The 56,074-nt window shown below is 62.2% G+C and carries 56 protein-coding genes and 2 pseudogenes (2 of these 58 only partly in view); 32 read left to right on the top strand and 26 right to left on the bottom strand.

The window, feature by feature from the left end; all coding sequences use genetic code 11:
* Nucleotides 1–256: the 5' portion of a hypothetical protein gene (locus L1280_RS05585; RefSeq protein WP_253581136.1), read on the bottom strand. Its footprint begins 401 nt before the window's first position; only the first 256 of its 657 coding nucleotides appear in the window; its start codon is at nucleotides 254–256; the stop codon falls past the left edge of the window.
* A gap of 936 nt (nucleotides 257–1,192) precedes the next feature.
* On the opposite strand from L1280_RS05585, the gene L1280_RS05590 reads away from it, so the two are divergent.
* Nucleotides 1,193–2,356: a penicillin-binding protein 2 gene (locus L1280_RS05590; RefSeq protein ID WP_253581137.1), complete on the top strand. Its 1,164-nt coding sequence runs from the start codon at nucleotides 1,193–1,195 to the stop codon at nucleotides 2,354–2,356.
* A 70-nt stretch (nucleotides 2,357–2,426) separates the two neighbouring features.
* Here the strand turns inward: L1280_RS05590 and L1280_RS05595 are convergent, their stop codons facing one another.
* Both L1280_RS05595 and L1280_RS05600 read right to left on the bottom strand, forming a co-directional pair.
* Nucleotides 2,427–2,954: a Pycsar system effector family protein gene (locus L1280_RS05595; RefSeq protein ID WP_253581138.1), complete on the bottom strand. Its 528-nt coding sequence runs from the start codon at nucleotides 2,952–2,954 to the stop codon at nucleotides 2,427–2,429.
* Complete coding sequence (locus tag L1280_RS05600; RefSeq protein WP_253581139.1) at nucleotides 2,951–3,991, bottom strand: adenylate/guanylate cyclase domain-containing protein; 1,041 nt, start codon at nucleotides 3,989–3,991, stop codon at nucleotides 2,951–2,953. The genes L1280_RS05595 and L1280_RS05600 overlap by 4 nt, the downstream gene beginning before the upstream one ends.
* A gap of 62 nt (nucleotides 3,992–4,053) precedes the next feature.
* On the opposite strand from L1280_RS05600, the gene L1280_RS05605 reads away from it, so the two are divergent.
* Nucleotides 4,054–4,947: a C39 family peptidase gene (locus L1280_RS05605; protein ID WP_253581140.1), complete on the top strand. Its 894-nt coding sequence runs from the start codon at nucleotides 4,054–4,056 to the stop codon at nucleotides 4,945–4,947.
* 260 nt (nucleotides 4,948–5,207) lie between these two features.
* Here L1280_RS05605 and L1280_RS05610 read toward each other — a convergent pair whose 3' ends face one another.
* The 5 genes from L1280_RS05610 to L1280_RS05630 form a co-directional block, all read right to left on the bottom strand.
* On the bottom strand, nucleotides 5,208–7,382 hold the full coding sequence (locus L1280_RS05610) for a hypothetical protein (protein ID WP_253581141.1): 2,175 nt from the start codon (nucleotides 7,380–7,382) through the stop codon (nucleotides 5,208–5,210).
* Between the two features lie 368 nt (nucleotides 7,383–7,750).
* Complete coding sequence (locus L1280_RS05615; protein ID WP_253581142.1) at nucleotides 7,751–10,009, bottom strand: GAF domain-containing protein; 2,259 nt, start codon at nucleotides 10,007–10,009, stop codon at nucleotides 7,751–7,753.
* Between the two features lie 272 nt (nucleotides 10,010–10,281).
* Complete coding sequence (locus L1280_RS05620) at nucleotides 10,282–10,743, bottom strand: hypothetical protein (protein WP_253581143.1); 462 nt, start codon at nucleotides 10,741–10,743, stop codon at nucleotides 10,282–10,284.
* 84 nt (nucleotides 10,744–10,827) lie between these two features.
* Entirely contained in the window at nucleotides 10,828–11,151 is a 324-nt protein-coding gene (locus L1280_RS05625) for a hypothetical protein (RefSeq protein WP_253581144.1), read from the bottom strand.
* Complete coding sequence (locus tag L1280_RS05630) at nucleotides 11,148–11,756, bottom strand: ParA family protein (RefSeq protein WP_253581145.1); 609 nt, start codon at nucleotides 11,754–11,756, stop codon at nucleotides 11,148–11,150. Before L1280_RS05630 ends, L1280_RS05625 begins: the two co-directional genes overlap by 4 nt.
* 70 nt (nucleotides 11,757–11,826) lie before the next feature.
* Here L1280_RS05630 and L1280_RS05635 point away from each other — a divergent pair, with 70 nt between their 5' ends.
* Nucleotides 11,827–12,114 (top strand): HNH endonuclease signature motif containing protein, encoded by a 288-nt coding sequence (locus L1280_RS05635; protein WP_253581146.1) that lies wholly within the window; start codon nucleotides 11,827–11,829, stop codon nucleotides 12,112–12,114.
* 1,338 nt (nucleotides 12,115–13,452) lie between these two features.
* Here the strand turns inward: L1280_RS05635 and L1280_RS05640 are convergent.
* Nucleotides 13,453–13,674, bottom strand: coding sequence for a hypothetical protein (locus L1280_RS05640; RefSeq protein WP_104992655.1), 222 nt, complete (start codon nucleotides 13,672–13,674; stop codon nucleotides 13,453–13,455).
* Between the two features lie 326 nt (nucleotides 13,675–14,000).
* Between L1280_RS05640 and L1280_RS05645 the strand changes: the two genes are divergently transcribed.
* The gene (locus tag L1280_RS05645; RefSeq protein ID WP_253581147.1) at nucleotides 14,001–14,741 is read left to right on the top strand and encodes a DUF6710 family protein; all 741 of its coding nucleotides are present in this window, start codon (nucleotides 14,001–14,003) and stop codon (nucleotides 14,739–14,741) included.
* Entirely contained in the window at nucleotides 14,738–15,673 is a 936-nt protein-coding gene (locus L1280_RS05650) for a site-specific integrase (RefSeq protein ID WP_253581148.1), read from the top strand. Before L1280_RS05645 ends, L1280_RS05650 begins: the two co-directional genes overlap by 4 nt.
* A 63-nt stretch (nucleotides 15,674–15,736) precedes the next feature.
* Here the strand turns inward: L1280_RS05650 and L1280_RS05655 are convergent, their stop codons facing one another.
* Entirely contained in the window at nucleotides 15,737–16,441 is a 705-nt protein-coding gene (locus L1280_RS05655) for a hypothetical protein (protein ID WP_253581149.1), read from the bottom strand.
* Nucleotides 16,442–16,576: 135 nt separating this feature from the next.
* On the opposite strand from L1280_RS05655, the gene L1280_RS05660 reads away from it, so the two are divergent.
* The 3 genes from L1280_RS05660 (at nucleotide 16,577) to L1280_RS05670 (ending at nucleotide 19,115) form a co-directional block, all read left to right on the top strand.
* A complete protein-coding gene (locus L1280_RS05660; protein ID WP_253581150.1) occupies nucleotides 16,577–17,092 on the top strand; it encodes a hypothetical protein in 516 nt (171 codons plus the stop codon).
* Entirely contained in the window at nucleotides 17,092–17,760 is a 669-nt protein-coding gene (locus L1280_RS05665) for a hypothetical protein (RefSeq protein ID WP_253581151.1), read from the top strand. The genes L1280_RS05660 and L1280_RS05665 overlap by 1 nt, the downstream gene beginning before the upstream one ends.
* A 686-nt stretch (nucleotides 17,761–18,446) precedes the next feature.
* Nucleotides 18,447–19,115, top strand: coding sequence for a sulfite exporter TauE/SafE family protein (locus tag L1280_RS05670; protein WP_253581152.1), 669 nt, complete (start codon nucleotides 18,447–18,449; stop codon nucleotides 19,113–19,115).
* 49 nt (nucleotides 19,116–19,164) lie between these two features.
* Here the strand turns inward: L1280_RS05670 and L1280_RS05675 are convergent, their stop codons facing one another.
* Entirely contained in the window at nucleotides 19,165–19,815 is a 651-nt protein-coding gene (locus L1280_RS05675; protein WP_107139491.1) for a hypothetical protein, read from the bottom strand.
* Nucleotides 19,816–19,979: 164 nt separating this feature from the next.
* Here L1280_RS05675 and L1280_RS05680 point away from each other — a divergent pair, with 164 nt between their 5' ends.
* Nucleotides 19,980–20,516: a LuxR C-terminal-related transcriptional regulator gene (locus L1280_RS05680; RefSeq protein WP_253581153.1), complete on the top strand. Its 537-nt coding sequence runs from the start codon at nucleotides 19,980–19,982 to the stop codon at nucleotides 20,514–20,516.
* A 5-nt stretch (nucleotides 20,517–20,521) separates the two neighbouring features.
* On the top strand, nucleotides 20,522–20,842 hold the full coding sequence (locus tag L1280_RS05685; RefSeq protein ID WP_104992257.1) for a hypothetical protein: 321 nt from the start codon (nucleotides 20,522–20,524) through the stop codon (nucleotides 20,840–20,842).
* A 59-nt stretch (nucleotides 20,843–20,901) separates the two neighbouring features.
* Here the strand turns inward: L1280_RS05685 and L1280_RS05690 are convergent, their stop codons facing one another.
* The gene (locus tag L1280_RS05690) at nucleotides 20,902–21,495 is read right to left on the bottom strand and encodes a hypothetical protein (protein ID WP_107139585.1); all 594 of its coding nucleotides are present in this window, start codon (nucleotides 21,493–21,495) and stop codon (nucleotides 20,902–20,904) included.
* Nucleotides 21,496–21,815: 320 nt separating this feature from the next.
* On the opposite strand from L1280_RS05690, the gene L1280_RS05695 reads away from it, so the two are divergent.
* The 5 genes from L1280_RS05695 to L1280_RS05715 all read left to right on the top strand — a co-directional run bounded on the left by L1280_RS05695 (nucleotide 21,816) and on the right by L1280_RS05715 (nucleotide 27,550).
* Nucleotides 21,816–22,463 (top strand): phosphodiester glycosidase family protein, encoded by a 648-nt coding sequence (locus tag L1280_RS05695; protein ID WP_104992255.1) that lies wholly within the window; start codon nucleotides 21,816–21,818, stop codon nucleotides 22,461–22,463.
* Between the two features lie 80 nt (nucleotides 22,464–22,543).
* Nucleotides 22,544–23,230, top strand: a complete 687-nt coding sequence (locus L1280_RS05700; RefSeq protein WP_146160796.1) for a hypothetical protein — start codon at nucleotides 22,544–22,546, stop codon at nucleotides 23,228–23,230.
* A 417-nt stretch (nucleotides 23,231–23,647) separates the two neighbouring features.
* The gene (locus tag L1280_RS05705) at nucleotides 23,648–26,620 is read left to right on the top strand and encodes a Tn3 family transposase (RefSeq protein WP_104992253.1); all 2,973 of its coding nucleotides are present in this window, start codon (nucleotides 23,648–23,650) and stop codon (nucleotides 26,618–26,620) included.
* Complete coding sequence (locus tag L1280_RS05710) at nucleotides 26,617–27,327, top strand: tyrosine-type recombinase/integrase (protein WP_104992252.1); 711 nt, start codon at nucleotides 26,617–26,619, stop codon at nucleotides 27,325–27,327. The genes L1280_RS05705 and L1280_RS05710 overlap by 4 nt, the downstream gene beginning before the upstream one ends.
* Nucleotides 27,328–27,379: 52 nt before the next feature.
* Complete coding sequence (locus tag L1280_RS05715) at nucleotides 27,380–27,550, top strand: hypothetical protein (protein ID WP_253581154.1); 171 nt, start codon at nucleotides 27,380–27,382, stop codon at nucleotides 27,548–27,550.
* A gap of 226 nt (nucleotides 27,551–27,776) precedes the next feature.
* On the opposite strand, the gene L1280_RS05720 is transcribed toward L1280_RS05715, so the two are convergent.
* Genes L1280_RS05720 through L1280_RS05735 form a run of 4 tightly spaced genes read right to left on the bottom strand, consistent with a single transcriptional unit; the run spans nucleotide 27,777 to nucleotide 33,786 of the window.
* Nucleotides 27,777–30,722, bottom strand: a complete 2,946-nt coding sequence (locus L1280_RS05720) for a Tn3 family transposase (protein ID WP_253581155.1) — start codon at nucleotides 30,720–30,722, stop codon at nucleotides 27,777–27,779.
* On the bottom strand, nucleotides 30,719–31,846 hold the full coding sequence (locus L1280_RS05725; protein WP_371922881.1) for a sugar MFS transporter: 1,128 nt from the start codon (nucleotides 31,844–31,846) through the stop codon (nucleotides 30,719–30,721). Before L1280_RS05725 ends, L1280_RS05720 begins: the two co-directional genes overlap by 4 nt.
* Complete coding sequence (locus L1280_RS05730) at nucleotides 31,843–33,420, bottom strand: alpha-amylase family glycosyl hydrolase (protein ID WP_253581157.1); 1,578 nt, start codon at nucleotides 33,418–33,420, stop codon at nucleotides 31,843–31,845. The genes L1280_RS05725 and L1280_RS05730 overlap by 4 nt, the downstream gene beginning before the upstream one ends.
* 57 nt (nucleotides 33,421–33,477) lie before the next feature.
* Complete coding sequence (locus L1280_RS05735; RefSeq protein ID WP_253581158.1) at nucleotides 33,478–33,786, bottom strand: helix-turn-helix transcriptional regulator; 309 nt, start codon at nucleotides 33,784–33,786, stop codon at nucleotides 33,478–33,480.
* Nucleotides 33,787–34,006: 220 nt separating this feature from the next.
* Here L1280_RS05735 and L1280_RS05740 point away from each other — a divergent pair, with 220 nt between their 5' ends.
* From L1280_RS05740 to L1280_RS05755, 4 genes are all read left to right on the top strand, one after another.
* On the top strand, nucleotides 34,007–34,888 hold the full coding sequence (locus L1280_RS05740; protein ID WP_253581159.1) for an arginase family protein: 882 nt from the start codon (nucleotides 34,007–34,009) through the stop codon (nucleotides 34,886–34,888).
* Nucleotides 34,889–35,020: 132 nt separating this feature from the next.
* Nucleotides 35,021–35,857 carry a helix-turn-helix domain-containing protein gene (locus L1280_RS05745; RefSeq protein WP_253581160.1) on the top strand — a complete coding sequence of 279 codons (837 nt, stop codon included), beginning with the start codon at nucleotides 35,021–35,023 and terminating at the stop codon, nucleotides 35,855–35,857.
* Nucleotides 35,858–35,882: 25 nt separating this feature from the next.
* Nucleotides 35,883–36,794 (top strand): DMT family transporter, encoded by a 912-nt coding sequence (locus L1280_RS05750; protein WP_253581161.1) that lies wholly within the window; start codon nucleotides 35,883–35,885, stop codon nucleotides 36,792–36,794.
* Nucleotides 36,787–37,479 (top strand): phenylalanine--tRNA ligase beta subunit-related protein, encoded by a 693-nt coding sequence (locus L1280_RS05755; RefSeq protein ID WP_253581162.1) that lies wholly within the window; start codon nucleotides 36,787–36,789, stop codon nucleotides 37,477–37,479. Before L1280_RS05750 ends, L1280_RS05755 begins: the two co-directional genes overlap by 8 nt.
* 171 nt (nucleotides 37,480–37,650) lie before the next feature.
* Here L1280_RS05755 and L1280_RS15790 read toward each other — a convergent pair whose 3' ends face one another.
* Nucleotides 37,651–37,761, bottom strand: a complete 111-nt coding sequence (locus L1280_RS15790; RefSeq protein ID WP_371922892.1) for a CGNR zinc finger domain-containing protein — start codon at nucleotides 37,759–37,761, stop codon at nucleotides 37,651–37,653.
* Nucleotides 37,762–38,082: 321 nt separating this feature from the next.
* Complete coding sequence (locus L1280_RS05760; protein WP_253581163.1) at nucleotides 38,083–38,865, bottom strand: hypothetical protein; 783 nt, start codon at nucleotides 38,863–38,865, stop codon at nucleotides 38,083–38,085.
* A gap of 272 nt (nucleotides 38,866–39,137) precedes the next feature.
* Between L1280_RS05760 and L1280_RS05765 the strand changes: the two genes are divergently transcribed.
* Nucleotides 39,138–39,545, top strand: a complete 408-nt coding sequence (locus L1280_RS05765) for a DUF3105 domain-containing protein (RefSeq protein WP_158680035.1) — start codon at nucleotides 39,138–39,140, stop codon at nucleotides 39,543–39,545.
* Nucleotides 39,546–39,767: 222 nt separating this feature from the next.
* On the opposite strand, the gene L1280_RS05770 is transcribed toward L1280_RS05765, so the two are convergent.
* The 7 genes and pseudogenes from L1280_RS05770 to L1280_RS15795 all read right to left on the bottom strand — a co-directional run.
* Complete coding sequence (locus L1280_RS05770) at nucleotides 39,768–40,388, bottom strand: hypothetical protein (RefSeq protein ID WP_253581164.1); 621 nt, start codon at nucleotides 40,386–40,388, stop codon at nucleotides 39,768–39,770.
* Nucleotides 40,381–40,692 (bottom strand): PadR family transcriptional regulator, encoded by a 312-nt coding sequence (locus tag L1280_RS05775; protein WP_253581165.1) that lies wholly within the window; start codon nucleotides 40,690–40,692, stop codon nucleotides 40,381–40,383. The genes L1280_RS05770 and L1280_RS05775 overlap by 8 nt, the downstream gene beginning before the upstream one ends.
* Nucleotides 40,693–40,797: 105 nt before the next feature.
* Nucleotides 40,798–42,237 (bottom strand): replication initiator protein A, encoded by a 1,440-nt coding sequence (locus tag L1280_RS05780; protein ID WP_253581166.1) that lies wholly within the window; start codon nucleotides 42,235–42,237, stop codon nucleotides 40,798–40,800.
* Between the two features lie 510 nt (nucleotides 42,238–42,747).
* On the bottom strand, nucleotides 42,748–43,257 hold the full coding sequence (locus L1280_RS05785) for an RES domain-containing protein (RefSeq protein WP_253581167.1): 510 nt from the start codon (nucleotides 43,255–43,257) through the stop codon (nucleotides 42,748–42,750).
* A complete protein-coding gene (locus tag L1280_RS05790) occupies nucleotides 43,254–43,700 on the bottom strand; it encodes an antitoxin Xre/MbcA/ParS toxin-binding domain-containing protein (RefSeq protein ID WP_104992454.1) in 447 nt (148 codons plus the stop codon). Before L1280_RS05790 ends, L1280_RS05785 begins: the two co-directional genes overlap by 4 nt.
* 414 nt (nucleotides 43,701–44,114) lie before the next feature.
* A complete protein-coding gene (locus L1280_RS05795; RefSeq protein ID WP_253581168.1) occupies nucleotides 44,115–44,354 on the bottom strand; it encodes a hypothetical protein in 240 nt (79 codons plus the stop codon).
* A 216-nt stretch (nucleotides 44,355–44,570) separates the two neighbouring features.
* Nucleotides 44,571–44,810: pseudogene (locus tag L1280_RS15795) on the bottom strand (DUF2442 domain-containing protein); the annotation flags it as partial.
* Between the two features lie 772 nt (nucleotides 44,811–45,582).
* On the opposite strand from L1280_RS15795, the gene L1280_RS05800 reads away from it, so the two are divergent.
* The 6 genes from L1280_RS05800 (at nucleotide 45,583) to L1280_RS05820 (ending at nucleotide 50,404) form a co-directional block, all read left to right on the top strand.
* Nucleotides 45,583–45,843, top strand: coding sequence for a helix-turn-helix domain-containing protein (locus tag L1280_RS05800; protein WP_253581169.1), 261 nt, complete (start codon nucleotides 45,583–45,585; stop codon nucleotides 45,841–45,843).
* A gap of 58 nt (nucleotides 45,844–45,901) precedes the next feature.
* Entirely contained in the window at nucleotides 45,902–47,074 is a 1,173-nt protein-coding gene (locus L1280_RS05805) for a site-specific integrase (RefSeq protein WP_253581170.1), read from the top strand.
* Complete coding sequence (locus tag L1280_RS05810) at nucleotides 47,071–48,759, top strand: site-specific integrase (protein ID WP_253581171.1); 1,689 nt, start codon at nucleotides 47,071–47,073, stop codon at nucleotides 48,757–48,759. The genes L1280_RS05805 and L1280_RS05810 overlap by 4 nt, the downstream gene beginning before the upstream one ends.
* On the top strand, nucleotides 48,744–48,986 hold the full coding sequence (locus L1280_RS15800) for a tyrosine-type recombinase/integrase (RefSeq protein WP_371922882.1): 243 nt from the start codon (nucleotides 48,744–48,746) through the stop codon (nucleotides 48,984–48,986). The genes L1280_RS05810 and L1280_RS15800 overlap by 16 nt, the downstream gene beginning before the upstream one ends.
* A 535-nt stretch (nucleotides 48,987–49,521) precedes the next feature.
* A complete protein-coding gene (locus L1280_RS05815; protein ID WP_253581172.1) occupies nucleotides 49,522–49,938 on the top strand; it encodes a hypothetical protein in 417 nt (138 codons plus the stop codon).
* Nucleotides 49,939–50,047: 109 nt separating this feature from the next.
* Complete coding sequence (locus L1280_RS05820) at nucleotides 50,048–50,404, top strand: copper chaperone PCu(A)C (protein ID WP_253581173.1); 357 nt, start codon at nucleotides 50,048–50,050, stop codon at nucleotides 50,402–50,404.
* Nucleotides 50,405–50,640: 236 nt separating this feature from the next.
* Here the strand turns inward: L1280_RS05820 and L1280_RS05825 are convergent, their stop codons facing one another.
* Nucleotides 50,641–51,408, bottom strand: a complete 768-nt coding sequence (locus L1280_RS05825) for a hypothetical protein (protein ID WP_253581174.1) — start codon at nucleotides 51,406–51,408, stop codon at nucleotides 50,641–50,643.
* Between the two features lie 210 nt (nucleotides 51,409–51,618).
* Between L1280_RS05825 and L1280_RS05830 the strand changes: the two genes are divergently transcribed.
* The 6 genes and pseudogenes from L1280_RS05830 to L1280_RS05855 form a co-directional block, all read left to right on the top strand.
* Nucleotides 51,619–53,865 (top strand): heavy metal translocating P-type ATPase, encoded by a 2,247-nt coding sequence (locus L1280_RS05830; RefSeq protein WP_253581175.1) that lies wholly within the window; start codon nucleotides 51,619–51,621, stop codon nucleotides 53,863–53,865.
* 20 nt (nucleotides 53,866–53,885) lie between these two features.
* Nucleotides 53,886–54,137, top strand: a complete 252-nt coding sequence (locus L1280_RS05835) for a glutaredoxin family protein (protein ID WP_253581176.1) — start codon at nucleotides 53,886–53,888, stop codon at nucleotides 54,135–54,137.
* A 73-nt stretch (nucleotides 54,138–54,210) separates the two neighbouring features.
* Nucleotides 54,211–54,741: a signal peptidase II gene (locus L1280_RS05840; protein WP_253581177.1), complete on the top strand. Its 531-nt coding sequence runs from the start codon at nucleotides 54,211–54,213 to the stop codon at nucleotides 54,739–54,741.
* Between the two features lie 29 nt (nucleotides 54,742–54,770).
* A pseudogene (locus L1280_RS05845) lies at nucleotides 54,771–55,237 on the top strand (DUF3105 domain-containing protein).
* Nucleotides 55,237–55,824, top strand: a complete 588-nt coding sequence (locus tag L1280_RS05850) for a DUF305 domain-containing protein (RefSeq protein WP_256488084.1) — start codon at nucleotides 55,237–55,239, stop codon at nucleotides 55,822–55,824. Before L1280_RS05845 ends, L1280_RS05850 begins: the two are co-directional and overlap by 1 nt.
* Nucleotides 55,817–56,074 carry the 5' portion of a cation diffusion facilitator family transporter gene (locus L1280_RS05855; protein ID WP_253581179.1) on the top strand. Its footprint extends 633 nt past the window's final position, so the window shows 258 of its 891 coding nt (coding positions 1–258); it begins with the start codon at nucleotides 55,817–55,819; the stop codon falls past the right edge of the window. The genes L1280_RS05850 and L1280_RS05855 overlap by 8 nt, the downstream gene beginning before the upstream one ends.

Below are 56,074 nucleotides of genomic sequence, written 5' to 3' on the forward strand. Positions count from 1 at the left end.
TCTCCTCCAACCTGGCCCAGGACTTGACGCCACCGGGTCTGGGGAATGCCGGGCAATTGAGACGCGTCCCCAGGGTCAACAACCGTTCGGCGAAGTGGCCTTGCCGCTGCACGGCTTCGTCGTAAGCTGCCTGGGCACTGGTGGCAGGCTGCCGCAACTGTGAGGGGTCATGAGGGTACCGGACGCGCAAAGCACGGCTTTGTTCGGCGTAGGGTTCCGGCAGTGGAGTGGCGCTGTTGGGATCGGGCTGAGGCATGAGCAGTCCTGGCCCCGCAGTGTATGACGCCGGCACGCAGGCACCGCCCCCATACGCGTACCTCTGAGCCGATGTTGCTCTGAGGGGTCGTCGGCGACTCGGCTCACCTTTGATCGTGCCGGACAACGGGCGTGAGACAGGACGAGAGAATCGCGGGAGTGCAAGTTAGCCCTCCGCTCTTCTCGGGAGCCGAGCATCACGCGTGGCCCCCAGCGTCGACCACAGTCCTGACTTCACCACGGCCAGCAGTTCGCTGCGGTCGACCGCGTCAACAGGGGCAATGCCCTCAGAACCTTCCACAGGCCACCACCCCAGGGGGAGCAGGCCGGGTGTGGAGGGCAGCCGCACAGGGGCGAAGGGGTCCCAGAGCTTGGGGGAGCCAGAGCTAATCACAGGGGTGACGCTCGGCACCACCGCTTCTGGCCAGTTGACCTGCTTTACACAATGTGAACACGCCGTTCTTAGCCTGCTTGCCAAGACATGCCGATTCACTTCCGTTTGGCCTTCATCTCTACGCCGCACAGGGGCATGATCTTGTGCGCGCTTTCCTCGCAGACTCGGGCCCAGTTGGGCTGGACACCTCACTGATGCAGCGTGCCTTGTCCACCACGTCTGGCTTGCTGTACCCGGAATTCGGGCGACCTCACAGCGTCCTCTTGGTCTTGACCGCGCCCCATGGAGCTGCGTGGTTCATCCTCATGCCGACAGAAGGACTGCTTTCCTGTGCGACACAACTTTTTTCGTGCCAGTGATTACCGGGTGGCCCGTCGGGCGAGCCTGATCGCATTTCTGACGCTGATCTCTTTTATGGCCCTCGCGGTGACGCTGGCCCAGCTTACGGCGCCACCTCAGGACTCCCCAGTGCCGCTGCACGCCGGCGCAGGTACCCGCGGGCGACTCGTCAGTGCCGACGGTCAGATTCTGGCAGGAGGACCCTTGCAGCGGCGCCAGTACCCTCAAGGGACGGTGGCGGCGCAACTCGTGGGGTTCGTGGGTGCTGCCGGCGGTCTGGAAGGCCTGGAGCGCGTCTATGATGCCCAGCTCCAGCGTGGAGAGACACTGAACCTGACATTGGACACGCGGGTCCAGGCGGCGGTCGAGCAGATTCTGGCCGACGCGGTGGCCCGCACGGACGCCCAGTACGCGACGGCCATCGTGATGGAAACCCGGACCGGAGACATCAAAGCCATGGCCTCCACCCCAGGATTTGATGCCAATGCGTGGCGAGGGGCTTCCCCTGACCGTTGGCGCAACCGTGCGGCGCTGGACGAATACGAACCGGGGAGTGTGGTGAAGGCCCTGACGGTCGCGGCCCTGCTGAACGAGGGGCGGACCACACCGGACACGGTGTATGACACGCCCATGTGGCGCCGGTATGCGGGGGCCACCATCAATGACATCGTGGGGCATCCGAAGCGCCTGAAGACCCGGCAGATCCTGCGGTACTCCAGCAACGTCGGCATGACGCGTCTGGCCGAGGACGTGCCGCCCGCAGTGCTGCACCGTTACTTCACCGCGTATGGCTTCGGGCAGCCGGGGCCACTCGCGCTTCCGTCCGGAGATGGACTGCTCCTGGAGGCGGAGGACTGGGGAGCCCTCTCGCAGGCCACCATGTCGTTTGGGCAGGGACTGACCGTCACGACCCTGCAACTGGTGGCGGCCTTTAACGTGATCGCCAACAATGGGCTGTACGTCTCGCCGCAACTGATCCTCGGCAAACGTCCGCAGGCCCGGAGGGTCCTGAGCACGGCGACCGCTGCAAGCATGCGGGAGATGCTTCACAGCGTCATCGACGAGGGCATTCAATCCAGAGCCGAGCTCCCTGGGTATCACGTAGGTGGAAAGACCGGAACGGCGCAGGTTGTGGTCGACGGGCGGTACAGCAGCCAGGTGTTCTCCAGCACCTTCGCGGGGTTCGTTCCGGCAGATCAGCCGCTGTTTACGGTTGCTGTGATGGTTCGCGGCGCGAAACGCGAGTATCAGGGGTCGCAGGTGGCCGCGCCGATCTTCCGGGACGCGACGGCCACCCTGCTGTCTCTCCAGGGGATCCCCCCCAGGGTCGAGCGCCCGCGTGCTCAACAGCGGGACAAAGAGGAGTGAGGGTCCCGAGCACCGCGGTTCAGCAGAGGCCATCCGTGACCAGGGCAAGGTCTAGCCCTAGGCTCCGCGATCAGTAGAGCGGTGTCAAAGCTCCAAGAGCCAGAATGACCATGCAGGTGATGATGGCGTAGAGCGTCGCCCGCATGGCCCACGTGAAGGCCGTGTACTTGGCCAGGCAGATGTGGGCGTTGGAGATGATCTGCTGGGCCAAAGCCCAATCGTACGGGGTCGTGTCGCCGGGCGTTTGACCAACCAGGAGGGAGAACCGTTCCAGATAAGTCTGAGGGTCGTAGTGAGCCGCGTGACCGTAGAAGAGAAGATTGTCAGTGTCCTGCGGTCTGACACTCGGCTGGCGGGGCACGATCCGGACCTTGGGTGTGACGCTGAGCAATGCCACCATGATCGAGACGATGGTCAGGAGGAGGTAGCTGAGCAGGGCAATCTTTACGTATTCAGGGAATTTCTCGTTCGTCAGCAGCTGGGCGCAAGCAAAGGCGGCAGCGCCATTGACTGTGATCAGGACGGTGAGCTTGGTCTCAGCAAATTTGAGCCAGTCATTGACGGAGGTCAGCGTGGCCAGCAGTCGCTCACTGATCATAAGCTGTTGACGGCGGTAAATATGACGTCGGCTCCATAGATTCTTCCTGAGTACTCCTTTATTTTGATGCTTGTCTCCTTGAAATACCCAGCCTTCACGATTGGGTCATTGGCATGCTCCGCCAGTAAGCCATCGTAAACCTCCTGCGTCACCAAGATGGGTTTGTGCGTAATTTGACTCGTTTGCGGCGCGACAAAGAAGCTGCTGAAATACTCTTCACTATGAAGTAGAGTTTTCGAGTACGTAGGCTTCAGCTTGTCAAGAAATTGTCGTGGGGTCAAACTATCGTCCCAATGCCACTTATCCGTTAAGGGATAATGAAATCCCTGATATACCATATCTTTTTTACGCGTAACTGTCTTGTTCCCCAAATCTGTCAGTCTTGAGGCTACATTGGCCGGTCGACCGAGCCAAACCAGTGTTCGGTAGAACTCAGTCTCCCCTCCTCGCCTAATGGCGCCACCCTTGACGATCAACATCTGACCGTAATCAATTCCGATCCCACACTTAAAATCTATACCTTCAATCTTTTTATCGATAATATGCTGTGCAATGGAATTCATAAGCGTCGCCGTACGGTACGCATTGATGAAGCAGTTCTCCCGATCGAACACGATCATTACACGGTCACCGATGATGTTACGTACATGACCACCGTAGTACCGCGCCGCAGCAATCATATTCTTGACGAATGCCGAGTACATTTTGGCAAGTCGCTCGGACTGGTTCGACACGCTGATACTCGCAGAATTTCTAATGTCGACGTAAAGAACACAGCTCTCAAGCAACTTACATTTCTTCTTATTCTCATTGAGGTTGTCGTAGGTAATAAAAGGGTCGTCGAAGTTGGGGACGTGTCTTGTGCGCGTGATTTCTATCTCATAATCCTCGGCAAGGACAATCTCAACGTCTACATCAACCTGTTGCAGGAAATTAATAAGCGCCACACCCTGATGGTAGCAAGGCGAGTCATTTCGCGTCCGGCAAACATGCAGGCGTTCAACACTCTGCCCAGTGACCTGGCCTGTCTGGTCCACTCGGCCTCTCCGTCCTCCAATGCGCTTAACAGCTTCTTTACAGGGGTCCAGCAGGATGCCGTATGGCGACTCGACTGTTTTTGCTGGGTTCGGTGGCGTGGGGGATATTGGGCGGGGTGGGATTGGCTGCGCCTGCCAGTGTCACGCTGAAGAACATCCGCCATGAGTACCAGGGTCCGGACAACTGCGCGCCCGTGACGGCGCTGAGCATTCTCGGGTACTACGGTACTCAGGTCACTCAAACTCAAGCGGCCGGGGCCATGAAAGATTACCGGGGGGATCCCCAGGTCACCAGCCTCGAACTTGCGGCCTATCTGGGCCGATTTGGACTGCGCAGCGTCATCCGGTATGCGGGGGATGCGGAGGTGCTGCGCGAACTCGTATCACGGGGTTTCCCGGTCGTGGTGCAGCAGCGCCTGCGCCCCGGGAGCAATGTCGTGCACTTCCGCACCGTGTACGGGTATAGCGCTGGGCGCTTCCTGATCAGCGATTCGATCCGCGGACCTTCCCTGAGCCTGTCCACTGCGGAGCTTCAGGACTTGTGGCGGTACTACAACGGCGAGTATCTGGTCGCGTACCCGCCTGGGAAAGAGGGCCTGGTGCGGGCGGCGCTCGGGGAAGATTTCGACCTGACCGCGAACTGGCAGCACGCCAAACGCCATGGCGAGGAGGACGTGAAGGCACGCCCGAACGACCCGTACGCCTGGTGGGGGCTGGCCAAAGCGAACCTGCGACTGGGCAACATCAAGCTTGCAGCGCAGCAGTTTGACCGGGCCGTGCAGATCGGGGTGCCCACCATGTACTACCTGTACCGCCAGGAAGCCTTTGAAGCCTGGACACGGTCCGGCGAACACGAGAAGACGCTGCGCCTGACGACCCGCGCCCTGAAGTCGTACCCGCGAAGCAAGGAACTGATCGAGTTCCGCAGTCGCGCGAGCAGGGCGCTGGGCGGGTAGCCGCCTCATTGGGGTACGCCCCCCGCCAGATGGACGTAAGCCCCTGGGGAGCTTACGTCCAGTGGGTGCGTACAGCGTGGGTAGACTGCCATCAGCGCGATGAAAAACGCCCCTTCAGGCGTGAGCTTGAGCTCCTGTTCCTCACCCGAACGCTCCTGACCACCAGGAGCCCTGTCCTGCTCAGACTGCCTGTTCTTCCGTCCCTCCTTTCAAGGGCAGGTCAGATGATCAACATCCGGCTGCGACAGCCGTGCGGCAAATCAGGGCCCAGGCGTGGCGCCCAGAGCGCTCTGATGGGCCAGATACGTTCGTACGGCCTGCTCTATGTCGAGCGTTAACCGTGCGCCATTGTCCTGAAACGCCCGGCAGGTATCGGGCAGGGCCTCCATCAAGACTGCCGGATCGAGGACCCGCAACGCCCGGGCGTCCTGGGGGCGCAATGCTCCCCAGCGGGAAAGCAACCGCTCGTGCAGCTCCTCGGCCCCCTTGAGCTGCTGCTGTGCCGCACGTGCGGCTGCCTCTGCGGCCTGCCGCGCTGCTTTGGCCTGCCGCGCCTCCTCTTGCACCTTGAGCTGAGTAACCAGGCCGTCCAGCGCAGCGAGCAGGCGGGGCGTGTACTCCCGTTTCTCCAGGGCCTCGCAGATCCACCTGTAGTCGTTGGCCGTGAATCGGCCCCGCCACCCAGCCGGGTTGCGCCGCAAGTACGCGCGGTCTTCGGCGGGCAGCGCGGTCTCCGGCAGTCGGGTCGAGACCAATCCCCGCAACTGCGCAGCCTGCTTGATGGTGTACCGGTGCGCGTCGAGGGCACGGCGCAACCCCTCTGCATCCGGTCCCAAGTGCGGCGTGAGATGCGCCCAGGCCAGCCGGAGCGCCCTCCGGACATTGCCTTCCAGTTGGGGGGGCATCAGCGTGCTCGCATCCAGGTTCAGTTGCTCGGCGGTCTCCTCCAGTGCCGTCCGGAGGTGCGGAGGAAAGTTGTTGTCCCGCACGGCCACCGCGAAGTCCGCCTGTAGGGCTTCCGGCACGGCCCGGACGAAGTTCGGGCGCAGGCGCAGGGCTTGGATCTGGGGAAGCTTGGCCCTCTTTGCGGCACGTCGGGCCTGTTCCAGGTCGGGGATGTCCTTCAAGCGCAGTGTCATCTGGTTTAACCGCTCCAGCAGAGGGGCCTGCTCTGGGCGCAGGTGCAGCCGCACCCGGTCCCGCAGGTCATACCAGCGCCGCTGCTCGGCATGTCCCAGCAGCACGTCTTCCTCAACAGAGGGCCAGGGGGAGACACCCGTGTCCAGGTGAGTGACTTGCACATTCCGGCCCGTTTCTCGGGGGACGGCCGGGTGAGTGCTGGCCCGCACGTGGTGCCACGCTTCGCGCAGGCAGCTCCACTCGTACATGGTGAGTTGCTCCTCAAGCAAGTGATGTCGCCAGCGCGCCTTCTGCAGAGGAGTCAATTCTTCCAGGTGGGTCTCCAGCTCCACCCAGTGGGTGAGCAGTTCGGGCGTCAGGTCGCCGAACGAGCGGCCGCGTTCACGCCGCTCCTGAACGTCCGCCACGGTCAGCCGTTCGCCCGTAGCCTCCCGCAGCGCGTCCAGCACCTCCCGCGTGCAAGGCACGCGCTCCCCTTCGGCGGTAAGCAGTGCAGACACCTCCGCGTGCAGCGTCTCGGGCAAGACCTCCAAAAGCAGCGCCAGGTGGGGCTGGAGATGCCTCACCACTTCCCGAGCCAGGAGCCGCTGACCACTGTCCACTGGTGGCATCGATACACGCCGGGGGGATATGGGCTGAGGAAGCTCCAGGACGGGCACCGCAGGAATCGTTCGGGCTGCCTCGACCTGCGCGGGCGTGACCCGGCGGGAATGGGCTCGCAGCAGTCTGAGCCCTGCCCGGTTCAGGGGGATGCGGGTGTGGAGCAGCCGTTGCAAGTGCTCGCGAATAGGATCCTCGTCGCGCAGACTGTCGAGGTACATCTGCGTGATCAGACCCTCCTGCAGGCCGTTTGCTCGGCCATAGCCACGCAGGTCGTCACCATGCTGGAGGAGCAGGTCCCGCTGCTTCGCGTCGTGGGCCGCTTCCAGCAGGACTGTGCCCATCGCATTCGTCTGGCGGGGGTCCAGCCCCAGGATGTTTTTCAGAATGCAGGTGGTCCCGATTGGTGTGTGCCAGGTTCCGTCTTCCGAGCGGATGCTGTAGACCACTCGGCGTTTCTGGGTGGAGTTGTTGATTGGCGAGACGGTCCGGACGGGCGCGTCGTCCTCTTCCACTCGGAAGTTCGCGGGGTCGAGCGTGTAAAGAAATGTCCGGCCGTCGTGATAGCGCAGCGTGGTGCGGACGCTGGCGAGGACAAGGTTCTCCACGCTGAGCTCAGGATTCAGCCGGAGAGCGAACTCACGCAGGATGCGGTGGAACTCGGGCGCGTCACTCAGACGCAGCGTTTCGCGCATGACACCTCCAGAGGAAGGCAACAACAGGCAATAACAGGTGTGACGCACATCCTGGCGGGCCAGCGCAACCAGCCCTTGCCGATATGCCACCAGCGTAACACAGGTTGCAAACTTTGATCATGGCCGTTGACGATCCAAGCCCTGGTTTACGGAGGGGAGACGGATTTGCTGGCTCAAGCCCGTATGTGAACGGGCAACGTCCTAGTAAGAGTGACGCCAGTCGTTGCGCGGAAACAGACGCTCACCGAGGCAGAGAAAGGTTCTGCTTTTGCGCAGGGCCGTGCATCCAAGCCGATGATCAGGCGAACGATGAAGCGCTCCGCCCGTCCGTTCCCCAACCGGAGGTGGCATGGCCCTAGGAACGGTGCTTAGCCAGTGGCGTCCGCTCTGCCTGAAGGCTCCTCAACCCCCAGGTCCCCTGCCGCACTCCCCTCCCTGGGCAGCGTAAAGCCGAAGGTTGCACCTGCTCCAGGCTGTCCCGCCGCCGTTACCTGGCCTCCATGCCGCGTGACAATCCGGCGCAGGTTCGCCAGTCCCACCCCGGCCCCCTCGAACTCCTCCTGACGGTGGAGCCGTTGAAAGATGCCGAACAGCCGCCCCGCGTACTGGGGGTTGAAACCCACCCCGTTGTCCTGCACGAACACGGCCCACTCTCCAGGCCGTTCCTCCGCCCAGATCCGAATGTGGGCGACCTCCCGCATCCGGGTGAACTTCAGGGCGTTGTCTATCAGAATCCGCAGCGCCTGCCGCAGGGTCTCCCCGTCCCCTCTCACCACAGGCAGGGGTTCCACTTCCCAGCTCACCTCTCGCCCCCTCAGGTCCGGCTGCATCTCCCGGCGAAGGTCGATCAGCAGCGCCTCCAGGTCCACCGGCCCGGGGTTCAGCGTGAGGCGGGAAGTGCGGGAGACCTGCAGGATGCCGTCGATCAGTGTGTTCATCCGACCGGCGGCCTCTTCAACCACGTTCAGGTAGCGGGCGGCCTGGGCATTCAATCCTTCGCCCAGCGACCGGCGCAACAACTGAACGAAGCTGCTCACATGCCGCACCGGCGTGCGCAGGTCATGGGAGATGCTGTAGGTAAACGCTACCAGCTCCTCGTTGGCCGCCTCCAGCGCCCGGGTGCGTTCCTGAACCCGCGCCTCCAGGTGGGCGTTGAGGTCGTGCAGCTCCTGTTGGGCCTGTTGGGTCTCCGTGATGTCCTGCACCAGACCCAGCATGTGGGTGGGGGTGCCGTCCACATCGGGCAGGGTCGAGCCACGCGCCCAGATCCAGCGCACCTCGCCATCCGCGCGCCGAACACGGCACTGAAAGTCCCAGGCCTCCCCCCGCTCCAAAGCCACGCGGTACTTACGGTCCACCTCGTCTCGGTCCACCGGCAGCACGTGGGCGAGAAAGGCATCGTAGGTCCAATCCGGGTGACCCTGGGGATACCCGAAAATCGCGTCGTGCTGCAAGGACCGCGTGGCACGCCCATCGCGCAGGTCGAGCTCCCAGTCGCCCAGCCCGGCCGCGTCGAGGGCGAAGCGCAGGCGGCTCTGACTGACGAACAGGGCCGCCTCCGCGCGCTCCTCGGCCGCTCGGCGCTGCTCCTCCCGCTCCAGCGCCAGATTCAGGCTCCGGCCCACCGCGCGCACCAGCGCCTTGTCCCGCGCCGTCCAGCGCCGCGTGTCCCGCAGCCCGAAGAGCAGCAGGTGCCTCACCTCGCCGTTCACGACCAGGGGGTAGGCAGCGGCCGTGCCGTAGTCCTGGGTGTGCTCGAATGCCTCCCGCTCGGGATTCCAGGCGTCGGTGAAGACCGCTGTCCCGGTCTCCAGGGCGCGGCGGATCAGCGGCGTACTCCCGGGCAGACCCGCCCGGAGGCTGTCGAGCAACGCCCCGCCCATGTCCTCACTCCAGGCTTGGGCCTTCCACAGATCACCGTCCTTGGTGTAGTACCCGATGCTGCCGCTCGGGAAGCGGTCGCGTGACACGGCGATGGCCTGCCGTGCCAGGGCCAGCAGGTCCGTCTCGGTGCCCACGGCCTCCGTAAAGGCCACGAAGGCCTCGTGGGCACGGGCGTCCACCACCATGCGGCGGGTACGTTCCTGAACCTGCCGCTGAAGGTCGGCCATCAGCCGCGCACGGCCCAGGGAGAGGGCGCACTGGGCGGCCAGGATGCGCAGGAAGCGCTGCTCCTCCGTGGTGAAGTGGTGGGGTTCCCGGAAGTCGAGGACGATCGCGCCCACAGGCTGCTCGTCGAGGAACATCGGCAGCACGGCGGTGGCGACGGCCAGCCCGCCTGGCCGGGCTTCCAGTTCGGGGTACGCCCGCACGAGGTCTCCCTCCTGCTCAAAGAACAGCGGCTCGCAGCGTTTCAGCGCGTCCCCGGCGGGCCCTTGGGCGTCCTGCCAGAAGGTTTGGGCATCTTCTGCATGGCCCTGGGTCGCGGCGATCATCAGTCGGTCATCCCCTTCCGTCACCAGCAGCACGGCGGCCGCCCCGGCTCCCAGGGCCTCCAGGGCGGGCTGCAGCACCACGCCCAACACCTCGTCCTGGGTGCGGGCGGCGGCCAGAGCCTCGGTCACGGTCTGAAGACATTCGCTCAGGGAGGAAAGCGACGAGGGGAGCGCCTCGAATGGGCTGGACACCTGCCCAGGATACTGGGCACGCTGGGGCCTTACCCCTGCGCGGTAGGCGAAGCTCGGCAGCAAGGCCTTTTAAAACGGTCAGCGTGATACCAAAAATCAAGGCGATCCGGAGACCGTCTTCTTTTTGTGTTGGTTTACCCATGCTGCTCTCGGCCTCGCCACTGCATCGGCGAGAGATGCCGCGACAAAGCTTGCTCGACCTTTTCGGGCTGTTCCGGAGCAAAGCAGCGACCCCCATCCACAAGGCATGGGGGCCAATCTAGCGAGGAGCCCTACTTCTTGGTCGTGCGCTTCGCCTGGGTGCTCTTCGTGCTCTTGGTGGCGGTCTTGGCGCGGGACTTGCCGAGGCTCTGTCCCTTCTCGTAGCTGGCCTGCATCTTGCGTCGCGTTTCTTCGGCCAGGGCCTTGAAGTCAATCATGCCCGCTTCAATGTTCTCGACGGTCGGTTTGGGCTTCGCAGTCCGGCGGCTCGTGCTCGCCAATTCCTGGTCCGTGCTGCTAAACCACTCGTCGAACTCAGGGCTGGTCTCGAAGATCATGTCGCGCACTTGACGCTGATAGGTCTCGTCACTGCCCCGCCGACGGAACTGTTTAGGCAGATCGAACCGTTCAGGCAACTCGGCGGCATCAAATTGACCCGTGCGCACAGCTTCACGGAACTGCTTGACGAAAGCGTCACTGCGCTGAGGATCGGAGAGCTTCTGAAGTTGGTCACTCAATTTGACATACGCCATAGAAGAAGCTTACACAACGAAAGTTTGAAGGGATCAGGATCGCAGAGAAAACGCGCATGCTCCTGAACTGCTCTCCCCCACCCTTTACTCCTTGCCTTGGAGGTAGGCGCGGAGTGCGGCTTCCACAACGTGATGGTGCTTCATCCGGTGCCGCACGGCGTACAACTTGAGGGCGGTGACCAGTTCGGTATCCAGGTAGGTACTGTACTTCTCCCGCTCCGGCCCTTGCCTCTCCGGCTGACCCGTTTCCAGGATTTCAGGCGTTCGGGGTTTCGTGGATTCAGGCGTACTGGTTTTCTTGTTTTCAGGTTTTCCTGTATTCGGGAGGCCTGAGGTGCTTTCCTCGGATTCCGTGGACTGCGTCTGAACCGCCTGCAATTTCTTGAGGGCACCACCGAACTTGCTCATGCCAGGACCTCCCGGAGGACCAGTTCGTAGTCCATATGCGCGAGTTTCGCTCGCTGATCGCCTTTTACGTCACGAACACGGGTGCCCGCGAGCGCGGCCTTGTTAAAGGCGCTGGCCCGGCGAATGTCCCGGCTGAACACGGGCACACCGAGGTCCATCAAGGCGGCACGCGCCTCATGCCCATCGGTGCTGGGGGATGGTGGCACGTCCGTTATCAGCACCCGGTAGTTCTTGATGCCACGCTCGATCAGCGGCGCTAGGGTTTTGGGGAGGGCTCGGAGGCTCAAAGCATCCGGCTTGGTGGGAACGATCAACAGGTCGACCGCTTGCGAGAGTTCCAACAGATCCCCAGCATCTTCCCCAGCTTTCGTGTCGAACACCAGATAGGTGTAAGGGCTGAGGTCCGTGGCGTCCAGATCCTCCACAGGAATCACGGTGCAGGCCAGACCTGGGCCAGCGGCCGCCCACTCCGTGGCACTCGCGGTCTTTTCGTCAGCGTCAATCAGAAGGGTCGGCCCCTTGTCAGCCAGCAAGGTGGCCAGCATGACGGCGGTCGTGGTCTTCCCGACCCCACCCTTGTCGTTCGCAACGGCAATCCTGAACATGACTCCACAGTAGCGAAATCGGGCTTTCTGGTATACCTGTTTTCAGGTATTCTTGTTTTCAGGAGTCGATATGACGTACCCACAGGTATACAACCGGAGAACGAAGCGGATGGAGTATCTCCACCGCGTGGTTGCGGCTCAGCAGTTGGGCCGGGCTCTGGAATCAGGCGAGGTCGTCCACCACATCAACGGCGATAAGCAGGACGCACGTCCAGAAAACCTGGCGGTGCTCCGTGTTGGAGAGCATGCCTGGGTAGAGTGGTTGATCCGCCGCTGGCGCCGCGGTCAACCCTTGCTCCTGCCTGATGTCATACCAGAAAACCTGAAAGCCTGTTTTCCAGAAAGTGTGTTCACCTGAAAACCTGATCCGCTTGACGTGACCCCCCCCGCCTCAAGCACAGAACACGCCGGGCGAGAACTGTGCTTTCAATAGAGGAGCTTGGCTGCTCGACACTCCGTTTCTCCCAGCGGCTGAGCAGGAGAACGCCATGACGAATGTTCGCGTTCAGGTGTCTAAGGGACCGGATCTGGGCTTCCACTCCTTCGTACAGGTGCCGGCCACTGGGGACTTTGTGTCCACGCCCCAAGGCAACTTCAAAGTCATTGGGGTCCACCATCTCTCGGGCAACCCCGCGGGGGGCCGCCCTTACGCGGAAGTCCGAATCTTCGTTGTGAGATCGAACTAGCAGCCATCCAAAAATGAGCCATGACGGCCTGTGGTGGTTGGGTTAGACGCCTCAGCGCCCGTATAGGTGCGTGGGGCCAATTTGTACTAGCGCCAGCGGGCTGCAGGAGGTCACGGAGGTCGCATGGGATGGTCAGGGTCTGGACAATGCACCAGCCTTAACCAGTCGGCGCGCCCTTTTGCTCAAAAGTCACACGCACCGGCACATGCTCGGCCAGGAGCTGTGGGACAAGCGTCCAGGCATACCTTCCCAATCAGCGATTTAAAATCACATCGGCTTAGAGAGTCTTCAGGGTGGAGAGCAGAGCAGCGAAACGGTCGCACCCGGTCAGTCACCTTCCAACTGTTTGAAGGTGCTTCCGAACAAGATAAGTGGTGCCTTGTCCTGGGGTGGACCCTCAACGCGAAAGGTGTCCGGGAAAGGGTATGGGTCGTACTGGAACTGAAACGCCATTAAGGCGTGCCAGTTGGCCTCGTACGGTTGGTTGCTGAGGGTGTGGATAGGCCGAAGACGACGGAGCGAAAGCCCATTTCACCTCTTCCTGTCATCCTGGCCTCCAGGTGACAGCCAGTTGTGCATCGCTTCGTACCCCTAACAAAGCTGCCCGAATACCCGTTAGCCTGTTTTCAGGTTTTCGGGTCAGTTGCATCCATCAGTGAGGCGCTCGTTGGACTGGGAAGCCAGCAGCCGACGACCTGCGACCAGGTACCAGAAAGGAGGATTTCAGGAAAACTTATTTTCCCGAAATCATGAATTCGTTTTTTCTGGCAGCCTAGGTTGACTGCTGTCAGTGGCAGCGCTGCAGCTCATCGGCCTCTGTTACCTGAGGTTTTACGGTCAACCCGACGGGTTCTCTGAGACGATGGAGGATAAATGCCTCGCGAGCTTGGCTGGCGGCGTCCGGCAGCAGATGGGAGCAGAACGTGTCAAGGAAAGCCGGTTCAGTAGGCCGGTCTTGGGCTGCGCTGACCAGGAGTTAACCCCACGGTCACTTCTGGCGGTATCAGCGGTCAGCTCCGGGCGACCGCCGAGCACCGCCACAGCGTGGCGCATGTCATAACTCTCCTGTAGGCGCCGTGGTCGCGCCCCGCGAGGGCCACCAACTCGGTGGCCAGGTCGGCGGCAGCGGTGGTGTCCCGAAGGCACCTTCCGCTGGGCAGGCCCGACCGCTCGGCATAGCGGATGGCGGAGACGGAGAAGGTCCAGGGGTTCTGCAACCTCTGGTCAGGCACGGCAGAGCGGACTGAGATGGTCTCACCCTTGACCAAGAGGAATTGGTTCAGCCGTTTGGGTCATGCATGAACTTCAGAGGCGCTCAGGCCCACGCTCGGGGTGGGCTTTTCGTGGGAGGTCCCGCTGGAGTGCGGGAGACGGGAGGGGCCTGCGGCTTCAACACCTTTTGAGTTCAGGTGCAATTCGCGAGCAGCGAGTGGGTGACATGGGTTGGTGTGGGGGTTGGCCGGATGGGGAGGAGCCAGTTTGCCTGGAGTGACTCTGTCCTTCTGGTAATCGGGCTTACCAAAAGGTGATAGTGTCAGCCGTACAGGAAGAGACGCCGATGACCGAAAGGGACACCTCGCAAACTCTGGTGCACGCTGTCAGCTCCGTTGGCCTTGAAGTGAACGAGGACACACAGCGGGCGGCGGCAACCGCACGGCAGTTTTTGACCTTTGCCAAATCTCTGGCTGACCACAGCTCTCCAGTGGGACCTCAGCAAGCCATGCAAGCTCTCAACGCCCTCGTGGCCCTCTGCGTCCGTCAGTACCAAGCAGAGTTGCTGACTGCTCCCCTTATCGGCAGAGGTCATGCGGCGGACAGTGACCCTTTCGCATCGCTCTTCCACGGCCCCCTTGATGCAGAGGGGCGCAACTTCTTCGCCCTCGCCCCCTGGCGTGAAGAGCCCACCACCCTCCAACTCAAAGACGGCTTGATCTGGGCCTCGCCCTGGGAACCGGAGCGGTACCGCCGTGCGCTGCTGCGCTCCGGTCCGGGGTGGCGACAACCCACGTGGAAACAACACAACGACCAGACTGGTGTCGTGTACCTGCCCTGGGGTCTGTACTGCGTAGAGAACGGCAACCACAGCGCTGCGTCCGGCATCCTGCAAGGGGACGGGGTGCTGGTGGCGCACGACGTGTGCGACCTGACCCCAGTGCTGCAACGTGTGGAGTTGGGAGAACAGGGCATCGTTCGTGAGGATACCGGCGCGCTGGTGGGCCCCCATGAAGCTTGGTCCGTACTGGCCCTGATTGGGCTCGGCAAACTCCTTGTGGCCCATCAAGCTGGGGGGCGACCATGACGCTCGACCGATACAAACACGGACAACTGGCGCCGTCGCGGACGTGGGTGAGCCTCCAGCCCGAGGAGCGGCGGCGCCGGGCAGTCGCTGCGGTTGCGGAAGGAGATGTGGGGACCCTGCTCGACCTGCTTGAAGCCCACCATGTCCGCACCCACGGGCACGTCAGCAAGGAGACGTTGCGCAAGTACCGCCTGGGCGCCCGCACCTGGCTGGAGTACGCCCAGGACAACGCGGTCAAGGTACTGCGTCCGGAGACGGAGCACGCCGATCTGTGGGTGCGTGGGCTGGAGGCCAGTGGGAAGTCGCCCGCCTCTGTCGGCGTGCTGCTCGCGGGAGCACGGGCGCTCTACGCAGCTCTGCGCTGGGCCAAGGCGACGACCGATCACCCCTTCACTGACGTGAAGCCGCGCAAGGACAAGCGGCGGCCCTGGGATAAAAGACAGCCCTACCCGGAAGGCGACGTGGGGAAGCTGATCGCCGGGGCACCGATTGAGATGCGGGTCCTGCTGAGACTGGGGGGCATCGCGGGACTCCGCGCTTCGGAGATCACGTCCCTGAAGTGGGGCGACCTGGATCTGGAAGGTGGGGCGCTGACCGTGCGAAACGGCAAGGGCGGGAAAACCCGGCGCGTTCTGCTGTCGTCCTCTTTGATTGCGGACTTGCGAGAACTCGGTCCGCAACACGAAGAGGTGGCGGTCATTGGTCGGACCCCGGAAGCGGCACGGGGGAGACTGCGCACCCTATGCCAGCGGGAAGGGATTCCCTACCTGGGCCTGCACGCGCTGCGCCACACGGCGGGAACGCGGCTGGTGCGAGCGGGCTTCCAACTTCAGGATGTGGCCGAGCACCTGGGACACAGTGACGTGCAGACCGCGCGCACGTACGGCAAGTGGGCGGACGACCGGTTGAAACAGCACATGCAGCAGAGCTGACGCCTGTCGTTCTGAGGGAACCATCCAACTCCGTTGCTCTGGAAGCGGCGCGGCAGGCCCCAGTCAATCCAGGATGCCGATCTCGAAGCCTTCGCCGTCGACCTGGGCGCCCTCAAAGCGGAGATAGTCGGCGTCGGAAACAGAGAATGGAGGCTTCGCAGGGGCATCGAGCCAGAAGAGAAGTCCTTCCCAGCTCACGAGGGTTGGAAGAGAGAGCCGTTCCAGTTCCGGCGTACGCCTGAGCGTGACGTGACCAGGAGCAGACATTCCTGGGGAGCCGACAGATACGAATTCGTCGAGCGCCAAATGTTTCAGGCCTATAAAGCGGTGCAGGGGAAGCTTCAGAACCTGGGCAAACTTCCTGAGCGTCAGGAGACTATGCCCCCCGTACTGAGGATCGGTCATACGGTGCAATGCTGCTGGGCTGGTTCCCATGAGTCGGGCCACTTCTACTTCCGTTTTGCCGCTCCGTCGGATCGCCTGATCAATGGCCAAGCTGACCGGATTGGGAGACACGGGCTCAATCCAGTGAACGCGTGCTTCATTGGCACCAAGCCGGTCATCGTCAGCCAGGTCAGTGAGGTCTTTCGTACGGATCGGCGGCCATTCAAGCCCCTGCGCAACGTACAGCGTCAGGAGGTCTCCAGCTTGCACGCCCAGACGCTGCACCACGTCTTCCTCTGTCGTCCCGGAAGCGCGGAGGTCAAGGTCGGGCAGGATACCCGTCCACTGTCCCTGATGATGGGTGAGGATCGCGAGGTACTGCATTTCTGGCCCATTACAAACAGCAACACACCCTTTGTCAACAGTGATAAAATCTCGCCAGGTTTGGCCAGTCAGTAGCTATATTCACGCCCTACGACGTGAAATTCAAAATTCGCGAATTTTGAATATACTGAAGCCATGAAGCCCGTAGACACCGTGGTGGCAGCGAAGCTGGTGAGTGTTGCCATCAATGGGATTAGTTACCAGGGGCTCAGTGAAAGTCTGGGGATCAGTGCTGCCGAAGCCCACGCAGCGTCCAGACGGTTGATCAAGGCTCGACTGTTTCGGGACAAGGACCGACAGGTTCCCTATCCCAAACGTCAGGCACTTCTGGAGTTCTGGGTGCATGGCCTGAAGTACGTCTACCCGGCGGAACTGGGTGCCCCCTCGCGCGGCATGGCCACTTCGGTGGGTGCGTTGCCCCTTTCTGCACTCTTCCCGGTCACAGAGGAAGGGGTGCCGGTATGGCCCTCGGCTGACGGTAACGTTCGCGGACCCGCTCTGGAACCTGTCCATCCGAGTGCCCTGACCGCCGCACAGGACTCCAGAGTGTATGAACTCCTGACGCTGATCGATGCCCTGCGCGTGGGCCGCGCGCGCGAGCAGCACCTCGCGCGGGACCTCCTCAAAGCTCGGCTCTACAGTTGGTGCTGATGCCTACACCCCTGGACCTGATGGATCAAGCGGCCAGAGAGCTCCAGCCCCTCCTGGGCGAGCTCGTCTTCGTGGGAGGAGCGACCGTGGGCTTGCTCCTGACGGACCCAGCGGCCGAAGAACCCCGGCCAACCCTGGACGTGGACGTGGCCACGCACGTCGCCAACCGCTCGGCCTTCCAGCGCCTTGAATCCCAAATGCGCAAGCTGGGGTTCTCCCCGGACCCCTCGGGTTCCATCTGCCGGTACGTCAAAGGCGACCTTCAGGTAGACCTGATGTCCGACAATGCGGAGATCCAGGGGTTCACAAATCCCTGGTACGCCTCGGCCATCCAGCAGGCGCACGACCACACCCTCCCCTCAGGGCTGAAGGTCCGGGTGATGGACGCGCCCCACCTGATCGCCACGAAGTTCGTTGCCTGGAACAGCAGAGGAGGGGGGGATATGTATCACCCCGACCTCGAAGACATTCTCGTGGTCGTGGACGGTCGCCCCGAACTGCCGGACGAGGTGCAGGTGGCTCCAGTGGAGCTCCAGAGCTTTGTGGCCGCAGAATTCAAGGGCCTCCTGGCCCACGCCGACTTTGAAGACACTGTGCTGGGGTTTTGCCAGACCGACGGCCGGAAAGAAATCGTACTGGGGCGTGTGCGGCAGATGGCGAATCTGTAGAGGGATGCCTGCGCCCTGGTCGCCGCACCCCGAGCTGGCCAAGACACACAGCACGGTCCCGCGTCCTGACAGGTCCAACATGGACCATGCGCCACGTTCAGCATCGCCAGAGAGATCGTTCCGTTGTCTTCGGCCTCAACCTGATTGCGGCAACCGGGTTTACTGAAATTGAACAGAGGGCCTCTACCGTGAGGGTATGGAGTTCTTCAGGATGGGCTGGAACTGGAAGATGCTGGTTGGGGTCGCCATGATCGCCGGGGCGCTGTACTTCTCTGTGTCACCCGGCACGTTGCCCTTCCTGTTGGTTGGCATGTGCCTGCTCCCGGTGGTGTCGATGCGGCTTCTCCCTCACGGCCACCGATCTGCGCAGCCCGAGCTTGCTCTGGCGTACGTTCCCGTGAAACCCGCTCCGCGGACGTGGTGGCACGGCCAGAACCAAACTGACGAATACAGCGCTGGCTGGGTAACAGAGCTTTGGGAGGAGCACCAGGTGAGACCGTCCTAGGGCCACGGCGTGCCTGAATGACGGCAGGCGACCACGCCCCGAGAGTGCCCCTGGACGGTAGGCGAAACGGCGAGCAGCCCCACCCCGGCCCCTGCACTGCCGAGGGCAGCGGCCCAGCGTCCTGGGGGGATGAGGGAGGGAGAACTTGGCAGCAGGAAGAACCTGGGGGCTGACGGCGGGAGTGGCAACGGTCGTCGGCGCGCTGATCCTTATCTGGCCGACCATCGCCCCGACGCTGCGGGACGTGGCTCTCGACCTGTACCGGCTGGGTGGCACGCTGAACGCGGTCCTGGCGGGTCCAGTGAGCGCCCTGCGTGCCCGGACTGGAGTTTCGCTGCTCACCCCATTTCTACTGGGCCTGCTGGCGGCCACTGCTCCCTGCCAGTTGTCTACCGGCGTGGCGACGCTCGCGTATGTGGCCCGAGATGGCCATGCGGGCGGGGCCTGGCCGCGAAGTTTAGCCTTCCTGTTGGCCCGCATGCTGGTGTACCTCGCGCTTGGTGCCGTGGCCGTGTTTGCCTTTGGCGGCACCCTGACGGCGTCTGGAGACTTCTTTACGGGTGTGCGGCGGGTGCTGGGCCCGCTGATGTTCTCCGTGGGACTGGTGATGCTCGGAGTGGTTCGCCCCCGCTTCACGGTGGGGATGGGACTCGCTGAGCGGTTCGAGGTGCGGGCGCGCCTGCGGCGGGACACCCTCGGCGCGTTCGCCCTGGGCCTGGCCTTCAGTCTGGCGTTTTGCCCGACCCTCTTCCTCCTCTACTTCGGGCTGACGCTCCCCTTGGCGGTGACGGCCCCGGTGGGTGCGCTCTATCCGGTGGCGTTCGTGCTGGGCATGATGGGGGTGGTTTAAGGAAGCTGCTACGAAGCGCAAAGTGAAGAGTTTCCCGACCCCCTCAGTGTCAGGCAGATTGTCGAGCTTCCAATCTGCATAGCACCCGCTCCAGCGCCCGTGCGTTGCCACTCTGGACACAGCGCTCACAGATACAAACATCCAAGTCTCGATACACTCGCCAGCCCTTTGTCCCAGCGACCTCCCACGCCTCCTCTTCATTCGCCTGCCGGGCTGTGCTCTCGCCGCAGGCATCACAGAGAAGGTACACACCCTGACCCTGGGGTCTGACATGATTGCGGGTTCGCCAGGCCGCTACCCCATCGAGGTGCGAGGAGACGGACGGTAACAGGGGGCTGGTCTTTCCCGCTCGCGCATCCTCAACAATGCACGCTGTACGCGACTGCATCCGGCGCATCAGCTCCAATCCAGCCTGATCCATCGTGTAGACCGGCAGATGCATACCCTGGACATAGGCATGCCCCACAATCACATGGTCCGGGAAGGCGGCGCGGAGCCAGTCTTCCAGGTGATCGAGGGCTTCCCGGTAGGTCCGCTCAGCGATCAGGACGAACGCGTCGCGTTCGTCCTCCAGCCGTAAGCAGTGGGTCAGCGTCAGGCCCCACAATACGCGCCATTCCCGTACGCACGCTTGCAGCCGCAAGAAGTCAGCTTCAGAGACCCGTTCAAGCCCCAGCAGCATCACGTCAGCGGTACTCATTCTGTGGGAAGCATAGCCGTGGATGAAAGCTGCTTAAAGGTAGAAATCTACTGGTAGTCTTCTCCCACACCTTTGTGTGCAGTAGAAAACTCGGCTGACCAGTCCCGCAATTCCTGACAGAATTACGTTATCCGCGTATTTCTCAGATTCGCCGGGAGGTCTCCTTGCTGGTCCGCAATGCACAGCTCCAGGTCGTCAGCACCCAACCCCTCATCGCCCGCTTGCTCGAAGATGCGCTCCATGCCCGTCTCCCTGAATTTCCGGCCGTCTCGCTGGTCCTGGACTGGCCGGTCGGCTTTGCCTTTCAGATGGTGACGCCAGAATCGGCCGCCAGCAGCTTCGTGCTGACCCAGAACGCCTGTCCCGAATACCTCGATGATCTGTGGAACCTGGGCCTGCTGGGCTTGGCGTACCGGAGCCGCACCCTGGAGGAACTCGCGGAGTTGCTGCGGCGTGCAGAAACCCGGGAGCGGGTCCGCTTGACGCCTGCTCAGCGCTCTCCTTTAACGCCAGCAGAAGGGGACTTGCTGCGCCTGGTGGCACGCGGTCTCGCCAACAAGGAAATTGCCCGTGAGTTGGGAATTGCCAATCAGACCGTACAAAACGGCCTGACACGCGTGTTTCAGAAGCTGGGCGTGAGTAGCCGTAACGAAGCGATTCTGTATTACTGGGACATCGCCAACAAGCCACCTATACAATGACGACCATGCTGCGTAAGATGATCTGTGCCCTTGCCATTCTGGCTGCCAGTGTTGCGGGCGCTGGTGGCAGAGACGTGCCACTCCCCTCACGTCTCTTGCCAGACCAGGAACTCGGGCAGGCACTGTGCATCCGCAACCTTCAGGGCTTCCGCACGGTGCCCGCGGGAGTCCCGGTCACTTATTCCAGGAACATCAACAACTCCGGCCATGTCGGTCAGTCGTATTTCTGGGTAGGCACGGCGCGCTTTCAACAGGGCGGGCAGGTCAGGACCGTGCGGTTTACTTGCACCGTGACGAATGGCAAGGCAGCCGTGACGCTCCGCTAAAAGCCGGGAAGCGCCACGGGAAAGGAGAGGGCTTCATTGGCCCTCTCCTTTCCCATGGGTTACGTCAGTTGGGCGATCAGCGGTACGTTCTGGATGACCATGCCTTGCCGCTGATACTGAGGCGTGCGGTTGACCAGGGCACCCAGGGAGCCTTGCGTGGTGGCATTCCAGTCAAGCCACACGCCGCCACGCTGCACCTTCACGTTGCGGAACGTCACTTGCGGGTGCCGGGGCGTATAGCCGCTGGATGACGTGGCACTGTTGTCCTCCCCGCCGATCAGCATCTTGCCGGAGTAGGTTGGGGACGCCACGGCGGCCGTGCGAGAGAACGTGATGCGCCCGTCCTGTACAGTCGCGTCCGCTTCCGTGCCCCGGTTGACGATCTTGACGAAGACCTCACTGGTAGGGCTCACAATCTGGTTCTGCTGACCAAATTTGGCGTGATTGGCGAAGTAGCGCCAGACTGGGCCGTTTCCATCGCCCTTATCTGCGTAGCTGAGGCCAACTTCGTAATAGTCGTCCAAAGCAAGAAAGAAGTTGACGAAATCATACGTGCTCAGACCCGTAGGCGTTGCTGGGACGCTAATGTATCCCTGTATGCCCGTGAAGTTCGACTCTGCCGTGTATACCTTCACAAATTCCTGAAGAGCCATGCTGTACCTCCCGAACCAAATTTGAAGTGATCACTTCTGGAGTAAGCATGGTGTATACAAGTCTTATTTTAAACTCTGAAATCTACCTCATTGCTACAAGAAATCTACAGGTAGAAAAGTTTTTAAAGTAAAACTTTTCTACCCGGCATAGGAAAGATCTGTGGTGCATTTTTGTTGACTGGTTTGGATGGGAAAGCAGAGATGTACTGGTATATTCGGATAGGCATACTGGTAGAAAACGTTCTTTCTCTCAAACGGATGGATCCGCATACCGATTGCAGAAGTGGCCACTTCAATTCAGAACCACCAGGAGTGCAGATATGCCAGCCATTCGTATCCCCCGCAGCAACTTCAAAGTCCGTTTCTCTGGTGACGCCAGCGGTGCTGGTCGTCGCAATGTCCCGACGTTCGTAAGGGGCGACGCCAATGCCATCGCCGGGTCCAACTTCATGTTCTTCGATCTCTCTACTGGAGAGCTGACTGGGCTGTTCGTACTCGATGGCGACAGGAAGCATGGCGTAACTGGGAAAAACATCGACGTGATCAGCCTTAACGGCAACGGTGCAGTGGTTTTTCACGACGAGAACAGTGCCTACTCGCAGTCGTCCAGCCTGATCTGGAGTATGGCCGCTGGACCAATCATCGTGCGAGGTGGTAATTTCACTGATGCCACCTGGGGGAAGTACAGCGTGGATCAGCTTGGTCCCACCGTCAACCGTCAGCGCATCTGCCTGGGCCTGCACAGCAGCGGCGACTATATCCTTGCCTACCGCGCCTCGATCAACCTTACGGACTTGGCCGGGTACATGAAGTCGCTGGGTTGCACGGACGCGATCGCCGGGGATGGCGGCGGCTCTGCGCAGTTGTACCTGGAAGACCGCAACACCCTGTTCGGCAGTGATGCCCGTTCGGTACACGTCATTCCGGTCGCGCTGACCAGCTACAGCTACATCAGCAGCATTGCCTGATTCTCTCTGGTTCCACGGTTGCGCCTGTGCCCTCAAAGGGCACAGGCGCGACTCTCATTACCATGCTAAACACTGCTTTCATGTCCCCCGTTCACCGCCGTTGGCTCACCGCCAGCCTGCTCAACTCTTTGGTGGCGCTACCCGTTCACGCACAAAGCGGTGACGCAGCTGCACGTACCCTGAGCTTCGACAGCCTCATGTACGCGATGTTTGCCAGCCCCTACCCGGACTTGAGCCGGAACTTCACTACGGGCACGCCCCAGGCCGCAAGCAACCTGCTGCGCTTGCGGCTCCCGCCCCCAGCACCAAGCGGCTACAAACTGCTGGGTACCTGGACGACCACACAGGCACTTGTCGAGCGGGCGGTCCGCCAGGACGACACCCGCTCCCCAGCCGCCCTGCTGCTGTACACTCGTTCCACTCCTCGACCACCGGCCAGCGCTGAACAGGGCACGGCCATTGCGATTCTCGTAGGGCGATGGTCGGGTACACCTGCCGCCCTTGCCTCTTACGAAGGGCAACTTGACCGTGCGTCCTTCAACCGCCGCTCCTGGGCAACGGGAACAATTTTCAGCTCTTGCAACGCTGTGAACATCGTCGTGGAGGATTACCCGCTGCTTCGGCGCGCTGTGCATCGCTCCTGCGAAGCGCAGTACCGAACGCAAGACACTTTCCTTAAAGTCAATGTGGTGAATCTGGACGAGCAACGGGCCGTGATGGAATTGCAGCGCGCCGCAGCCGCCTTCGGACTTGTCGGCGGAAAGTAAATTAGAAGGGGCATCCTCAATCCCTGACAAACGCCGTTTGGGGCTGAGAAGCTACGGACGACGTTCTGCCGCTTATCTCGGTTGGCACATTGACCACCACGTCCTCTGCATTCTGAGGAGGACGGCTTGTCTAAGAACGTCTCGTCATCGAGCAAAAGCATTCCTCGTCACCCGAAAGCTAGAAACGGCCCCCTCAGACGCTCCCCAGCCAGGCTCAGCCAAGCCCCAAACGGGGTCCTACGATTGCAACAACAAATCGGGCACACTAAGTGCCGAATTGCACTCTGGCATCGGTACTTCCTCCGCTGTGAGGTGAGGTGTACGCTGCGGTTGCCCTACAACACGCACCCACGGCGGCTGGCCCTCCCGTGGAAGTACCGTCACTGCCGATTCCCGGCACTTTTTCAGGGAGGCTCCATGCAGCAGCGCTGGACCATCGACGAACTCATCGACACCTGGACGCTGCTGCCCACCGAGACCGACCTGCTGCGGAACAAGACCGGCCCCACCCGCTTGGGCTTCGCCGTCATGCTCAAGGCCTTCCAGCACGAGGGCCGTTTCCCCTACAACACCCATGAGGTGCCCGAAGCCGTCGTCGAGTACGTCGCCCGGCAGGTCGGCGTGGCGACCGACGAGTACCGGGACTTCAACTGGCGCAGCCGCAACAGCAGCTACCAGCGTCAGGACATCCGGGCGTTCTGTGGGTTCCGCGAGTTCACCACCGAGGATGCGGGCACGCTGACGGACTGGCTGAGCCAGTCCGTTGTTCCGCACGAGACCCGCTCCGGGGCTGTGACCGAAGCTGCTCTGCGCTGGCTCCGCGAAAACGGGATCGAGCCCCCCAGCCCCGGGCGGCTCCAGCGGTTCGTGGACGCGGCGGAACGGCACTATGACCTGCGCCTGTGCCAGACCATCCACAACCGCTTGAGTACCGAACACCGGGCAGGGCTGGAGGCGCTGCTGAGGCCGACGGCGCTGGAGGAAGACCAGCCGGAAGACCACGAGGGCCAAGGCCCTCGTAGTTCAGCCCTGCAAAACCTGCGGACCAACTCGGAGAAACGCGGCGTGGAGAGCGTGGAAGAGCAGATCGAGAAGCTCCGCCTGCTCCGTCGGTTGCAGCTCCCCCAGGCCCTCTTCGCGGACGTGGCCCCCCACGTCCTGACCCGTTACCGCGAGCGGGCCTCCAATGAGTCCCCCAGCCACTTTCGTGCCCAGACCCCGTCCGTGCGTCTCACGCTGCTCGCGGCCTTCTGCGTCGCCCGCATGACAGAACTGACCGACGCCCTGGTCACGCATCTGGTGGACATGGTCCACCACATCAACGTTAAGGCCGAGCGGCGGGTGGAGCGGAACTTCGTGGCCGAGTTCCGGCGGGTCCACAACAAGGACCGCATTCTGGAGCGGTTGCTGGAGGCCGCACTGGGCAATCCCGACGGCACAGTGCGCGAGGTGCTGTTCCCCGTCGTGGACGAGCAGACCCTGCGTGATCTGTTACGCGAGTACAAGGAGAAGGGAGGCTTCCGGCAGCAGGTCCACACCATCGTGCGCGGCACCTACCGCAGCCACTACCGCCGGATGATCCCCTGGCTGCTCACCGAGCTGTCGTTCCGGTCCAACAATCACCGGCATCAGCCGGTGATTGACGCCCTGGGCCTGCTGGGGCGATATGTGGACAGCAACGCGAGAATCTATCCGTACGAGGAACACATCCCGGTCGGTGGCGTGATCGACCGGAACATCCGTGACCTGATTCTCGAACGGGGGCCGGATGGTGGAATGCGGGTCAACCGCGTGAATTACGAGCTGTGCGTCCTGTCCGCGCTGCGGGACGCTTTGCGGTCCCGCGAAATCTGGGTGATCGGGGCCGACAAGTACCGCGACCCCGACAAGGACCTGCCCCAGGACTTCGAAGCCAGGAAAGAAAGCTACTTCCAGGCGCTCAGACAGCCGCAGGAGGTGGATACCTTCGTGCAGGGTCTGGAGCAGCAGCTCAAGGACGCCCTGGTGATGCTGCACGACGGCCTGCCGAAGAATCCCGGCGTGCGGGTGGTCGCGCGGGACGGGGGCCGCTTCGTGGTCACGCCCCTGACCCGGCAGCCGGACCCGCCCTTCTACGACACGGTGAAGGGTGAGGTGGGGCGGCAGTTCTGGAACACCCAGTTGCTCGATGTCCTGGTCGAGGTGGACCGGCGTGCGGGGATTACCCCGCACTTCAAGAGCTTCATGACGCGCGAGAACATGCCCCGTGACCAGCTCCAGCAGCGCTTGCTGCTGTGCCTGTACGGCCTGGGGACGAACACAGGACTGAAGCGGGTGGCCGCCGGGCAGGACGGGGTCGGGTACTCGGACCTGAAGTACGTCCGGCGGCACTACATCCACCGTGACGCGCTGCGGGCGGCGAACGCCGCAGTCGTGAACGCCACGCTGGCCGCGCGCCGCCCGGACATCTGGGGCGAGGGGACCACCAGTTGCGCCAGTGATGCCAAGAAATACGCCGCCTGGGACGGGAACCTGCGGACGCAGCGGTCCATCCGGTACGGCGGGGATGGGGTGATGATCTACTGGCACGTCGAGAGACGTGCCAGTTGCATCTACTCCAGCATGAAGTCCTGCTCCTCTTCAGAAGTGGCGGCCATGATCGAGGGGGTCCTGCGCCACTGCACCTCGCTGTCTGTCGAGAAGAACTATGTAGACACCCACGGGCAGAGCGAGCCGGGCTTCGCCTTCACCCACCTGCTGGGGTTCAAACTGATGCCCCGTCTGGCGGACATCGCCCATCAGCGGCTGTACCTGCCGAATATGGCGTTCGCGGCTCAGGTGCCGAACTTGGCCGCTGTGCAGGCACAGCGGTCGATCCGCTGGGACCTCATCCGGCAGCAGTACGAGCCGATGGTCAAGTACGCGACGGCACTGCGTCTGGGGCTGGCCGACCCCGAGGCCATCCTGCAACGCTTCACCCGGGCCAACGCCCAGCACCCGACCTACGCAGCCCTGTGCGAACTGGGGAAGGTGCTGCGGACCATCTTCGTCTGCGAGTACCTGCACCGGGAGGAGGTGCGCCGGGAGATTCACGAGGGGCTGAACGTCATTGAAACTTGGAATGGCACGACCAACTTCATCTTCTTCGGCAAGGGCGGGGAGATCAGCACCAACAACCTCGAAGCGCAGGAAATCTCCATGCTGGCGCTGCAACTGCTGCAAAACAGCCTGGTGTACGTCAACACCCTGATGATCCAGCGAGTGCTGGGCAGCGAGACGTGGCGGCAGCGGATGACCGCCGAGGACTGGCGTGCCCTGTCGCCCCTGATGCACCACCACATCAACCCATACGGGGAGTTCAAACTGGACCTGACTCGCAGGCTCAAGCTGGAGGTCGAGGTGGACGCATGACACAGACGCGGCGCACCGGGGCGAAGAAGAAAGCGCGTGAACTGGCGAAACTGCTGCGGGCTGAGCGGCCAGACTACGCCTACCTCAAGGAGGTGTTCCGTCACCTGCGGACCGAACTGGAAGTGGAGGTGCCGGGACCATCGCGCCGCCTGCCGTGGGTGCCGACCGAGCAGCAGGTGCGGGCGTTCTACGAGGCGGTGTGGCGCACGCGCCGCACCGCTGACCTCGTGCTGATCAAGACCTTCCTGTACACCGGTGTACGCGTGTCCGAACTGGTGATGATGCGCCTCGCGGACGTGGACCTGGACGCCTGCCAGATCCGGGTAAACCTGGGGAAGGGGAGCAAGGACCGGGTGGTGCCGTTCCCAGCACCCTTCAAGGAGACGCTGGCGCTTCATATCGGCCAGAGACGACAACAGGGAGGAATCTACCTGTTCGAGTCCTCGTGGAAGCGCCGGTACAGCGACCGGGGCGTGCGGCGAATGTTTGAGCGCTACACGGCTCTGGCGAACATTGATCGCAGCCTGTCGCCGCACAAGCTGCGGCACTTCCTGCTGACCTGGCTCAAGAAACAGGGCCTCGACGACGCGCTGATTCAGCCGTACAGCGGCCATGCTTCCCGGCAGTCGTTAGAAATCTACTCGCGGCTGGCGCTGGGCGAGGCCCAGCGCGAGTACGACCGGGTGATCGGGCGCTTCCCGGTGTAGCTCGGGAAAGCCTTCACTTTGCGCTTGGTAGCAGCTTCCTTAAACCACCCCCATGATGCTTCCGCTGCTACTGTTGGTCGCCTCCCTGCCGGCCGGGAGGACCGAGGCGCGCCGCACGTACCTGGGGCACCTCCGGCAGGCCCACCGACTGGCCACGCCCCTCGCCGGTGCCGCGTTCCTCCTCACCGGGTTGCTGGACACCTTCATCTACTGGTTGTTGTGAGGCGGGGCAGATGGTGAGGGCGCCAGGTGCGCCAGAAGGGCTGCAGTTCAGCGTCTAGGGGTCGGGCACTGTGGCCTTCCGGTTCCTTCCCGAAGAGGGCACCCGGCCCTTGCACGAGTCTTCGACGGCTCTAACAAGACGGCTCAGCGCCAGGGGACAACATGGGGCAACGACAAGATCCGGGGACTTTACACCGTTAAGGCGGATAAGCGCTCTGACACGGCATTTAAACGGTGAGCTTACGGTACGTTCCCGGTTCTGGCACCTCGTCCGGCCGCCACTGGTAATCCCCGGTCAAGCCAATATGTTCCCAGCCCAGCGGTGAGACATGGGCTAGCAGCTCATCTGGCACCTTATGGCCCTCTGCCCGTAAGGCCGTCACCGCACGCTCCAGATACACGGTGTTCCAGGCCGTAATGACCCCCACCAGCAGGTTGACACCGCTGGCCCGGTTGCTCTGGGCCTCGGGGGAGCGGTCGCGAATTTCCCCGGAGCGGTGGAAGGCCACGGCCCGAGCCAGGGCGTGGTGGGCTTCTCCCTTATTCAACCCCGCCTGGACCCGGCGGCGCAGAGCTGGGTCTTGCAGCCACTCCAGCGTGAACAACGTCCGCTGCACCCGGCCCAGCTCCCGGAGAGCCAGCGCCAGGCTGTTCTGTCGCGGGTAGGACGCCAGCTTGGAGAGGATCAGCGAGGCGGTCACGGTGCCTGCCTGGATGGACACCGCCAGGCGGAGCAGTTCGTTCCAGTGCGCCTCGATCAGACCCAAATTCAGGCGGCGGGCCATGATCGGCTCCAGGAGCGCGTGATTGGAGGGCGAATCCGGCGGGTACAGCCTGGTGTCCCCCAGGTCACGGATGCGCGGCGCGAAGCGGAAGCCCAGCAAAAAGCACAGCCCGAAAACCTGCTCGGTGTACCCAGCCGTGTCGGTGTAGTGTTCCTTGATCTGGAGAGCCGACTGGTGGTACAGCAGACCGTCGAGGACATGCACGGCGTCCCGGATATTGGCGGTGATGACCTTGGTGTGAAACGGGGCGTACTGATCCGAGAGGTGGGTGTAGAACAGGACTCCCGGCTCTCGCCCGTACTTGGCGTTGAGGTGTCCATAGGTCTTCCCCCGGCCCCCGGTAGGAAAACGCTGCCCGTCGGAGCTGGAGGTGCTGCCGTCGCCCCACAGGGCCGCCAGTGGCTGCTTGGATTGAAAGTTGACGACTTCCGCGAGGGCCGCCGCATAGGTTTCCGGGCGCAGGAACCAGTCCGAGAGGTACATCAACCGGCGGGGTGTGATGGCCGGGTCGCTGGAAGCCTCGGCCATCTTGGTCAGGCCCAAGTTCAACCCCTCGGCCAGAAGTGCGGTCAGCAGGTGGTCCGGCCGCTCACTGGTCTTGCCGCTCCGCAGGTCGGTCAGCGCGGCGGTAAAGGGCAGCCAGCCCTGGACTTCCAGCAGGAGATCGGTGATCCGCACCCTCGGCAACCGGCTGGAGAGCTGCCGGACCAGAACGTCTGTGCCCTCAGGAACGCTTTTCTGAAGCGCCTTGATCTTGAGTTTGCCGTTTTGCAGGCGGACGTCAACCAATTGCCCGCCGTTCAACAGGTCGCTCAACTGGGCCAGTTGAGCGTTCAGCTTGGATCCCGTGCTCTCCCAGAAGACCTCGAAGGTTTCGGGGAGGAGAAGTCCCAGTGTGGCCTTTCTGCCCTGCCAGTCCTGGACAGGCAACAAGTAGGCCTCCAAGTCGCGGTACTTGCGGCTTCCTGTGACCCACACGTCCCCTGCCCGGAGGGCCAGGCGCAGCTCCTCCATCACGCAGAACTCGTAGTACTTGCGGTTCACCTGGCCCTGTTGAAGGACGAAGGGGGTCCACCTTGGGCGCACGAAACTCAGCGGCACTTCGGGAGGAAGCGCACGCCTCCCGCTCCTGTACAGGTCTTTCAAGAGCTTGAGCGCATTTACCAACGGTTGCGCGGGCGGCGCGGCCGTGAACTCGAAGGCCTGGAGCATCTTGGGCAGGTAAGCCCGGAGCTTGGGATAGCTCCTCAGCAGGTGGTGCAGCGGATCAAGTTGTCGGGCCTCTGTCACGCTTCCACCGTCACGGACCGTCTCCGTCAGCTTCTGCCAGGACACCACCGCCTCCACCGCCTGAAAGGGGTCGGAGGCAGTTTCACGGGCCGTAAGCAACGCCTCGCACACCTGCTGGTAGGTCGTCAGGCGTTCGAGCAGGGTCGGCCCACGCTGCTGGAAGACGGTCAGGCTTTCCCGTTGACTGCCGCGCAGGAGCGTCAGCATCAGGCGGTCGTGCATCTCCAGCACCGCGTCGGTCAGGGTCTCGGAGAGATCGAGCAGCAAGGCCATCACGGTGGCCCTGCGACGCACCGGCGTGAAGTCGCGCAGGTTGTGGGCACTCAGGCGGCGACCCTCCTCAGCAAGGTGAGCCAGACGGCTTCTCGGCAGGAAAGAGCGGATATTGCTGTCTACCGGAAAGGTCCGGACAAAGCTCAGTTTATCCAGCAGAAGCGTGATGTTCTTGGTTTTGGGCGCGCCCACCGGCTGTTTTAACCAGGCGTAGCGGGAGACGGCTTGACCCTCCAGCGGCGTGAGCAGAGCGTCAGCCCGCTCCTTCCGGTTGGCCAGGGCGAAGTCCAGCAGGCTGTACGTATGCTGATCGGCCCGGACACGAACTGCCGCGACCAGACGTTCGAGCACCTGAATTCTGGGAATCAAAATCCTGCGCCGCCGCAACTCGTCCATCAGCGCTGTCATCAGGGCAAAGGGCTGCTCGGTGATCACGGCATGGGGAAGGAGCCAGTCGCGTAATTCCTGATTCAACGTCCGGTTGAGTTCGGCGTAGCCCAATCGCCTGCATAGCTCGGCGAAATGCTCGTGCCGGGTATTGGCTCTCTGGGCGTACTGCGGGTAGCTGGTGGCCTCGACACCCAACTGTTCGCTCAGGAACACCAGGATTTCGTGGGGTGGCTGTTCGCTGGCCGCCAGGCCGCGGCCGAGGTGCTTGAGGACCGTGAGCTGCACGGCGTACCCCAGGCGATTGAAGTCACGGCGGCGGCCCTTCACCTGCTTCAAGTCCTCTTCATTCAGGAGGTAATGCTGAGCGAGCAGGCGCTCGTCCAGCCTCGGAAAGCGGGTGAACTGCTGGCGCTGCGCCTGAGTGAGCAGGATCAAGACGACATACGATTCTGGCTGAACTGCAGCGTCACGCTGTGGACGGCCCACCACTGGGCCAGAGCGAACAGGGCAAACCCCAGAGCCAACCCCCAGGGCGGCACCCCTCCGAGCGCGCCAGGCAACAACGTGCCGCCCAGCGCGGCGGCGTACATGACCGGTGCAACCAGTGCCGATCCAGCGCGTTCCTGCGCCAAGGCAAACAGGGTGCCGAACACTGGGCCGAGAAGCACCCCCAGCAGGGGCCAGCCCATGGACAGCGGACCGATGAAATACAGCGCTGTCGTTAAGACGGTGACCATGACCAGGAGCCGGAGTCTTGCTGTGGGTGCCCGCGCCACCCAGGAGGCCAGGGCGAGCCGTCCAATCGTGAGACCCAACCAGTAGAAGGTCAACAGCGCGCCCTGACCCAGTTGCTCTCGGAGGGCCAGGGCCGTCCCACTCCAAGTCGCCAGCGCACCTTCCAGGCCGGAATGAAAGGCGATAGCGGCCATCAGCAACACGGTCAGCTTCCACTCGGGCCAGCGGGTCCGCATGGGGGCGGTTGTTCCTCGCCCCGCCGCTGTCTCTGGACCCGCCTGGGTGGCTGGCGCGTCCAGGGTCAGCGAGGCGGTGAGCAGGGCCACCGCGCCGATCAACAGGTACACCGCCTGCCAGGGCAAAAGACTCGCCAGCAGCGGGGTCATGACCGCCCCCAGCCCGAAGGCGGCGTTGGCCCAGTTGACCATCACCACCCGGCGCTGCGGATGCAACTCCCCAGTCAGGCTGTTGCCCTGCACGTCTACCGTTCCCTTGCCTAGCCCCAGCAGAAGGGAGGTCAGCGTGACGACCGCTGCGGTCGGGACCACCACGGCCGCCACCAGGCCCAACATCATCAGGATCAGGGCCGTCCCGAACGTCGGCTGTCTGGCAGGCTGACGTGAACTCAGAAATATGCCAAGCAGCAGGCCCAGGAACTGCATGGCGTAGAAGGTTCCCAGATTCAACTCCCCGCCGAAGGCCGCCGTCCACTGTGGCAGCAGCGCGCCCGGCGCGGCCACCACGGTGCCGCTCAGCCACAGTCCCAGAAAGGCCCCGGTGGTCAGACGTGCGCGCCGGAAAACAGCCGGGCGGTCTGAACTCACGCCCAGTGGCGCAGCACACGCCCCTCGAAAGGACGCAGGGTGAGCATCTGGCCTGGATGGGGCAGGTCTTCAACGGTGGTGGACAGGACGGAATGCCAGACGCCGGGAGGCAAGCGCACCTGCTGAAGCTCTGCACTGAAGTTCAGGGCAATGAGGGCCGTGGTGTCGGCGGCGCGGATATAGGCTAGGACGTCTCCTGGAGCATCATCCAGCATCTGCAACTCGCCCCGCAGGAGTGCCGGGTGAGTCCGGCGCACCCTGAGCAGCTCCCGGTACAGGTTGAGCAGCGACGTGGGCTGTTGTGTCTGCACCTCGACACTCAATTCCCCATGATGATTAGCCAGCGGCAGCCAGGGCGGCGCGGCGCTGAACCCGCCCCCTGGGCTGCTGTTCCAGGGCATTGGGGCACGTTCCGGGTCACGGCCCGCGCCGGGCTGTACCTGTTCCCAGGGGTCCTGCATCTGCTCACTTGAAATGGGGGTATCGGGCAGACCCAGCTCGTCGCCGTAATACAGGAAGGGGGTGCCGCGCAGGGTCAGCAGCAACATCGCGGCCAGCCGCGCCCCCGCCGGGCCAAAGCGCGAGGCCAAGCGCGGCTGATCGTGGTTCCCCAGGGTGTAATTGGGCCAGGCATTCGGGGGCAGCGCGCCGTCGTACTCCCCGATGATCTGTCTCAAACTTTGCGCCGTCCAGGAAGCGTCCAGCAGCGCGAAGTTGAAGGGCAAATGGAGGCGCTCCCCGGCCGCGCCGTAGTACGGCAACACCTGCTGAACCGGCAGGTGCGGCACGATCTCGCCGATCAGCACCCGGTCTGGAAACTCGTCGGTGACGTCCCGCAGGTCCTCCAGCAGGTCCAGCGTCTCAGGGCGGTTTAAGTGAAAGCGCGCCTCCGTGAAGGCGTACCCGGCGTTGGGCTCGTTGCGCAGCAGCTCGTCCTTGAGGAGAAAGTCCACCATGTCCACACGCAGCCCGTCCACGCCCCGGCCCAGCCAGAAGCGCATGGCGCCGAACAGTTCGGCCCTGACTGCCGGATTTCGCCAGTTCAGATCGGGCTGCTGCGGCAGGAAGGAATGGAGGTAATACTGGTCGCTCTCCGCGTCGAGACTCCACGCGGAGCGGCCCGTCACGCTGCGCCAGTTGTTGGGGGGTCCGCCGGATGGGCCAGGTTCCTGCCAGAGATACCAGTCGCGTTGCGGGTGATTCCGGGACGAGCGGGACGCCTGAAACCAGGGATGCTGCCAGGAAGTGTGGTTGGGAACGAAATCGAGGATGATCCGCAGTCCCAGGATGTGGGCCCGCGCCACCAGAGCATCGAAGTCGTCCAAGGTTCCGAACAGCGGGTCAACGCCGCAGTAGTCGGTGATGTCATACCCGAAGTCCTCCATCGGAGACGGGTAGAAAGGAGAAATCCAGAGGGTATCTACCCCCAGCCAGGCCAGATGGTCCAGCCGACGAGTCAGACCGGGCAGGTCACCTACCCCGTCATGCCCAGAGTCCTGAAATGACCGGGGATAGATCTGATACACCACGGCGGTCTGCCACCAGGGCTGAGAATCGGAAAGGGGGATGGGCATAGGAGCCTCCTTTATATCTGATCATCTAGATATACAGATGTAAGAAGCGAAAAAAAGCTAGAGCCGGTTGAATTGCTCCTTGAGGCTGGCGATCACGGCCTCATCGCGGGTGTAGTACATCCACTGTGCACGCCGCTCGACACGGACCAGACCCACCTGGCGCAGGCGCGCCAGGTGACGCGAGATCATGGGCTGGGGCAGATTCAGGTGCTTGGTTAGGTCGCTGACGTGGATGCCGATGTAATCGGGCAGGTCACGGCAATGCTCATGGCCCTCGCGCAACACCCGCAGCAGCTCAACGCGAACCGGATCGGTCAGCGCCTCCAGCATATCGGTGAGCTGCACTTCGCGGGTGGCCACAGTCATATGCACATATCCTAGCACACGTATATACTCTGACATGAGCCGTAGGTAGCTCGGGGACCAGAGGGACGGAGCGAACTCTAGACAGGCCTGGAGGGGCTCGACTTCTTCGCAATGGAAAGAGCAGCCTGCGGCGAACAAATTCCGTCCTTCGGTGAAAAGATCAAACATCTTTAGCTCACAGCCGGATTCCGGACCAGTGAGGCAGTCCCTATGCTGGGGTATGCAGGTTACGCTGCTCGAACTGCCCTACGACTCCGCCTGGGCGCACCGCCGTATGGGCGCCGGTCCCCGTCACCTTCTGGAAAACGGCCTAGAGCAGGACCTACGAGAGCACCATGACCTGGACCTCCGCCGCCTCCAAACCTCCGGCGACCTCCCCACTGAGATTCACACCAGCTTCGCGCTCTACCGCCAACTCGCCCAGCAGGTGCAGGCCGCCCGGCAGCAGGGCCGTTACCCGCTCGCGCTGGCGGGCAACTGCGGTGCGGCGCTCGGAATGCTCGCGGGTCTTCAGAACGACGCGCTGGGCGTGATCTGGCTGGACGCCCACGGTGACTTTCACACCCCTGAAACCACCAGCAGTGGCTTTCTGGACGGCATGGCGCTGGCGACGCTGACGGGCCAGGCCTGGCAGACGTTGGCGGCCTCCATCCCTGGGTTCCGGGCCATCGGGCCGCAACAGGTTCTCCACATCGGCGGGCAGGACCTGGAAGACCGGGAACGCGAGGCGGCGGAGGCAGCAGGGATGCAGCTTGTCGCCGCGCAGACGATTCGGGAAGCGGGCGTGGCGGCGGCACTCGCGGATGCGCTCCAGGCTCTGCAAGGCGAGGTGCGGCAGGTCTACGTGCACGTCGATCTGGATGTCTTGGATGCTCAGGAGGTGGGGCCTGCCAACACGTATGCAACCGGGGGAGGGCTGACCACTGCCCAGGTTCTGGCGATCTTGGACGGCGTGCAGCAGGTCTGTCCGCTGGTCGGCGCGTCGGTGGCCTCGTACGACCCGAGCGTGGATGCACAGGGCCGTGTGCTGGCCGCAGCTCGGCAGATTGCCGCCAAGCTGATCCCGGAGCGCCCGAGCCTATCAGGTCCTTCCTTGGTCTGAGGACACCAATGCAAACGGCGAAGTCTGGGGATAGAGCAATCATACGCGTCGTCAGCCCAAGCGCCCGCAAACAGCCGTTCAGGTCTGGTTCTGCGGGTGGCATGATGGGCGCGTGCCTCCGCAGGTCTCCACGTGACGCCCCCCGTCCGGGTGCAGAGCTGGCGCGCCCCCGAACTCGGCGGCGTTGACTTCCTGCACGGGAGCTTCACCACCCACGCCTTTGCCCGTCATACCCATGACACCTACAGCATCGGCCTGCTCGCCCAGGGGGCCATGACCTTCGAGTGCCGGGGAGCCACCCATACCCTGCGCCCCGGGTTCATCGGTTTGATTCACCCCGACGAGGTGCACACCGGGCACGCCGAGACCCGGGACGGCTGGACCTATCGCAACTTCTACCCGGACGCCGGGCTGCTGCGCGGCGCGTTCATGCCATCCGGGAGCCGAGCGGACAGGCTGCCCCGCCTCCCCGTCGTGATCCATGACCCCGTCCTCTTCCACGCGCTCGTGACTGCCTACCGGGCCTTCGAGGAGCACGCGCCCAGCCTCGCGCGGGAGGCCCTGATGCGCGAGGCCCTCACGGACCTCGTCCTCCGGCACGCGTTGCGGCCCCCCACGTTGCCCACGGCAGGGCAAGAACCCCGCGCGCTGCACCTCGTGCGCACGGTCCTCGAAGACGACTTCGCGCGCAACGTCACCCTCGACGAACTCGCCCGCCTCGCCGGACTGAACCCGTACACGTTGCTGCGCGCCTTTCGCCGCGCTCACGGGCTGCCCCCCCACGCCTACCAGCTTCAGGTGCGGCTGCGGCACGCCAAACGCTTCCTGCGAGGGGGTGAAACGGTCGCCCAGGCCGCACTGAGGGCGGGGTTTGCGGACCAAAGTCACTTCGGGCGGCACTTCCGCCGCACCTTCGGCGTGACTCCCGGGCAATACCGCCAGGGCGTCAAGAACGTTCTAGCCCCCTGAGGTTCGGGCACCCTAGCGTGCCGCCATGCTGGTGACCCTCCCGGATGCGCACCGTGGCATCCTCGCCCGCGTGCAGCTCGCGCTCGCCATGCTGCTCGCAGGCAGCTCTGTCGTTCTCAGCAAGATCGTGGGCGCGAGCGTCCCGATCTACCTTGCCAACACCCTGATCCTGTTGCCCGCTGTCGGCGTGTTGTGTCTCCTCACGTGGCGTTTCGAGGGACCCATGCGGGTTCCGCCGGGGGCCTGGCGCCCCTTGTTCCTGCAAGCCCTTCTCGGCATCGTCGGCTTCCGGGTCTTCCTCTTCTACGGCGTGCCCCTGACCTACGCCGCCTCGGCGGGCATTCTGACCAGTACGGTGCCCGCCGTAACGGCCCTGCTCGCCTGGATGGTGCTGCGCGAACGGCTGACCGTTCACGCCATCCTGGGCGTCCTTCTGACCGCCTTCGGCATCCTCGTCTTGACGGTCCCCGGCGCCGCCATCAGTGAAGGGGCGAGGCCCCTGCTCGGGAGCGTGCTCGTGCTGGGGGCCGTGGTCGGAGAGGCGTCCTGGAATGTTCTGAGCCGACTGTCCGGCGCTCGCCTGAGACCCCTTACGGCCACGACGCTCGTGACGAGCCTGGCGCTCGTGCTGTTCCTCCCGCTCGGGCTCGTCGAGGCGACTACCTTCGACTTCGCGCGCCTCACCCCGGGGGCTGTTTTTGCCCTCGGGTACTACGCACTTGGGGCGACGGTGTTGGCGTACGTCCTGTGGTTCGCTGGAGTGCGTCATCTCAACGCGAGCACCGCCGCCGTGTACACCGGGTGGCTCCCGGTCAGCGCCGTGGCTCTCTCCGCCCTGCTGTTGGGCGAACGACTCACCCTGTGGCACGCGCTCGGCCTCGCGTGTGTCCTGTGCGCGACCTTTGTCTTCGCGCGGCAAGGAGCTTCCTGTGATTGACATTATGACGACCGACGCCTGGCACGACACTTTTCCCGGCGGGCACGTGGGCGTGCTCCTGATGGAGGGCATCGACAATACGGCGCCGAGTGCGGCGCTCGACGCGCGCAAGCGGGGGTTGGAAGAGAGGCTGCGCGCCCAGTTCGGCAATCTCTCCCGCCAAGATCTGCTCGAACTCGACATGCTCAGGGCGTACCGGGCGTATTACAAGCGGTTCGACCAGACGTATCACGTGCAAGGGCAACTGGAATCGGTCGTCCACAAGGGCAAATCCCTGCCAAACGTCAGCCCGCTGGTAGACGCGAGCTTTCTGGCGGAACTGGGCACGCTCGTGCTCACGGCCAGTCACGACGCGGACCGCCTGGTGTGGCCGCTGCGCATCGACGCGACGAGGGGCGGCGAGAGGTTCGAGGGCATGAACGGCAAGGTGCGGACGCTGCGGGCGAACGACATGATGATGGGGGATGAAGAAGGCGTTGTATGCACGATCCTGACTGGGCAGGATCGCCGCACGCCCGTCATGGCGGCGAGCACCCGCGTGCTCTACGTGTGCTACGCGCCCCTGGGGGTGGGAGAGGCACGGGTGCGGAGCCAACTCTCGGCCATCCAGGACAACGTGCGGCTGTTTGCGCCGGGGGCGACGACGGGGCGGCTGGAAATCTACGAAGCAGGCGTTCGTGGGTGAATACCGGGCTCGTCCCTCTCCCTGGAGTTCGCCCTTGCTTGCTCGCCCATACCTTTGGCCGCTTGTGCTTCTGGCCAGGGCAGCAATCAGGGCTTAACAGACATTTTCGGGCGTTGGGGGTAGAACGCGGCGTTTATCCCCTCGAAACGCTGCCTTACGCGCGCCCGGCTTTTACAGTTGTTCCCGTAAACAGTCGGCGGTCGCGCGATGGCGTTGGGCTTTGGCCCGGTTTCCACAGTCTTTCATGCTGCACCAGCGGCGGCAACCCGCTTGATATGACATCGAGAAAGAGCCAGCCACATCTGCGGTTACCGGCACACTCCCCCACCTGTTCCGGCATCAGATGTTGACCTTCCTGACGGGTGAAAAGCTGTCGGACGCGCAGATTCAGCTTTTGGGCGGTCACGCCAGCAAGAGGAGTCTGGATGTTGACCAGCCCCTCTCGCTGGAAGCGTGAACCAGGCCTACCAACAGGCTGTCAAGCGACTGGAGCTTGGATCGTAAGAGGTTGGCCCCAGAACTGCCGTGTCAGACGACGAAATTCGCTTAGCGGTGTAAAATTTCCGAATCCTGTCGGAACCCCAACATGGGTGAAGGAGCCTCTCAGTGATCTGTGCGGTGGACGGCGCCCTGGGGATCTACCCAGACCGCTTCGGCTGGCCGTTTCGGATTCACGGCAATGAGCAGGGCGGCTTCATCTGAAATACGCGTCCAGGCGTTGCCCTGCTGCCGCCACACCCCGCTTTTCCCACCTACCCACAGGGCACCGTCGGCAGCCACGCTGAGCGTGGTGGGCTGAGCTTCCGGCGTTTGCAGGGCGGTGAAGGACTTTCCGCTGTTCGTGGAGCGCCAGAGGCCGGCACGAGCAGACAGGGCGTACAGGGTGCCTTTCGGACCTGCAGCGAGCTTCATCACGTCCGGCGGGAGCTTCTGCGCCGTGAGTGGTCTCCAGGTTGCGCCACTATCCGTGCTGCCATACAGGCCAGTCCCAGCTTCCCAGGCGTAGTGGCGTGCGGCGTTCCCAGGGTCCACGGCGTACCCATGCAGGTCCTTGCCACCCAGGCCTTTGGGCGTGCGGTTCATCCACCGCTTTCTGTCTGGCGAGGTCGCGTACACACCGTGCCCGGCCAGGATGATGCTCCTGCCCGCCAACTGGAGGTTCATGGCGTCGAAATCGGGCTTGTCGAATAGCTTTTTCCAGGTGGAGCCCTGGTCAGGACTGACCTGCACGCCGTCATGGTGACCGAACAGGAGGCGGCCGTCGGGGAGCCACAACAGCGCGTGGGCGTCACGGGCGCGGAGCTGACCCACCGGTTTTCCTTCGTTGCCATGTGCGCTGGCGGCCGACAGAGTCAGGGTCGCCAGCAGGATGAGGATTCGCTTCACGGGGACAGCCTGTCAGAGCTCTGTTCAGGTTCGGTAAGCACCGGGTGGTGCTGCGCTGCGCAGGACGTCGTCCAGGCTGCGCCCAGCTTTACCAGAATTGAACAGTTGCTCCCTAGCGTGGGCACGTCATGAACACTCGCAGAACGTCCAACGAGACCTTCACTTCGGCGCCACCACGCCGTACTCCCTGGGTTGGGGTCCTGGTGGGGGCCCTCGTGCTGGGGCTGATCGGGGGGACCTGGTGGTCGCGTTCCGGCGGCGAAGCTGGAGGGATGGGCCAGACGTTTCCCAATCAGGGCCAGGAACACATCGCCGTCGGTGCCCAGCACCCCGCGTACAATTCCTTCCCTGCCACGAGTGGCTGGCATTACGCTCAGCCCCAGCCCTGGGGGACCTTCGTGTATGAAATCGCGCCGGAGGCGCTGGTGCACAACCTGGAGCACGGTGGCGTGGTCATTCAGTACAATCCGTCGCTCCTGAAGCAGGACGTCGGGCAACTGGAGGCCATTCAGCGGCGCTTCCCGAACAAGACCGTCGTGGCACCCAACTCGCAACTCGAAGTCCCGCTGGCCCTGACCGCCTGGCGCCGGCTGTACACCCTGGACACGTTGGATGAGGCGAACATCGTCGAGTTTATTGAGCGGTACAAGAACCGTGCTCCTGAACGCTTCCCTGACTGAACCCCGTTGAACAAGGGGGCTGCGGCCCAACACCAAGGTGCTGTAGTCCCTCGTTGGGCAACCCCCTCCGGAATTCATCCGCGTTCCGCTGACCGGTCGGGCGTCCCACCTGGAGCAGTCGCCAGACGCGAACTTCTGCGCGTCGTGGGGCACCCTGCGGCGAGGAAACCGATGGGCCGAACGTGCGCAAGCATATGGGTGAACTGGTCAACCGCGCAGCGGTCAGTTCACGGGCCGTCTGCGGGTCCGCCACAGACCGGCACGCCGGAAATCGCGTCCGTACAGCAGGGTCATGCCGGCGCAGAAGGCCGCAGCAAACCACGCGTGACCAAACCAGAGACTGTCGACGATAACCAGGCCGCAAATGACCAGCTCTGCCCGCCACACCCAGTCGGGCAGTCGCCCAGCTGGAAACCAGGGCGGATCAAAAGACCGGCGCCCCAAGGCGGGGCCGAGGAGAAGGACCAGGACGGCCACGGCAACCAGTGCCCCCGTATCACCTTCGGACCAGGCACGGCGAGTGCCTTCGGGCACCCCGACCAGGAGGCTGATGCGGGCCAGCCAGATGAAGATCGGCTGGAGTCGGTCCAGGAGGCTGTTCAGGAGTGGCGCACGTGCAATGCGCAGGCAGCTCAGGGCGTACCCGAACTTGCTCCATTTCCCTGGGAGTTGATCCAGGATCGCCAGCCACTCGTGTTCACGTTCTGGAGCGCGTGTGGAGAGGGAGCGGGCGGCGCGCTTCACCATGGTGTCCGAGAGGCGGGGAAGCCAATCGGTGATCTCCCCCAGGGCTGCCGCGAGGATCACGCTGAGAAGGAGTTCCGGCCAGTTGAGGTCAGGCACGCGCTACACCAGCGAGGCCTGAAGGAAACAGCGCGGCGCGTGCGGTTTCGAAGGTCCTGATCCCTTCACCCGTGAGGGTGTAAAAGCGCCTCGGGCGCCGACCAGCCACCCGCGGATCGATCTCCTCCCAGCAGGCCTGAATGAGCTTCAGGTCCTCCAGCTTGTCCAGGATGGGGTACAGCGTGCCGTTCCCGATCCCAGTGGCCCGGCTCAAGCTCAGACCGTACTGCTGCCCAGTCGTGTCGCTGTACAGGACGGCCATGACCTTCATGGCATTCATGTTGATCTGTGGGCCGGGGGGCATGTCGGCATCTTCGACTATGGGGGGCAGCTTGTCAACCACCGGACTCGGGAGGGCCACAGGGAGCGATCCGGGCTGTACGGGAGACTGGCCCCCTGCTCTGCTGGGTCAGGCGCTGGCGCCTGCGCTGCTGTGTGCCATCAGGGTGTCCTTGAGGTTGTCCATGAAGGCCTGCAGGGTCAGCGTGGCGACGGCCGCGTTGGCTTCACTGAGCAGCACACTGGCTTCCAGGTCGCCGGAGCAGCAGCTGGCTTCGAGGACTTTCCAGAGGTCTGCTCCGAGGGGGCGTTGCAGCAGGAGTCGCAGGGCACTGCGGTGAACGGCCCACTGCTCGTCTGGAGGAAGCTGGAGTTGCGAGCGGCGCAGTGCTTCGAATTCCTGCTCGGCTTCTTTCTCCGATTCAGCGGTTTTTGGTGTTCTCGAACCGGGCACCTGCGTCTCACGGGAGGGCTTGGGCGGAGCGTAGGCGTACTTCCCGCTTTCATCCACCAGGATGTCCCAGGCGTACGCCCCGCGGCTCTTTCTGAAGCGGGTGGTGCTGGCCAGGATGCCTTCGGCCATCGCGACCCGCTCACGAACCCGGCCCGGGCCGTGCTTACGCACGTACGCGCGTGCCTGGGTGTCGGTGATGCCCAGGGCCTTGATCCGTCCGACGAGCTCGAGTTGTTCGACGGTGAGCGGGTAATCCGGGCGCTGGGGGTTGAACACGTACTTCACGCGCTGCTTGGACCCGCGACCGGAGAAGGTGGCGCTCTGGAGGAATTCGCTGGCGATCAGCTCCTCGTGGATCGGCACGATGGTCCGCCGAATGCTGTCCGGACGCAGGTTGATCAGCCGGAGCAGTTGCCCCAACTCGATCAGGTCGTACTCGAGGAATCCTTGCGCGGCGGTATGCGGGTCGCTGTACCACAAGGTGTCGAGTAGACGGAAGAGGGTCCGGCTCTGGCTGCCGGACAGTTTCAGCATGAAGTCCAAGTCGAATGGCCGGACCCTGGGAGAAGAGAGGCTGGCGGCGACCACCTTGTCCAGGGTGATCTTGAGTTTGGTCCCGGCGCCGAAGCTCTTGAGATTCAGGTGACGGGCTTGGCCCTGAATCTCTTCGATGCGCTCCAGGAAGCGGAACGTCACGCGTCTGGCTGTGCCGCCCGGGTGGTCGAGCCAGCCAGCAATCTTGTAGAGGGTGCCGGACAGCCGGGTGAGGCTGTCATGCATGATCCGGTAGTTCTGGCTGCTGTCGGTGCGCCCGAGCATGCGCAGGAGTTCGTACGCGCTGCAGTGCACGGCGTTGTCCTTGGGTTGGCCCTGCTCGAGGTAGAGGTTGCTGAGCACCAGCATCATGTCGTTGTCCGGACCGTGGGGAAACCCGTAGGAGTTGCCCAGGCACTCCACGTGCATCTGGCGCCCTGCGATCTCGAAGGAGTGTTCCCAACTCGTTTCACCAGGCTTCAGGCGGGTGAGGCAACTGATCAGGGACGCTTCCGCCAGATTCAGGTCGTCGAACTTGGATCGCAGAACCGGGGCGCTGGACGACGTCATTTGCTCAACCATAACACGATGGTTGATCAAGATCTTAAAGAAAAGAGATAAATAGTAAAAGAAGAATCTTCTTCAGGACAGTAGAAGAGGTGCTTTACTGCACGGCATTTTTCTTTTAAACCCCACAAAGTGGACGGGTGAAACGCTACGAAGTGGACGGGTGAAGAGGGGCGAAGTTCCACGAACTGGACGGCCCAACAGGGGGAAAGCTCCACAAAGTGGACGGGCAGAACTCCACGAACTGGACGGGTGTACGGGTGTGACTGGCAAGCTTCTGCAGGCCTTTCCCACGAACTGGACGGGTGGCTCAGCTGTAGAGTCACCACAAAGTGGACGGGTGGAGATGGACGGAACCCCACAAGCTGGACGGGTGGCGTGAGGTGGAACGCCACAAAGTGGACGGGTGGGAAGAGGGCCGGGAAGGCTGCCCCGCAGAGCTTCCTGGCTCTGGAGGTGCAGTTCACGGTGGGGAGGGAACAAGACGCGGGGTCCTGAGGGCCCCGCGTCTTGGGTCGTTTTGATCTAAAGCCGCGGATCCATGGGGAGGGGATGGCAGCTCAGCAGCTGGACAGCCCGTTCGAGATCAGGATGGCGGGCATTGATGAGGTAGTTGGCGTGGCCAGGGCCATAGGCATACAGGGGGAGGATGGCCGAGGGGATCCGGAGGACGGGCGAGGCCTGCAAGTCGTACCATTCGTCGCCGATGACCTGGGTTGCGGGGGTCTCGGGGTGGGCGTTCCAGGTGCTGGGCAGCTGGGTGAGGTCCAGGTCGGCGATGGCTACGGGATCCACCTGGAGGGTGACGTGGCCATGGGGGACGGTGTGGAGGACTTCGCGGTCAACGTGCACGATGACTTCCAGCATGGCCTGGGTGAGGGTGTCGCTGGCGAAGATGATGCGTCGGTCGTGCCGTTGGCCTGGGTCAGGGGTGTTCCAGCGGCTGCCGTAGCGTGCGGCACCGATGCCGTGTTCGGGGAGGGTAGGGAGGGCGGCGTACTGGAGTTTGCTGATGCGGTGGAGAGTCAGCTTCACGTGTGGACTCCGTGCTCGAGCCTGCTCAGCACGGTGGTCACGTACTCGGCGCCTCCAGGGAGGAGGGCGAACTGAAGGGGCGTGCGGGAACCGAAGGTCACCCGGGGTGTCTGAAGCCAGGTGTGGGCCGCCTTCGTGTTGCCGAAGTAGTGCTCTGCGGCTTCGGTGACGCGTGCCAGGTGGTAGAGACTGGCACTGACTTCCGGTTTGATGGGCCGGTTCTGACGCCGGTGGCTGTGGTAGGTGCTGGGGCTCAGCCCGATCAGGTCGAGTGTGTCGCCCAGCGAGAGCCCCAGGTGGTTGGCCAGGCGTTCCAGCGTGACGGGATCAAAGCCGTCGTGCACCGCGTCACCCAGGTCCAGCAGGGTGGTGGCCTTCAGGCCGAGGAGTGAGGCACCGGGGAGAGCGGGGGGCGTTCTTGTCGGTGTAAACGTTTGCGTCATGTCGGTATGCCTTCGGCGCGGAGGTAAGCCTGGGTGCCCTTGGCACGTCGACTCACGTCATTGAGGTGAGGTCAGTCCTTGACTGAGTGTCACCTGCGCGGAGGTGAACCCCGGCAGCGTCCCTTGGACACTTCAGGGTGACCGGGCTGCCTGGCAAGCCTGGTGGCGTGCAGTCTGAGGACAGTGCCCTTGGCATGGTCCTCCCCGATCCTTGACCAGGTGACTGGCGGCGCTGAGGGTGAGGCCCAGGAACCTCACCAGCTGAGGTTGCGGCCTCAACGAGTGCAGTTTAGCATTTTTTTTATTTATATGTGGAGTGCCGTGGGGTCATTCAGGGTGACTCAGGGCTGGACGGGTCCGGGGAAGTGCAGGGGAGGGTTCCCTGACTTCCTATGAAGTTGGGCCAGCCTGCTCTTACTCGCCGGTCGCGATGAGCATGCAGGGGCGCTCGATCAGGTCGGGGCGGCCGTTCTGTAAGCAGCCGAGCATGGTGTGGAGGAGGGGTTGCCGGGGGCACTGCTGCTCGCCGTACCGCCAGGGCCGGCGCATCAGGGCGTAGAGGTGGTCCTCGGCGAAGTGGCTGGTGAGGAAGACGCCCAAGTCGTACAGGCGGTTGAGCAGGAGCTCTGCGGGGACAGGAACGCCCCGAAGCATTTGATTAAGCTCGCTGGTGCGCAAACGGAGAAGCCGCTGGACGGTGACGAACTCAATGGGTGTAGGGCGCAAATACGTCGGTGGCTGTAGGTGGAGCAGGTAGGGGAGCAGTGGGCGGTAGCGGTGTCGAGCAGGAACAATACCTATGGTTCGTAGGGGAAACTGCAGCGTTGGCGGCTCCAAGAGTGAACAGCTACCGAGCAGGGCGCCTCCAGGCCAAACCAAATGTTGGCCGTCGGGGGTGACTCGCACCTGTGCAAAAAGCGTGTTGAGGCGGAGCGTGCGGTAGGCTTCCAACTCAAGCAGGGGTTCCAGATTGATGCGGTGTGTTCGCTCATTTCTGAACGTGACCCAGAGCTGGTGACGACCTGGCTCGACGAGAACTTCGACAATCGCAGTTGAGACGGCGAACTCATGACTGGGTGAGGGGCTATCACTGAATGATGCTCTCTGCATTTATTGCCACCCTTTACTAGGAGGGTGCGGGTAGAGCGTGGATTCAACGTGATACAGGTCGCCCCCTTGTATAGCTGCAAGGGGAGTTGACCATAAGAGCGCTGAGGAGTCCATGCGGCGGTGCCACTGCCAGTGAAGCAAGCGCCTGACCTGGTCCTCTGTCATTGTATGACCGTGTCCAAGGGCTAGAACGAGGTCGTGTAGGCGCTTATAGAGGAGGTGTTTCGGCGCAGGATATTGGAGTTCGATATCATTAAGTGCGTTGGAGCTGATCCCATACATACTGGATAGATGAGGTACATCTATTGGTCTGAGTGAGTAATGCGGAATGACATTTTTAAGTGGGCGATAGAATTCATCTGGTGAAGTGAAAAACTGAGTTTGAATCATGCTGTAGCGTGAGGTAGAAACTTCCATCTGCAGCAGTTCCTCAAGGTTGTGCTTGAGGTGGTGGTGCCAGGCGACGTAATGGCCACTCGGGGCCGGGTGAACTGTCTTCCAGAGGTTCCAGGTGATTCTGGAACGCTCAGGGGCCGTCCGTATCAGGCGACTGAAGTCCATGAGTCCTGCCTGCTGGTCGTGTGTCAATATCCACAGGCGAAAGGGCTTCTCCGGAATGCTCTGACAGATAGTGGAGCTCAGGCCTTCGTCCTGGAAAGAAAAAGTTCTGCTGGCGGAGGGGGGATCAGCGGCCATCTCGCGAGAATGTATCAAATTAGGTGTCATCTGATCTGAAGTCGTGATTTTGCGATCCAGCGGAAAGCCTGCCCTCATGTCTGGTCAGCGTCGCTCGCAAGCCCTCCATCCCTCGGAGGCGCATTACCTTGAAGCCCTGGGGGCCCGAATCCGTGAACTTCGTCAGCAGCGGCAACTAGGCCTGGAGGAGTTGGCTGACCGAGCGGGTCTTCACCGGACGCACCTCTGGAAAATTGAGAAAGGACAGCTGAATGCTGGAGTCATCTCGTATGTACGTTTGGCCCGTCAGCTCGAACTGTCTGTTGGGGACTTGTTACCCCCTTTTGAAAGGTCTTAAGTGGACAGCAGTGAAATGGACGTCGCCCCCACTTTTTCAGGTTGAGGGTTGAAAAACTATGAGTAATGAAGCAAAGGGCTTAAGCTTAATTGTTAATCAAGATGGCGTCCCTCCGTTCCAAATTTTGGATGACGAGGGTAAAATAATAGATGACATTAATTTGTTTCTGCGGGACGTTTATGCTCGTAGTGGTAATTTAAATACCGTTCGGGCATATGCCTATGCTCTCCTGGACTGGTATCGTTTTATTAGGAGCCGCGATATTAATCCGAGAGATGTCCGACGATCAGATGTTGTAGACTACATCCTTCATTTAAGGAGTAAGGTAAATCCTCAGCGGAAATTACGACGGCCGCATGAGTCTGGTAATGGTGCCACGGGCAAAAAGTATTTGCCCCAAAAATACCAAGCGTCTACAATTAATGCTAGGCTCACGGCTATAAGTCTTTTTTACGATACCGTATGTTATAACGATAGGGACTTCAAAATTCATCCGCTTGGAAATCATCGGTTGTCATCTCGAACGCCCATAGGTGGAATGGTGCGCCATGGGAGGACTGGTAGGAGTTTGTTGCAGCGTGGAGAATATAGGCTAGCGCATGCTCTTTCGAAGAGTTTGGTGGGTCGGTTTAAAGAAAGTGCGAACTGTACGCGAGATTTGGCATTAATAGAGGGGCTATATTGTACCGCAGCAAGGGCGTCAGAAATTTTGTCTCTATCTATAGAAGATATTTTATGGTCAGATCACAAGGTGATGCTCAAGACCAAAGGACAGAAAGGAAAGCAACCGGTTGTTGTCTCAACACAGTTCTTGGTTCTACTTGAGTCATATCTGGGAGAACGAGTTACAACAGCCAGTGGAGATGAGCCTGTTTGGTTGATGAGAAGAGGCGAGAAGAGGCCTATGACATATTCTGCTTTGCGTGCAGTCATACGACGGATTAATGAAGAGCTGAATACTAACGTCTGCGCCCACGACTTTAGGGCAACTTGTGCGACTCACTTGGCTCAAAATCCTGATATACCCTTTATCGCAATTAAGAGCCACATGCGTCACTCCAACTCAAGCTCAACGCAACGTTATATGGAATCGGGAAGAAGTGAAAGTTCACGGCCGCTACGTGACCATTTTGATCTGTATATTAGAGAAGAGGCTCAAGCTAAAGCTTCACCAGCTTACAACAGGGATGATTTAGAGATTTTGCTGAACCCAAGGGTAAAAAAGCTATGACGGACATGATTTGGGCTGACAGGTCTTATGATGAAATCATTTCTGACACAGTGCGCATTATGCACATGCGAGAGCTCTCGCCAGCAACTGTCTACACGTATCAAAGCGCTGTGTCGTTCCTTCTGAACTGGATGAGCCAACTGCCGGGAGAAGATTGGCAGCAGCGCTGGTTGAACGTGGAAGAGATGATGCGCCTGAGCTCAGGCGCAATGCCATTTCTATACAAAAGCAGAAGAGGGGAATTTATGGCGGGCCTCCTGCTTCTGTTCTCTATAAGATTGATAAGACCAACCTATAGCTTCATCAATAAAAATCAATTCGGCAGAATTCATATCATGATGGGTAAATCTTCCGACAAAATCGACTTTGATAGACTCAAACACGCCGCCAAAGAAAATGATTTTAATGGATCAATGGCTATGAATGCCCTTTTATGCGCGTCATTCATTCTGATTCATACAGGCAAAAGAATGGATCAAATAACTCTAGAGGACATTGATGAATATCGGCGGAATTTCCGGGATGGCATACACAGCAGAGTAACCCCTAACGGACTGCATACTCTATTGAGGCACCTGAGAATAATCGAATCTTCAGTAATGACGACAGGATCTCAGCGCATGCGTGGGCCAAGCAACTTGGATCAAATTATGCTTGAATACGCTATGCCAGAAAACAGAACTACGCAAGCGTTTCGTGCCTATTTAAATGAGCGTCAGTCAAATATTCTTCCAATGCTGTTGAGGAGAGAGGCGACACATTTAGTGGAGGATTTCTGGTTAAATATATTGCAACACCATCCAGAGCAGAAAGATTTTAATATTTCATGGCAAGTTGCTCAGGACTGGAAAAGTCGCATAAGAGACAAGGATAGGTTGAATGACCCGGTCAGTGTTAAGCTTGTTTTTCAGGTAGTCCGCAGATTCTACAAGTTTTTGGAAGACTTAGCTGAAGGATGGCCAAGTGAATGGGGTGATATAGCCGCTCATAGTCCAGTCAACCAGACAGACATTAGTATGGAATCCCGCCGAAAATCTGAAACTAAACAAAAGTTAGATAGACATGTGCTGAGCTTACTACCGCACCTTAAAGCTTTTCGATTAGCTATTAAAGATAATCATGAACAATCAAGCCGCTTATTGGAAGTGGGTTTGTCAACACCAATGGGCGGAGAATTTACGCTCGATGGAGTAGTTTATAAAAGATTACTGCAGCACAGAAAGCAGAAGACGATATTTGAAATTGGGGCGTCTCCGTTAGCCATTTCGACTGTAAAAGAGGGGTGTCAGCAGATAATCTATCCCCACGCCAAAGAGGAGAGAGCGTTTTGGGTATGGGCGTGTATGGAAGTTCTGTTGGGTACCGGACTTCGCCCTCATGAACTTTTTCGGCTTTTAGTAACAGATTTAGATTTTCGAACAGGCGCAGATGGTCAAATCATCCCATGCTTGCGCATAGCGGCCGGTAAAACAATATACCCAAGGGTAATAGACATCTCGCCAGAGGTATCTAGTGTCTTGGCAACGATCATCCGCAGAGTACAGGGGGAAAAAAGCGAATTTCCCCTAGTGGATCGCTATGAATATGCTTATCGAGCGTATAAAACCGACATCCCTCTCATTATGCAAAAAAGATTAACACTTATAGAACTGGGTTCATTGGATCAGAAGTGCAAAAATGGGTAAACGACTTTCATATAGAAATGCACAAAGAGGGTAAACTACCCTCGCATATAAGATTTCAGTTACGAGACTGCCGTCGTATAGTCGCAACAAAACTGCATGAAAATGGAGTGTCTATTTTAGAGATTTCAAAATTTTTGGGTCATAGAAGTATTTCCACTACAACTGGGTACATCGCATCTGATCAGGACAGAATCATCCATCATTTAAATGATGTTTGGAAAACTTAAATTTAAAACTTTTCTGTAGGATTATTGCAATAGATGTTCTTATCGATGTAAGGAATGATTTTAGTGGGTGGTATGGGGAAGTTGCATGCCTACCGCCATTGGACTTGGGAAACCTGATGTAAGAAGACCAACCCCTCAGGTGGGGAACTGGCGTCCACCAGCCTCACCGAGGTCAGCCTTGACTACAGCGCTTCTATCCTTAGTGCAGATAACCGTAATTATCTGCACTAAGAGCTATAGACCAGCTTTGCACGCCCTAGACGACATTTTCCTGCAACCAAGTCCGGTTACGCCTCAGTCACTCTAGGAAATAGCCACCCTTCAGTTTGACCCTAAAGCCGCTGGCTCCAGCCAGAACTCAAAAGCCTTATGGAGGATTGAGAGCGATCGGCAGTCATTAGCCATGCGGCGTGTATCGTCATCAGGGGCTGGATGTCGACCTCCCACATTCCACACTACAGCTCCAGCCACGTTCTCTGAACACATGCTCAGAGATAAGGACAAGCGCCCTCGCCCCCGTGACTAGCATGGCCAGGTGCCTCATCCCGCCTTCCTTATCCTCAGTCTCCTCGCCCTCGTCGGCGCTGGCACCTATGTGGCCACCGAGCTGCGCTGGCGCTCCCCGACGTACTGCATTGAGCGGCGCGGGCAAGTTTGGAACGGTGAGGCTGGAGCGCTCCCCACGGACTACCGCCCACAGTGCCCCGCGTCCTCCTCCTACCGCGCGGAAGTGCGCCGCGGCGACACACGTGTCGAGCAATACGTCACCTCTGGCTGGCACCCCGAAGCGCTCGCCGAACAGTTCAAAGCCCAGGGATTTCGTGAGCTCGATGCCGAGCTGATTACCCCCGGACTGTACGAGGTCATTCTCGAGAAGTCGAACGGCAAGGTCTACTATCTGGCCGCGCGCCAGGGCGACGCTACCGAGATCACCATCAACGGCCAACGCTGAAGGAGCTTCCATGAACCACCGTCTGACCGCCGCTCTGCTGCTCATCTCCCTAAGTGCCTGCGCTCCCGAGGCAGACTCCAGTCAGGCCAATCGCACTACGGCCCAGCCGGTGACCACCTCCGCCGGCGTCCGCATCGAGGGGGCTGAGCTTCGCGAAGGCCTGCCCGGTGCAGAGGACGGTGTCCTCTACCTCACCCTGACAAACACGGGACAGGCGCAGGTACGGCTGCTGGGCGGGCGGACCCCCCTGGCCCGGGAGATCGTGCCCATGCAGCACCACGGCACTGGCGGCACGCTGGAACCCATCCTCGCACCCGGTGAGGCCCTGGTGTTCAAGCCAGGCGGCAATCACCTGATGCTGGTGGGCCTGAGCCGTCTCCCGAAGGTCGGCGAACAGGTCAACGTCACCCTGAATTTTGCTCCAGGCGGCGAGATTACCCTCGACGTCCCCGTCAACCCCTATTGATCCAGCCGCTCCCCTATCGCCGGGGGAGCGGCCCAGACGACCCCATTCAAGCCTTGCTGGGCAAACGCCTCGCGCGACCCGTACCCCGTCCCTGTCTCCAGAGGCCACCGCGAGGTACCATCATTGCCTCACCAGTGAATCCCGCCAGGGACCCAGAACGGGGCTCACGCATCCGCCCCGCCGAGCGCCCACCCCATGGTCAAGAGCGCCTCCAGGATCCCGTGGGGCGGGTGCCTTCAGAGCAGGTAGCGACGCGCCGCCTGCGCCAGGTTGAGCAGGGTGACCAGGGCCACGAACGCTTCGTTCTGATTGGTACGGCCCGTGAGGCCGTGCGCCGCGTGGTCGCGCCAGTACTTGATGAGGGCCAAAGAGCTTTGCAGCTCCATCTTCTGACCCTCCTTGAGCCTGCCCAGCACGGCCGTCTCCGCGCGGCCCCGGCCGCCAGCAGACATCATCTCCCGCAGCGCCTTGTCCTCATCCCCGAGTTGCCGAGCGTAGGCCGTGAACAGGATGGTTTCGGCACAGGCACCAGCCATGGCGCAGCAGGCCACGAAGTTGCCGTGCCGAAAACAGCTCAAGGCCTCCTGACTCCGGACCGCATAGAACTCGCCATACACGACGTCAAACTCAGCCAGCAGCTTTCCAAACTCCCCATACCGGCGGGGATTCATGGCCAACTCCTTGCTGGCCAGCCACTCCCGACCAAAGTCCGTCAAGCTGAAACCATACACGTCGGGCTGCGTCCGCTGCTCGAGGCGCGTATTGCCTGGAACAACAACCCCACTGCTGACCAAGGTCCAGGCCACCTCAATGAAGGGGGCAAGATTCTCGCCGTACTCATGGTTGACATACGTCGTTCCACCTGGATTTTCTGGAGGCTCAGGTGTGTTCTCAGTCAGGTACGCGTAGGCGACGTCATACACGTACAGGTCGTAAGGCCGTCCCTCCTGGAACCCAAGCCCGCTCGGAAGACGTGACTTCTTCCCGGCCCGGAGGTAGTCCACGGTAAAGTCGAACGCCTCATCGTAAGAGGCTGGGGGAAGACGCCGAGTCACCCTCATCCCTCCAGTTTGACGTGGATTTCGTGGATTGGGCCGGGGCGCTGGGGCTCACGCGCGGCCAAGGCCGTACACAGTCCCCCCGCTCGGCCTTGGATCCGTCGGCACCCCCCTTCCACCTCAACGTGTGAGCAATCATTCAGGTATAGTGGAGGCATGACCTCCTCGGACCGGAGCGTGCCCCGCTCCCACCTCGAATACTTCGTGGACGGGATGGACTGCGCGAGCTGCGTGCAGAAAGTCGAGCGCATGATCGAGCGCCTCCCCGGCGCCGACGACGTCAGAACCAGCTTCAACAAGCAGACCTTGGTCCTCTCGCTCGACGAGACGCAGACGCCCCGGACCACCCTGGAGGGCAACCTCACGGCCCTGGGGTACACGCCCTCTTTGTTGGGTGGGATGCCAGCGCCGGCCCCAGGACACGACCATGGTGAGTCCGCAGACCACGGCCACACCCATGACGTCCCGAAGCCCGGTCAGCCCTGGTATGCCACCGCACAGGGCCAGCTCGTCGTCATGTCCGGCGCCCTGCTTGCCCTGGCGTGGCTGCTGAGCTTCACCCTGCCCGAGTTCGCCACCTGGAGCTTCGTCGCCGCCACCCTGCTGGGTGTCTGGCCACTCGCCAAGAAGGCCGTCGCCAGCGCCCGCTTCGGAGACCCCTTCAGCATCAACACGTTGGTCAGCCTCGCGGCCATCGGTGCCGTCCTGATCGGTGAAGCGGCCGAGGGGGCCGTGGTCGTGTTCTTCTTCGCGGTCGGGGAACTCCTGGAAGGCATTGCCGCCGGACGGGCACGGGCAGGCATTCAGGCCCTCGCGGCCCTGGCCCCCAAGACTGCCCTGCTGGTCGAAGGCCCGGGAATCCGCGAGGTGCCCGCCGACGCCCTCCAGGTTGGGCAGAAGGTGCAGGTCAATCCTGGGGCCCGGGTGCCCGCGGACGGCACGATCCTGAGTGGGACGTCCAGTCTCGACGACAGCCCGGTCACCGGCGAGAGCGTGCCCGTCGTGAAAAGCCCTGGGAACACGGTGTACGCGGGAAGCATCAACACGGACGGCGTCCTCACCGTGCGGGTGGACAAGGCGGCCCATGACAACACCATCGCCCGCATCATCCACATGGTCGAAGAAGCGGAAGGCAGCAAGGCACCGACCGCGCGCTTCATCGACCGCTTCAGCCGCTTCTACACCCCTGGCGTGGTGGCCGTGTCCGCCCTGGTCACTCTCGTTCCCCCGCTGCTGTTCGGGGGGGAATGGCACGACTGGCTCTACAAGGGCATCAGCCTGCTACTGATCGGGTGTCCCTGTGCGCTGGTGCTGAGCGTTCCTGCGGCCATCACCAGCGGCATCAGCGCGGGCGCGCGGCGCGGCCTGCTGATCAAGGGCGGCGCGGCTCTCGAGAGCATCGGGTCGGTCAAAACCGTCGCCTTCGACAAGACCGGCACCCTCACCGCCGGCAAGCCGCGCGTGACGGACGTGGTGGGCGGGGGTCTCCACCAGAACGAAATCCTGCGCCTCGCTGCTGCCGTGGAGTCGGGCAGCAGCCACCCGCTGGCCAAGGCCATTACGGACGCCGCGCGCCACTCCAGACTGGAAGTCCCCACCGCCCAGGACGCGCAGGCCGTTCCCGGCAAGGCCGTCACTGCCACGGTCGAGGGCCGGATGCTGATGGTTAGCTCTCCCCGGCACGCCGCTACGCTCACCACGCTGCCCCCCGAACTGAGCACCGCCACCGAGGCCTTCGAGAAGCAGGGCCGCACCGCCGTGGTGCTGCTGGACACGGCCGCGCAGCCCAACCAGATGGCGCTGGGCGTGATTGCCATCCGCGACGAGCCACGCCCCGACGCCCGCGAGGCTATCGCGGGGCTCCGGGCACTAGGCGTGAACACGGTGATGCTCACCGGCGACAACGCCCGGACGGGAGCGGCCATCGCCCAGGACCTGGGGATGGACGTGCAGGCCGAGCTCCTGCCTGAGGACAAACTGCGCGTGATCGCCGCCCTGAAAGCGCGGGGCGGTGTGGCGATGGTCGGGGACGGCATCAACGACGCGCCTGCGCTCGCCCAGTCGGACGTCGGCATCGCGATGGGTGGCGGTACGGACGTGGCCCTGGAAACGGCCGACGCGGCCCTCCTGCAAGAACGGGTCACCGGCGTGGCGGACTTGATCGGCCTCTCTCGGGCGACCATGAACAACATCAAGGTGAACATCGCCTTTGCACTGGGCCTCAAGGCGATTTTCCTCGTCACGACCCTGCTGGGGTATACCAACCTCTGGATGGCGATTCTGGCCGACACGGGAGCCACCGCCCTGGTCACCGCCAACGCCCTGCGGCTGCTGCGCTGGAAGGGCAGCCACACCGCAGCCGCCCGCGCCGTGCCACCCGCACCAACCCCCAGCCGCGCCTGAGAGCCTCCCCAGGACCACCCATGCCCGAGATCACCCTCTACACCGTTCCCAACTGCGCGGACTGCGAAGCCATCAAGCGGCTGCTTACGCACCGCGGTGTCCCCTTCGCCGAGAACAACGTGCGGGAGGACCCGGAAGCGCTCGCCGAGATGCAGGCCAAAGCGGACGTCCGTATCGCCCCCGTCACCGTGATCGGCGAGCAGGTTCTGTACGGCCCTTTCGACGAGCAGCGCCCCCGGATTCTGGCTGCCCTGGAGCGTGTGTTCCCTTGAGTCCCCGCTTCTTTCCGATCCCCCCGCTGATCCGCGTGCGTTCTGCCGTCCATCACCCCTGGCGAGGTCCCCAGTGAGGTCGCGTCTGTGGCTCCTCACGGCCATCACGGCCCTACTGGTGCTCGAAGGCCTGCTCAAGGCCTGGGCCGCCCAACACCTGGCCCCCGGCGTGGACCGCCCCCTGCTCCCCGGCCTGCTGCACCTAGGCTTTACCCTCAATCCCGGCATGGCCTGGGGCCTGCTGGGCAGCTTCACGGCTCCCCTAGCCCTCCTGCGCCTGACCGTGGGCGTGGTCATCCTGGCCGCCCTGCTGTCAGGGCGCGTCCCCACCGCACATACCTGGCCACTCGGATTGCTCGCGGCGGGGGCGCTCGGGAACGCCGTGGACGGCCTCGCGCGCGGCGCAGTCGTCGACTATCTGACCTCGCCCTTGCTGGACCTCGCCGCGCGGCCGCTCATCGGTCGTCCCTTTCCCATCTTCAACCTGTCGGACATCCTCGTCTGCACCGGCATCGCCTGGCTGCTCTTCCAGTCCTGGCAGGAGCAGCGCCGACTGCCGGGCACGGACCCTTCCCTCCGACCGTTCCTCAAGGAGAACCCATGAACCGACTGATCGTGCTGACCCTGCCCTTAATGCTCGCCGCCTGCACCCAGAAGGGTGGAGAGATCGAGGGCGTGCAGTCCTTCAAGAACACCGGCGGTGCCCACCAGGAAGGCCGCATCGCCTACGAGCAGACGCCTCCTGCGGGTGGCCCGCACAATCCCTCCTGGCAAAACTGCGGCATATACGATCGCCCGCTCTACGACGAGTACGCGGTCCACAGCCTGGAACACGGGGCGGTCTGGATCACGTACAAGCAGGATCTCCCGACCAGTCAGGTCCTGCAACTCAAGGAAGTGGTGGAGGGACGGCCGTACACCCTGCTCTCCCCCATGAGACGCAAGAGGCTCCGGTCGTGGTCAGTGCCTGGAACAAGCAGCTCGCCGTGGAGAACGCCGGGGACTCCCGTATCCAGGACTTCATTCAGATGTATGCCCAGGGCGGTGAAGCGCCGGAAATCGGGGCCTCGTGCAGCGGCGCGTACAACGGCACCGTTTGATGGCCCCCTGGGCGGCGGGCCTCCTCAGTCTGGCGCTGCTGAGCGGCGGACTGGCCGTTGCCTGGCCCCGCCCACCGTCCGAGGGGAGCCCGGACGTCACCTTCGCCCGTGACATGAGCGCGCACCATGCACAGGCGGTGGACCTGAGCGTCACGATGTTCAAGCGCGCGGCGGACCCGGCCGTGAAGCTGCTCGCCCAGGACATCCTGCTGACGCAACAGGCGCAGATCGGGCAGATGGGCGGGTGGCTGATGGCCTGGGGACGGCCCCTGGCGAGCCGGGAGGCTCCCATGGCGGGAATGGACCCGGGGCATATGGGTTTGGCTTCGGCGAAGGACATGCGGGACGTGGAGACCCTCCCGGTCCGCACCGCGCAGACCCGGTACCTGGTGCTGATGCGGCGGCATCATCAGGGGGGGGTGACCATGGCGAACTCGGCCCTGGAGCGGGTCAAGCGGCCGGAGGTCCGGGCCTTCGCCGAGCGGGTCGTGGCCGCCCAGACTTCGGAAATCCAGGCCATCGACGCCCTGCTTGAGAAGCTGTCGGCTCAGCCTCAACCCGAGATGGACGGCATGCACCATGAGTGAGCACGGCCACAGCCACGGCGAGAACGCGAACGCGCGGCAACTCGGCATCGCCCTGACGTTGACCGGGACCTTCCTCGTCGTCGAAGTCATCTACGGCTTTCTTTCCGGCAGCCTGGCCCTGCTGTCCGACGCCGGGCACATGCTGACCGACGTGATGGCGCTGGCCCTGTCTCTGTTCGCCATCCGGATCGGGCAGCGGGCGGCCGACCGCAAACGCACCTTCGGGTACCGCCGGACGGAGATCCTGGCC

Origin of the sequence: Deinococcus sp. HSC-46F16 (genome assembly GCF_024171495.1) — a bacterium.
GTDB lineage: Bacteria > Deinococcota > Deinococci > Deinococcales > Deinococcaceae > Deinococcus.

Excerpts from the sequence above, each read along its gene's own strand:
- L1280_RS05595 (WP_253581138.1), bottom strand. The coding sequence starts at position 2,954 with ATGATCAGTGAGCGACTGCTGGCCACGCTGACCTCCGTCAATGACTGG.
- L1280_RS05605 (WP_253581140.1), top strand. The coding sequence starts at position 4,054 with ATGGCGACTCGACTGTTTTTGCTGGGTTCGGTGGCGTGGGGGATATTG.
- L1280_RS05610 (WP_253581141.1), bottom strand. The coding sequence starts at position 7,382 with ATGCGCGAAACGCTGCGTCTGAGTGACGCGCCCGAGTTCCACCGCATC.
- L1280_RS05620 (WP_253581143.1), bottom strand. The coding sequence starts at position 10,743 with ATGGCGTATGTCAAATTGAGTGACCAACTTCAGAAGCTCTCCGATCCT.
- L1280_RS05625 (WP_253581144.1), bottom strand. The coding sequence starts at position 11,151 with ATGAGCAAGTTCGGTGGTGCCCTCAAGAAATTGCAGGCGGTTCAGACG.
- L1280_RS05630 (WP_253581145.1), bottom strand. The coding sequence starts at position 11,756 with ATGTTCAGGATTGCCGTTGCGAACGACAAGGGTGGGGTCGGGAAGACC.
- L1280_RS05635 (WP_253581146.1), top strand. The coding sequence starts at position 11,827 with ATGACGTACCCACAGGTATACAACCGGAGAACGAAGCGGATGGAGTAT.
- L1280_RS05645 (WP_253581147.1), top strand. The coding sequence starts at position 14,001 with ATGACCGAAAGGGACACCTCGCAAACTCTGGTGCACGCTGTCAGCTCC.
- L1280_RS05650 (WP_253581148.1), top strand. The coding sequence starts at position 14,738 with ATGACGCTCGACCGATACAAACACGGACAACTGGCGCCGTCGCGGACG.
- L1280_RS05655 (WP_253581149.1), bottom strand. The coding sequence starts at position 16,441 with ATGCAGTACCTCGCGATCCTCACCCATCATCAGGGACAGTGGACGGGT.
- L1280_RS05660 (WP_253581150.1), top strand. The coding sequence starts at position 16,577 with ATGAAGCCCGTAGACACCGTGGTGGCAGCGAAGCTGGTGAGTGTTGCC.
- L1280_RS05665 (WP_253581151.1), top strand. The coding sequence starts at position 17,092 with ATGCCTACACCCCTGGACCTGATGGATCAAGCGGCCAGAGAGCTCCAG.
- L1280_RS05675 (WP_107139491.1), bottom strand. The coding sequence starts at position 19,815 with ATGAGTACCGCTGACGTGATGCTGCTGGGGCTTGAACGGGTCTCTGAA.
- L1280_RS05685 (WP_104992257.1), top strand. The coding sequence starts at position 20,522 with ATGCTGCGTAAGATGATCTGTGCCCTTGCCATTCTGGCTGCCAGTGTT.
- L1280_RS05690 (WP_107139585.1), bottom strand. The coding sequence starts at position 21,495 with ATGGCTCTTCAGGAATTTGTGAAGGTATACACGGCAGAGTCGAACTTC.
- L1280_RS05695 (WP_104992255.1), top strand. The coding sequence starts at position 21,816 with ATGCCAGCCATTCGTATCCCCCGCAGCAACTTCAAAGTCCGTTTCTCT.
- L1280_RS05700 (WP_146160796.1), top strand. The coding sequence starts at position 22,544 with ATGTCCCCCGTTCACCGCCGTTGGCTCACCGCCAGCCTGCTCAACTCT.
- L1280_RS05705 (WP_104992253.1), top strand. The coding sequence starts at position 23,648 with ATGCAGCAGCGCTGGACCATCGACGAACTCATCGACACCTGGACGCTG.
- L1280_RS05710 (WP_104992252.1), top strand. The coding sequence starts at position 26,617 with ATGACACAGACGCGGCGCACCGGGGCGAAGAAGAAAGCGCGTGAACTG.
- L1280_RS05715 (WP_253581154.1), top strand. The coding sequence starts at position 27,380 with ATGATGCTTCCGCTGCTACTGTTGGTCGCCTCCCTGCCGGCCGGGAGG.
- L1280_RS05730 (WP_253581157.1), bottom strand. The coding sequence starts at position 33,420 with ATGCCCATCCCCCTTTCCGATTCTCAGCCCTGGTGGCAGACCGCCGTG.
- L1280_RS05735 (WP_253581158.1), bottom strand. The coding sequence starts at position 33,786 with ATGACTGTGGCCACCCGCGAAGTGCAGCTCACCGATATGCTGGAGGCG.
- L1280_RS05740 (WP_253581159.1), top strand. The coding sequence starts at position 34,007 with ATGCAGGTTACGCTGCTCGAACTGCCCTACGACTCCGCCTGGGCGCAC.
- L1280_RS05750 (WP_253581161.1), top strand. The coding sequence starts at position 35,883 with ATGCTGGTGACCCTCCCGGATGCGCACCGTGGCATCCTCGCCCGCGTG.
- L1280_RS15790 (WP_371922892.1), bottom strand. The coding sequence starts at position 37,761 with ATGTCATATCAAGCGGGTTGCCGCCGCTGGTGCAGCATGAAAGACTGT.
- L1280_RS05765 (WP_158680035.1), top strand. The coding sequence starts at position 39,138 with ATGGGCCAGACGTTTCCCAATCAGGGCCAGGAACACATCGCCGTCGGT.
- L1280_RS05775 (WP_253581165.1), bottom strand. The coding sequence starts at position 40,692 with ATGCCCCCCGGCCCACAGATCAACATGAATGCCATGAAGGTCATGGCC.
- L1280_RS05780 (WP_253581166.1), bottom strand. The coding sequence starts at position 42,237 with ATGGTTGAGCAAATGACGTCGTCCAGCGCCCCGGTTCTGCGATCCAAG.
- L1280_RS05790 (WP_104992454.1), bottom strand. The coding sequence starts at position 43,700 with ATGACGCAAACGTTTACACCGACAAGAACGCCCCCCGCTCTCCCCGGT.
- L1280_RS05795 (WP_253581168.1), bottom strand. The coding sequence starts at position 44,354 with ATGCTTCGGGGCGTTCCTGTCCCCGCAGAGCTCCTGCTCAACCGCCTG.
- L1280_RS05800 (WP_253581169.1), top strand. The coding sequence starts at position 45,583 with ATGTCTGGTCAGCGTCGCTCGCAAGCCCTCCATCCCTCGGAGGCGCAT.
- L1280_RS05805 (WP_253581170.1), top strand. The coding sequence starts at position 45,902 with ATGAGTAATGAAGCAAAGGGCTTAAGCTTAATTGTTAATCAAGATGGC.
- L1280_RS05810 (WP_253581171.1), top strand. The coding sequence starts at position 47,071 with ATGACGGACATGATTTGGGCTGACAGGTCTTATGATGAAATCATTTCT.
- L1280_RS05830 (WP_253581175.1), top strand. The coding sequence starts at position 51,619 with ATGACCTCCTCGGACCGGAGCGTGCCCCGCTCCCACCTCGAATACTTC.
- L1280_RS05835 (WP_253581176.1), top strand. The coding sequence starts at position 53,886 with ATGCCCGAGATCACCCTCTACACCGTTCCCAACTGCGCGGACTGCGAA.
- L1280_RS05850 (WP_256488084.1), top strand. The coding sequence starts at position 55,237 with ATGGCCCCCTGGGCGGCGGGCCTCCTCAGTCTGGCGCTGCTGAGCGGC.